The sequence below is a fragment of the Halorubrum sp. GN11_10-6_MGM genome, assembly GCF_005435165.1.
In the GTDB taxonomy this organism is placed as follows: domain Archaea; phylum Halobacteriota; class Halobacteria; order Halobacteriales; family Haloferacaceae; genus Halorubrum.
Genome location: NZ_SGUC01000026.1, coordinates 1 through 42893, shown reverse-complemented (window position 1 = coordinate 42893; position 42893 = coordinate 1). Strand labels below are relative to the sequence as shown.

At 70.6% G+C, this 42893-nt stretch carries 36 protein-coding genes and 1 pseudogene; 21 read left to right on the top strand and 16 right to left on the bottom strand.

From position 1 onward, the window contains the following. Positions 1 to 176: 176 nt before the first annotated feature. Entirely contained in the window at positions 177 to 1163 is a 987-nt protein-coding gene (locus EXE46_RS12250; protein WP_137688671.1) for a M48 family metallopeptidase, read from the bottom strand. Positions 1164 to 1246: 83 nt separating this feature from the next. Between EXE46_RS12250 and EXE46_RS12245 the strand changes: the two genes are divergently transcribed. Next, complete coding sequence (locus EXE46_RS12245) at positions 1247 to 2326, top strand: aminopeptidase (protein WP_137688670.1); 1080 nt, start codon at positions 1247 to 1249, stop codon at positions 2324 to 2326. A 147-nt stretch (positions 2327 to 2473) separates the two neighbouring features. Here EXE46_RS12245 and EXE46_RS12240 read toward each other — a convergent pair whose 3' ends face one another. Continuing rightward, positions 2474 to 2869 (bottom strand): hypothetical protein, encoded by a 396-nt coding sequence (locus EXE46_RS12240; protein ID WP_137688669.1) that lies wholly within the window; start codon positions 2867 to 2869, stop codon positions 2474 to 2476. Positions 2870 to 2970: 101 nt separating this feature from the next. On the opposite strand from EXE46_RS12240, the gene EXE46_RS12235 reads away from it, so the two are divergent. After that, entirely contained in the window at positions 2971 to 3255 is a 285-nt protein-coding gene (locus tag EXE46_RS12235; protein ID WP_137688668.1) for an amphi-Trp domain-containing protein, read from the top strand. A 70-nt stretch (positions 3256 to 3325) separates the two neighbouring features. On the opposite strand, the gene EXE46_RS12230 is transcribed toward EXE46_RS12235, so the two are convergent. Continuing rightward, a complete protein-coding gene (locus EXE46_RS12230; protein WP_137688667.1) occupies positions 3326 to 3883 on the bottom strand; it encodes a response regulator in 558 nt (185 codons plus the stop codon). Between the two features lie 434 nt (positions 3884 to 4317). Here EXE46_RS12230 and EXE46_RS12225 point away from each other — a divergent pair, with 434 nt between their 5' ends. The 3 genes from EXE46_RS12225 (at position 4318) to EXE46_RS12215 (ending at position 7040) form a co-directional block, all read left to right on the top strand. Continuing rightward, on the top strand, positions 4318 to 5541 hold the full coding sequence (locus EXE46_RS12225; protein WP_137688666.1) for a proteasome-activating nucleotidase: 1224 nt from the start codon (positions 4318 to 4320) through the stop codon (positions 5539 to 5541). 440 nt (positions 5542 to 5981) lie between these two features. Further along, complete coding sequence (locus EXE46_RS12220) at positions 5982 to 6527, top strand: pyruvoyl-dependent arginine decarboxylase (RefSeq protein ID WP_137688665.1); 546 nt, start codon at positions 5982 to 5984, stop codon at positions 6525 to 6527. Between the two features lie 135 nt (positions 6528 to 6662). Then, complete coding sequence (locus EXE46_RS12215) at positions 6663 to 7040, top strand: DUF5811 family protein (RefSeq protein WP_137688676.1); 378 nt, start codon at positions 6663 to 6665, stop codon at positions 7038 to 7040. A gap of 20 nt (positions 7041 to 7060) precedes the next feature. Here the strand turns inward: EXE46_RS12215 and EXE46_RS12210 are convergent, their stop codons facing one another. Together EXE46_RS12210 and EXE46_RS12205 are read right to left on the bottom strand one after the other, a co-directional pair. Then, positions 7061 to 7999, bottom strand: coding sequence for a succinylglutamate desuccinylase/aspartoacylase family protein (locus tag EXE46_RS12210; protein ID WP_137688664.1), 939 nt, complete (start codon positions 7997 to 7999; stop codon positions 7061 to 7063). A 55-nt stretch (positions 8000 to 8054) separates the two neighbouring features. Beyond that, on the bottom strand, positions 8055 to 9659 hold the full coding sequence (locus EXE46_RS12205) for a lipopolysaccharide biosynthesis protein (protein ID WP_137688663.1): 1605 nt from the start codon (positions 9657 to 9659) through the stop codon (positions 8055 to 8057). Between the two features lie 120 nt (positions 9660 to 9779). Between EXE46_RS12205 and EXE46_RS12200 the strand changes: the two genes are divergently transcribed. Beyond that, a complete protein-coding gene (locus EXE46_RS12200) occupies positions 9780 to 12944 on the top strand; it encodes an FAD-binding and (Fe-S)-binding domain-containing protein (RefSeq protein WP_137688662.1) in 3165 nt (1054 codons plus the stop codon). Positions 12945 to 13018: 74 nt separating this feature from the next. Here EXE46_RS12200 and EXE46_RS12195 read toward each other — a convergent pair whose 3' ends face one another. Next, the gene (locus EXE46_RS12195) at positions 13019 to 14005 is read right to left on the bottom strand and encodes an aldo/keto reductase (protein WP_137688661.1); all 987 of its coding nucleotides are present in this window, start codon (positions 14003 to 14005) and stop codon (positions 13019 to 13021) included. 285 nt (positions 14006 to 14290) lie between these two features. Continuing rightward, positions 14291 to 15376: an alanine--glyoxylate aminotransferase family protein gene (locus tag EXE46_RS12190; RefSeq protein ID WP_137688660.1), complete on the bottom strand. Its 1086-nt coding sequence runs from the start codon at positions 15374 to 15376 to the stop codon at positions 14291 to 14293. 178 nt (positions 15377 to 15554) lie between these two features. On the opposite strand from EXE46_RS12190, the gene EXE46_RS12185 reads away from it, so the two are divergent. The 6 genes from EXE46_RS12185 (at position 15555) to EXE46_RS12160 (ending at position 21382) form a co-directional block, all read left to right on the top strand. Further along, complete coding sequence (locus tag EXE46_RS12185) at positions 15555 to 16316, top strand: metallophosphoesterase (RefSeq protein WP_137688659.1); 762 nt, start codon at positions 15555 to 15557, stop codon at positions 16314 to 16316. A 70-nt stretch (positions 16317 to 16386) separates the two neighbouring features. Further along, positions 16387 to 18540 (top strand): pentapeptide repeat-containing protein, encoded by a 2154-nt coding sequence (locus tag EXE46_RS12180; protein WP_137688658.1) that lies wholly within the window; start codon positions 16387 to 16389, stop codon positions 18538 to 18540. 31 nt (positions 18541 to 18571) lie between these two features. Further along, positions 18572 to 18958: a hypothetical protein gene (locus EXE46_RS12175; protein ID WP_137688657.1), complete on the top strand. Its 387-nt coding sequence runs from the start codon at positions 18572 to 18574 to the stop codon at positions 18956 to 18958. A gap of 102 nt (positions 18959 to 19060) precedes the next feature. Beyond that, entirely contained in the window at positions 19061 to 19657 is a 597-nt protein-coding gene (locus tag EXE46_RS12170) for a metal-dependent hydrolase (protein ID WP_137688656.1), read from the top strand. A gap of 142 nt (positions 19658 to 19799) precedes the next feature. Then, positions 19800 to 20828 carry a thymidylate synthase gene (thyA, locus tag EXE46_RS12165; protein WP_137688655.1) on the top strand — a complete coding sequence of 343 codons (1029 nt, stop codon included), beginning with the start codon at positions 19800 to 19802 and terminating at the stop codon, positions 20826 to 20828. Continuing rightward, the gene (locus EXE46_RS12160; RefSeq protein ID WP_137688654.1) at positions 20828 to 21382 is read left to right on the top strand and encodes a dihydrofolate reductase; all 555 of its coding nucleotides are present in this window, start codon (positions 20828 to 20830) and stop codon (positions 21380 to 21382) included. The genes thyA and EXE46_RS12160 overlap by 1 nt, the downstream gene beginning before the upstream one ends. 42 nt (positions 21383 to 21424) lie before the next feature. Here the strand turns inward: EXE46_RS12160 and EXE46_RS12155 are convergent, their stop codons facing one another. Then, a complete protein-coding gene (locus tag EXE46_RS12155) occupies positions 21425 to 21841 on the bottom strand; it encodes a thiol-disulfide oxidoreductase DCC family protein (protein WP_137688675.1) in 417 nt (138 codons plus the stop codon). 189 nt (positions 21842 to 22030) lie between these two features. Here EXE46_RS12155 and EXE46_RS12150 point away from each other — a divergent pair. Next, a pseudogene (locus tag EXE46_RS12150) lies at positions 22031 to 23720 on the top strand (HTTM domain-containing protein). A gap of 51 nt (positions 23721 to 23771) precedes the next feature. Here the strand turns inward: EXE46_RS12150 and EXE46_RS12145 are convergent. The 6 genes from EXE46_RS12145 to EXE46_RS12120 all read right to left on the bottom strand — a co-directional run bounded on the left by EXE46_RS12145 (position 23772) and on the right by EXE46_RS12120 (position 29267). Beyond that, the gene (locus tag EXE46_RS12145; RefSeq protein ID WP_137688674.1) at positions 23772 to 24452 is read right to left on the bottom strand and encodes a metal-dependent transcriptional regulator; all 681 of its coding nucleotides are present in this window, start codon (positions 24450 to 24452) and stop codon (positions 23772 to 23774) included. A gap of 131 nt (positions 24453 to 24583) precedes the next feature. Beyond that, positions 24584 to 25750: a metal ABC transporter permease gene (locus EXE46_RS12140; protein WP_137688653.1), complete on the bottom strand. Its 1167-nt coding sequence runs from the start codon at positions 25748 to 25750 to the stop codon at positions 24584 to 24586. Continuing rightward, positions 25747 to 26676: a metal ABC transporter ATP-binding protein gene (locus EXE46_RS12135; RefSeq protein WP_137688652.1), complete on the bottom strand. Its 930-nt coding sequence runs from the start codon at positions 26674 to 26676 to the stop codon at positions 25747 to 25749. The genes EXE46_RS12140 and EXE46_RS12135 overlap by 4 nt, the downstream gene beginning before the upstream one ends. After that, the gene (locus EXE46_RS12130; RefSeq protein WP_137688651.1) at positions 26673 to 27722 is read right to left on the bottom strand and encodes a metal ABC transporter substrate-binding protein; all 1050 of its coding nucleotides are present in this window, start codon (positions 27720 to 27722) and stop codon (positions 26673 to 26675) included. Before EXE46_RS12130 ends, EXE46_RS12135 begins: the two co-directional genes overlap by 4 nt. Before the next feature lie 170 nt (positions 27723 to 27892). Continuing rightward, positions 27893 to 28774: a homoserine kinase gene (locus tag EXE46_RS12125; RefSeq protein ID WP_137688650.1), complete on the bottom strand. Its 882-nt coding sequence runs from the start codon at positions 28772 to 28774 to the stop codon at positions 27893 to 27895. Positions 28775 to 29018: 244 nt separating this feature from the next. Then, the gene (locus tag EXE46_RS12120; protein WP_137688649.1) at positions 29019 to 29267 is read right to left on the bottom strand and encodes a hypothetical protein; all 249 of its coding nucleotides are present in this window, start codon (positions 29265 to 29267) and stop codon (positions 29019 to 29021) included. A 138-nt stretch (positions 29268 to 29405) separates the two neighbouring features. Between EXE46_RS12120 and EXE46_RS12115 the strand changes: the two genes are divergently transcribed. The 3 genes from EXE46_RS12115 (at position 29406) to EXE46_RS12105 (ending at position 33872) form a co-directional block, all read left to right on the top strand. After that, positions 29406 to 30680: a TIGR00341 family protein gene (locus EXE46_RS12115; RefSeq protein WP_137688673.1), complete on the top strand. Its 1275-nt coding sequence runs from the start codon at positions 29406 to 29408 to the stop codon at positions 30678 to 30680. A 75-nt stretch (positions 30681 to 30755) separates the two neighbouring features. Next, positions 30756 to 33068, top strand: coding sequence for a formate/nitrite transporter family protein (locus EXE46_RS12110; RefSeq protein ID WP_137688648.1), 2313 nt, complete (start codon positions 30756 to 30758; stop codon positions 33066 to 33068). A gap of 60 nt (positions 33069 to 33128) precedes the next feature. Continuing rightward, positions 33129 to 33872: an SIMPL domain-containing protein gene (locus EXE46_RS12105; protein WP_137688647.1), complete on the top strand. Its 744-nt coding sequence runs from the start codon at positions 33129 to 33131 to the stop codon at positions 33870 to 33872. Positions 33873 to 33918: 46 nt separating this feature from the next. Here the strand turns inward: EXE46_RS12105 and EXE46_RS12100 are convergent, their stop codons facing one another. Next, positions 33919 to 34902 (bottom strand): GTPase, encoded by a 984-nt coding sequence (locus EXE46_RS12100; protein WP_137688646.1) that lies wholly within the window; start codon positions 34900 to 34902, stop codon positions 33919 to 33921. Positions 34903 to 35133: 231 nt separating this feature from the next. On the opposite strand from EXE46_RS12100, the gene EXE46_RS12095 reads away from it, so the two are divergent. The 4 genes from EXE46_RS12095 (at position 35134) to EXE46_RS12080 (ending at position 38971) form a co-directional block, all read left to right on the top strand. After that, positions 35134 to 36609 (top strand): Na+/H+ antiporter NhaC family protein, encoded by a 1476-nt coding sequence (locus EXE46_RS12095; RefSeq protein WP_137688645.1) that lies wholly within the window; start codon positions 35134 to 35136, stop codon positions 36607 to 36609. A gap of 69 nt (positions 36610 to 36678) precedes the next feature. After that, positions 36679 to 37992, top strand: a complete 1314-nt coding sequence (locus EXE46_RS12090) for an MFS transporter (protein ID WP_137688644.1) — start codon at positions 36679 to 36681, stop codon at positions 37990 to 37992. A 63-nt stretch (positions 37993 to 38055) separates the two neighbouring features. Continuing rightward, entirely contained in the window at positions 38056 to 38565 is a 510-nt protein-coding gene (locus EXE46_RS12085; RefSeq protein ID WP_199234161.1) for a DUF2240 family protein, read from the top strand. 1 nt (position 38566) lies between these two features. Then, complete coding sequence (locus EXE46_RS12080) at positions 38567 to 38971, top strand: hypothetical protein (protein WP_137688643.1); 405 nt, start codon at positions 38567 to 38569, stop codon at positions 38969 to 38971. 55 nt (positions 38972 to 39026) lie between these two features. On the opposite strand, the gene EXE46_RS12075 is transcribed toward EXE46_RS12080, so the two are convergent. After that, positions 39027 to 40934, bottom strand: a complete 1908-nt coding sequence (locus EXE46_RS12075) for a methyl-accepting chemotaxis protein (protein ID WP_137688642.1) — start codon at positions 40932 to 40934, stop codon at positions 39027 to 39029. Between the two features lie 265 nt (positions 40935 to 41199). On the opposite strand from EXE46_RS12075, the gene EXE46_RS12070 reads away from it, so the two are divergent. Next, positions 41200 to 42516 (top strand): DNA double-strand break repair nuclease NurA, encoded by a 1317-nt coding sequence (locus EXE46_RS12070; RefSeq protein ID WP_137688641.1) that lies wholly within the window; start codon positions 41200 to 41202, stop codon positions 42514 to 42516. The last annotated feature ends 377 nt before the right edge of the window (positions 42517 to 42893 follow it).

Below are 42893 nucleotides of genomic sequence, written 5' to 3'. Positions count from 1 at the left end.
TTCGAGTCCCGCCCCCGCATCGCCCCGCACGGCACCTCACGCCTCCCCAGCCTCGTCGCGGCCGCTTAAAAGCGGTCGCGACTCCCTCGCGCGTGCTCCTCGCGGCCGCCACCGGCGGCCGCTCGCAGGCACGCGCCACCGCATGATGTTTAGATCGATGGTCGATTCGATCGCATTCACCGCAACGAGCGCCCCTTTTGGGCGGCGGACCGCGACGGCCCGGCCGGGATCCGTCGCGTCGGACCCCGCGACTCGGACTTCTCCCGCAGGCGCTCGACGCGCTCGTCGGTCGAGGGGTGCGTCGACAGCCAGCGCTCGGCCGCGTCCTCGGTCCGCTTCTGCGTCGAGAGCGGCGCGAACGGCCACGTCGGCTCCGCCGCGCGCTCGATCCGGTGGAGCGCCCGGGCGAGCGCGATCGGATCGCCGGTCACCTCGGCCGCACGGTCGTCGGCCGCGAACTCTCGCTTGCGCGAGCGCGACCGAGAGACGAGCGTCGCGAGGACGAACCCCGCGAACAACCCCCCGGCGAGCGCTCGGTGAAGCCGCGCGAAGGGGCCGGAGCGGTCGCCGGGGCGCCCGCGTATCCACGCCGAGGCGCCGGCGAGCCCCGACAGCGCGAGCAGGGCGGGCAGCGCCGCGACCGTCGCGATCCCGACCAGCGAACGGCCGACCCCGTCCGCCATCGCGATCGCGAAGCCGTCGTTGCCCTCCAGGTGCGCCAACTCGTGCGCGAGGATCGCCTCGACTTCCCGGGGGGAGAGCAGCCGGAACAGCGACCGGTCGATCACCAGCGCGCCGCCGTCCGCTCCGCCGCCGACTGCGAACGCGTTCGGCGCGCGAGCGTCGGTGACGTACAGTTCCGGGCGCGGGAGGTCCATCCGCGCCGCGAGCGCGTCGATCCGCCGGTGGAGGTCCGGCGCGCACTCTCGGGGGACGCGGTCGCCCTCCAAGTTCGCGAGGATCTGGGCGGTGCCGAGCCGGTAGCTGAGGAACGTCGACCCGAGCGCGCCGGCGACCAGCAGCGCGAGGAGGACCGGGAGGTCGGGGCGAGCGGCCCAGACCGCGCGCAGCAGGTCGGCGACGAACAGCGCCGCGGTCAGGTAGACGGCGAGCAGGACGACGCCGACGGCCGCCGCGGCCGCGCGGAACGCGAGCCGGGACATACCCGGAAGTACGCGACGGCGGGGCAAACGCGTTGCGGCCGGAAGGAAAAGCGGTAATTCCCCGGCCGCGAAATCGGGAAGTCATGGACGCACGCGTACGCGAACACGCCGAGATCATCGCCGACCACTCGACCGACATCCAGTCGGGCGACGACGTGGTCATCCAGATGCCCAAGGAGGCCGAGGACCTCGCGGTCGCGCTCCACGAGGTCTGCGGCGACCGCGGAGCGAACCCGGTCTACCTCAACTACTCGAAGCGCGCCCAGCGCGCGTTCAAGCGCTCGTCGGACGACTTTTCCGAGCCGGGCCACCGGCGCGCCCTCTACGAGGAGGCGGACGTCTTCGTCATCGCGCGCGGCGGCGCGAACGCCACCGAGGACGCCGACGTCGACCCCGAGACCAACGCCGCGTACAACCGCGCGATGGAGGAGGTCAAGCGCACGCGGCTCTCGAAGACGTGGTGTCTCACGCAGTACCCGACCGCGAGCCACGCCCAGCTGGCCGGGATGAGCACTGAGGCCTACGAGAACTTCGTCTGGGACGCCGTCTCGCTCGACTGGGACGAACAGCGGGAGTTCCAGTCGAACATGGTCGAGATCCTCGACGACGCCGACGAGGTTCGCATCAAGTCCGGCGAGGAGACCGACCTCGCGCTCGACGTCTCGGGCAACTCGACGCTCAACGATTACGGCGAGGCGAACCTCCCCGGCGGCGAGGTGTTCACGGCGCCCACGCGAGACGGCGTCGACGGCGAGGTCCACTTCGATCTCCCGCTGTACCGCTACGGCCGCGAGATCGACGGCGTCCGGCTGCGGTTCGAGGACGGCGAGGTCGTCTCCCACTCCGCCGAGCGCAACGAGGACCTCCTCTCCGGTATCCTCGACACCGACGAGGGCTCCCGGCGCCTCGGCGAACTGGGTATCGGGATGAACCGCCAGATCGACCGGTTCACCTACAACATGCTGTTCGACGAGAAGATGGGCGACACCGTTCACATGGCCGTCGGCTCGGCGTACCCGGAGACGGTGGGGGGAGACAACGAGGTCAACGAGTCCGCCGAACACGTCGACATGATCGTCGACATGAGCGAGGACTCCGTCATCGAGGTCGACGGCGAGGTCGTCCAGCGGGACGGGACGTTCGTGTTCGAGGACGAGTTCTAGGACGGCTCGGATTTCGGGTCGGTAGCCGTCCTCGGCGATGCGGTTTTTTGGTACAGATTTTTGTCGGCCGAGCGAAGCGAGGCCGGGAAAAAGGTGTGACTGGGACGTTCGCGTTCGAGGACGGGTTCTGAGCGCGTCGCCCCCTCGTTACCGCCCCTCGTCCGCGTCGCGGGCGGCGTTCCGTCGGACGAACGCCGCGTACGCGACCACGAGCACGCCGAACAGTCCGACCGTTCCGACCGCGCCGACGCCGGGGTAGTCCGCCAGCGGCGCGATCTCGCCGCTGGGGGTCGCGAGAACGTCGACGACGCCGGTGCCGACCGACAGCGCTAGCACGGCGAGCCACATCGTTCCGACGGCGTAGCCGAGCGGGACCAGTCGGCCGTTGCGCGCCGCGTGCGCGACGACCGCGCCGCCGCCGAGGACGGGGACCGCGACGAGCGGGCTCGTCGGATCGGGGAGGAGGACGCTGCCGCCGAGCGCGATCGCCGTCCAGTAGACGGCGACGGCGACGACCGTGCGGAGCGAGTCGGGGAGTTCCACGACCCGAACGTTCTCACGGACACTACAAAACGATCGGGGGAAGACGCGCCGAACCCGAACCCCGAGTAGCGTTTATGTCTCGTGCCGTCCTACCGTCGCCCATGCCAGAGGAAGTCCTCTTCGAGTCGGAGAGCCGCCGAAGTCGCGAGGAGATCGCCGCGTACCTGCGAACGGTCGCGGACTCGCTCGACGCCGGTACCGCGATCACGCTCAGACGCGGCGACGAGTCGACGACGCTCGACCCGCCCGCGCGGCCGACCTTCGAGGTGAAGGCTGAGCGCGAAGGCCCCGCCGAGGGACCGGGCGAACTGAGCGTCGAGTTCGAGTTGGAGTGGGACGAAGACGCCGGTGCGGAGGGCGCGGACGCCGAGCTGGAGATCGAGTAGTCGGGTGAATCGAACAGCTGGGAGAGTCGAACGGTCGGTCGAACAGCGCAGTCGGTCAGCGGGTCGCCGCCTACGGCACTTCGCCGGGGACCTCGACGAAGGCGTCCCGCGCGGAGAGGTGATCGAGCGTGTCGTCGACCTCGACGCGGACCGCCTCCATCCGCTCGATGAGCTCCTCGTACTCCTCGGTGTTCGTCGTGCCCGCGGCCTCCAGCGCCGCCTTCTTCGAGGCGAGCGCGAAGAACTCCTGGCTGCGCTCGTCGAAGGCGGCGCGGTGGAGCAACACCTCGACGAGCGTGAGCAGGTCCTCCTTCGTGACCGGCTTCGTCTTGTAGTCGTCGAACGGCATCTCGACGATGTCCACGTCGGGCTCGACCGCGGTCAGCATCGCCACGCGCGCGTCGTACCCCTCGCCGCGGATCGCGTCCAACACCTCGTGGCCCGACATGTCGGGCATTCGACGGTCGAGGAGGACGACGTCGACGGACTCGTCCATGGCGTCGAGCGCCGCTTCGCCGCCGGTCGCGATCCGCACGTCGTAGCTCGGGTCGAGGTACACCCGGTACAGCTCCGCGAGGTCCGGCTCGTCGTCGACCGCGAGAACGGTCGCCTCCGAATCCCCGGTCATGGGCGGGCCCTCCCGGTCCGCGTCTCGCGTTTCGCGAGCGTCGGACCGGCGCGTCCGCCCGCCGTTCGTGCGTCCATACGAAGGAGTTGGTCCATTCCGTGTTAAAATCTTGACCCTCGATTATCCATTCTGATATCGGGTGAAGCGCCGCCGATCTCGACCGATGTTGCTGGGTCAATCCCGCCCGCCTCGGCCGGCCCCGTCTCACATGGTCGCCCCCGTCTCGCGCGGCTGCCCAGCGGTTCCCTCGCGGTCCTCCCGTCCCCCGTGGCCCCCTGCGGTTCGCGCGCGCTCCGCACCGGCCGTCGCCGTCTACTGAGCGGCGCTCGCGCTCGGCGGAGCGCTGTGCCCGCGACGGTCGCGCGTCGTCGATCCCACGGTCTCTCCGTGACCCAAAGGCACATTTACGCCCGTATCCTATCCGGGAACAACGAATGTCTCATAGCCCGTCACTCCCCGACCGCCCGCGGTTGGAGCTCGACCCCGAGATGAGCGACGCGGAGCGGCTGGAGGCGATCCGCCAGCACTACCGGCGGATCGTTCAGGTGAACGAGGAACTGGAGGATCGGCTCGCGGACGCCGAGGGCCGCCGCGGCGACCTGAAAGGCGACGTCGAACAGCTGAAACGCGAGAACGAGGTGCTGAAGACCTCCTCGCTGTACATCGCCTCCGTCGAGGAGATCACCGACGACGGCGTCGTGATCAAACAGCACGGCAACAATCAGGAGGTGCTGACGCAGGCCGCGTCGCGGCTCGACGAGGACCTCCGCCCCGGCGACCGCGTCGCGATCAACGACTCCTTCGCGGTCCAGCAGGTGCTCGACGACGAGACCGATTCCCGGGCGCAGGCGATGGAGGTCTCCGAGTCGCCGGATGTTGAGTACGCCGACATCGGCGGCATCGACGACCAGATCCGCGAGGTCCGCGAGGCCGTCGAGGACCCCCTCGAAAACCCCGAGCAGTTCGAGACGGTCGGCGTCGAGCCCCCGAGCGGCGTCCTGCTCCACGGCCCGCCGGGCACGGGCAAGACGATGCTCGCGAAGGCGGTCGCCAACGAGTCCGACGCCACCTTCATCAAGATGGCCGGCTCGGAGCTCGTCCGGAAGTTCATCGGCGAGGGCGCGCGGCTCGTCCGCGACCTCTTCGAGCTGGCCGCCGAGCGCGAGCCGGCCGTCATCTTCATCGACGAGATCGACGCCGTCGCGGCCAAGCGCACGGACTCGAAGACCTCGGGCGACGCCGAGGTCCAGCGCACGATGATGCAGCTGCTCTCGGAGATGGACGGCTTCGACGACCGCGGCGAGGTCCGGATCATGGCCGCGACCAACCGCTTCGACATGCTCGACGAGGCGATCTTACGCCCGGGGCGGTTCGACCGCCTCATCGAGGTGCCCGAGCCCGGCGCCGAGGGCCGCGAGCGCATCCTCGAGATCCACACGCGGGACATGAGCGTCGCCGACGACGTCGACCTCGGCGCCGTCGCCGCGGACCTCGACGGATACAGCGGCGCGGACATCGCCTCGCTGGCGACCGAGGCCGGGATGTTCGCCATCCGCGACGGCCGCACCGAGGTGACGCAGGCGGACTTCGAAGACGCCCGCGACAAGCTTCAGGACGCGGACACCGAGGACGAGCGCGTCATCAACTACCAGTACTGAGGCGACGGCGACGATCACGTGATTGACGTACGATTTTTTTTCCGAGGCGCTGTAGCGGCCGGAGTTCCGGCGGCCTGTTTATAAATAGCTGCTGGCGGATCGGCGGCGAACGCCACCGAAGCCCCAGCGCGAGGGGGGCGCACGCTCGCCGCGCTCCTCATCACTCGCTTCGCTCGTTCTTGCGGTGCTCGCGTCGCCTGCGCCCCCCTCGCGACTGCCCCTTCGAGTCCCGCCCCGCACAGCAACCGCAGCCTCACGCCTCCCCAGCCTCGCCGCTCGCTCCTGCGGTCGCTCGCGGCGTCCCTCGCGCGTGCTCCTCGCGGCCGCCGAGGGCGGCCGCTCGCAGGCGCGCGCCACCGCCTTTTTTGTTCGATTTATACCATTTCCGCCGGCGCTCCGGTTCGTAACCCCTTACCGGACCCGTCGCCGATTCGCCGTCAATGAACACCATCCACGTCGCCGGCGGCGTCGGCGTCGCCGACACGGCGATGGCCTCCTACGACGCCGCGCTCGCGGACGCCAACCTCCACAACTACAACCTCGTGGCGGTCTCGTCGGTCGTCCCCGCCGAGGCGACCGTTGAGGCGGTCCCCGAGGCACCCGACCTCGGCCCGGCCGGGAACCGCCTCACCGTCGTCGAGGCGCGCCGGACGATCGGCCCGGGCGACGAGGTGGACTTCCGCGAGGGCGGCCGCTCCGGTGCCGAGGACGCCGAGTCGAAGCGCGCCCCCCGCCGGCATCCGGACGCGGTCGCGGGGCTGGGATGGGCGACCGGTCCCGGGCCGGGGCTCTTCTACGAGGTGACAGGGGAGGACCCCGACGACGTGCGCGAGCGGATCCACGCCGGTCTCGACACGGGGGGCGGCCTCCGTGACTGGGAGCTCCCGGACCGCGAGACGCGCGTCGAGACGGTCCCCGCCGAGCCGGACCGGTACGCGACCGCGGTCGTGATCGCCGCCTACGGGGAGTCCGAGCCGGTACTGTAGCCGCGAGCGACCCCGGCTACGCGGTCCGGGAGCGATCGGTCCGGCGCCGCGCGACGTCGGACCGCACCGCCCGAAATCGCGGTCGCCGCCGCCGACGCCTTTTTGACTCGGCTCCGCCTACGTGTCGTGTCTTCGATGAACGGCAACAACCCGTACGCCGGGGCACCGGGTATGACGGACGCGGGTTCGCCCGCGGCCGTCGACCTTTCTCCGGACCAGGAACGGCAGCTCCGGCGCGCGGTCGCCGGAATCGTATCGCGCACGGAATCATATCTCCCCGACAGCTACGCCGTCGGCTCCGAGCTGTCCGTCGGCGCGGACGGCCCGCAGGCCACGGTCGCCGTCAACCCCCCGGCGGGCCACCCAGTCTCGGCCGGCTTCACCCCCGACCCGGAGGACTTGGACGCCGGCATCGCCGAGTCCGACACCGACGAAGTCGCCCGCGGCCTCGCCGCCAGCGCGGCGGTCCAAGTGATGGACGCCGTCGGCGACATCACGCCGACCGCGAAGTGAGCCGCCCGACCGAAGCGTAGTCAGTTCACCCGTTCCGACCGGTCCGCGTCGTTCTCCCCGTCCGCCCCGTCCCCGCCCGAGCGACTGCGTTCGTCGCGCGGATACACCCGCGTATCGCCCTCACCCGGCGGCCGCAGCACGCCCGTGACCCGACCGTACATGCCGAAAATGTCGTCGTACCCGCGCTCGCTCGCGAGAATCGGGACCACGCCCGGCTCCTCGACGCGGTGGGTGTACACGTCGTCCTCGGCGAACACCGCCCCCTCCGGGATCGCCTCGAAGTTGGCGTAGTGGACGTGCGGCTCTCCCCCGCCCTTCGGAACCTCCTCGCTCCCCTTGACGACGGTCGTCTCGGAGAACGTCGGCGACTCGTCGGCGAGCGCGCCGTGGACGCGAAGGAACGCGCGGCAGGCCTCGTAGCCGAACTCGACGGCCTCCTCGCTCCCCTGTCTTCCCACTTCGATCGAGACGGTGTGGGGGATCGTGGAGTCGAGCGTCGTCGAGCGCAGGCCGCTCGCGTCGACGACGTGGTCGACCGGGAGCCCGGTGACAGTCCGGCGGACTGACTCGGTGAGGTCGCTGAAGATGGCGAACGGCGGCGGCGCGCTGTGTGACGTGTGGAGCGCGAGCACGGCGTCGAACCCCTCCAGCTCGGCCGCGAGCCGCGGCGCCAGCGCCCGCTCGTACTCGTCGCTGTCGGTGTCGCCGGGGAACGCCCGGTTCAGGTCCGCGTCCGTGTACCGCGTCTCGGCTTCGATCGCCGGCTCGTTGGCGAGGATCAGTCTGACGAGCCCATCGGACTCCACGCCGTCGGTCCCGCCTTCGTCGGCCGGTTCGAAGGGGCTAAGCTCGTCCGCGAGCCGCTTCACTATCCGGACGCCGGCGGGCTCGTCGCCGTGGATACCGCCGACGATCGCGACGCGGGCGGACCCCGCAGACTCGCGGTCGATCGTTTGCATACCGTCAGTACGTCGCGGTCCGCCCATAAATCGTCGCGATCCGCGCCCGGCGGGATCAGCGCCCGACCCGCTCCGCGAGCGCGGCCCGGTACCGCCGCGCCAGCCGCCGCGCGACGAAGCGGTCGCGGGGGTCGACGCCGATCAGTCGGAGCGAGGCCGCGTACGCCGCGAGCCCGAGGGCGCTCCCCGCGAGGACCGCCGCGGGACCCGCGAGAACCGCCCGGACGGCGTACATCGCGGCGAGCGCGACGCCGCCGGCCGCGAGCGGGGTGAGGAAGGTGCGGTCGAACGGCCACAGCCCCTCGAAGCGGCGCAGGAGGAGGACCTGAATCGCGTTCTGGACCGCGATCGCGAGCGACGTGCCGAGCGCGGCCCCGACCAGTCCGTACCGGACGACGAACGCGTACGTCAGTCCGACGTTGAGGACCGCGAGCAGCCAGTCGAGCGCCATCCGCGCGTACTGGTGGTCGGTCATCATCAGGAGCCAGCCGGTCGCCCCGACCGCGCTCCCGACGAAGACGCCGCCGAGGTAGACGACGAGCGGGAGGTAGCCGGCGACGTACGCGTCGCCGAACAGGCCGAGGACCGCTCGGCCGTACACGACCAGCACGGCGAGGATCGGGACGACCGCCGTGACGATCTGTCGCGTGACGGAGCCGTACACCGCGTTGAGCGTCTCGGTCCTGTCGTCCGCGTACAGCTCCGAGGCGACGGGCGGGAGGAGCTGGTTGAAAGAGAGGAGGGGGATCCACGCGACCGCGATCACGACGAGGACGACGTTGTACACGCCCGCCGCGGTCGCCGTCAGCAACGCACCCACGAGCAGCACGTCGACGCGGTTCTGGAACACCTTCCCGAGGCTGCTCATCGCGACGGGCGCCGCGTGGTCGTAGAACCGCCGCGCCTCCGCGCGGGCGCCCCGGAGCGAGGGACGAACCCCCGTCACGGACGCGGAGAGCGGGACGGCCGCGGCGGCGAGCACCGCGGTCGCGGCGACGATGGCGCCGGCGACGCCGACGACGGAGTAGCCGAGCGCGAGCGCGCCGACGGCGCCGACGAGCCGGACGCCCGGGCGCAACAGCTTGTTGAACAGGATCTCGCCGCGGGCCGACCCGACGGCGCGGAAGATCGCGGACGCGACCATCACGACCCCGAGCAGTCCGACGAGCCCGCCGAACGCGCGCATCGTCCCCGCGAACGCCGGCTCGGTGACGGTGCGGGCGTTTATCCACGGCGCCGCGAGCCAGACGGCGGCCGCGATCGCGATCCCGAACCCGACGGTCGTCGCGTACGCGAGGCCGGCGACGGCGCCCTGACGGCGCGCGTCGTCGCCGTACTCCGGGAGGTAGCGCTGGAGCGCGGGGACGCTGCCGAACGTCACGAGCCGGGAGCACAGCTGGGCGATCCGCCACGCCAGCGCGTACACGCCGTAGGCCGTCGGCCCGAGCCCCCGCGTCAGCGCGAACTCCGTCGCCGCGATCAGCGCGCGCTGGCCGGCGACCCCGCCCGAGGTGAGCACCGCGCCGTGGGCGATCGTCTCCAGCGCCTCGCGCTCGTCGTCCGGAATCGCGCCGGACTCGTCGTCGGGGCCGCGCTGGCGGTCGCCCTCGCGGCCACCGGAACCGGAATCGCTCGCGCCCGCCTCGCGTTCGTGCTCCACGGTCGTCTCCGTCGGTCGGTCGCGGTCCCCCGGAAAAAGCGGCCCGCTTCGCGCCCGCCCTAAATGAATATAATTATCGTTCACAAAGGATTTATCACGCTCATCCCGCCCATCTTTCGCATGGAAGGGGGAGAACCCGCCGGCGACGGCGGCCCGAGCGAATCGGGTGGGGAGACCGACGGCGACCGGGCGCGACGGGCCGCGTCGGACGGCGGGACCGCCGCGGAGCGCGCGCATGGCATGGCGGGCGGGGCGGCCGAGACCGCTCCGGACCGCTCGGCCGCCTCGGCGGCCGCGCTGGGTCACGACCGACCCGACGTCGAGGCGTATCAGTCGCTCGCGGCCGACCTGCGCGACGCGGTCGCCGGCGGCGTCGAGTTCGACGAGTACGCGCAGGTGCTGTACGCGACGGACGGGAGCGTGTATCAGGCCCGGCCGGCGGGCGTGGTGTACCCCCGCGGGGTCGACGACGTGCGGGCGGCGATGCGGGTCGCGGCCGACCACGGCGTCCCCGTGCTGCCGCGGGGCGCGGGGTCGTCGCTCGCGGGACAGACCGTCGGTCCCGGCTGCGTCGTCCTCGACTGCTCGCGGCACATGGACTCGATCCTGTCGGTCGATCCCGACGCGCGCCGCGCCACGGTCCAGCCCGGCGTCGTCCAGGACGACCTCGACGACCGGCTCGCCGAGGACGGCCTGAAGTTCGCGCCCGACCCCGCCTCCTCGGCGCGCGCGACCGTCGGCGGCGGCATCGGCAACAACTCCACCGGCGCCCACTCCGTCCGATACGGGATCACCGACGCCTACACCGAGGAGCTGCGCGTGGTGCTGGCGGACGGCTCGCTCATCCACGCCCGCGAGGTGGTCCTCGACTCGCCCGAGTACGAGGCGATCGTCGCGGGCGAGGCGGGCGGCGAGCGGGAGGCCGCGCTGTACGAGACGGTCCGCGCGCTCGTCGAGGACAACGCCGACGAGATCGAGGAGCGGTACCCGACGCTCAAGCGGTCGGTCTCGGGGTACAACCTCCACAAGGTGATCTCCGAGAACGACGAGGGCGAGCGAGTCATCAACCTCTCGAAGCTGTTCGTCGGCGCTGAGGGGACGCTGGGCGTCGTCGTCGAGGCGACGCTCTCGCTCGTCACCCGCCCCGAGGAGACCGCGCTGGCGCTGTACGCCTTCGACTCGCTCGACGCGGCCATGCGGGCGGTCCCCGAGGCGCTGGAGTTCCCCGTGAGCGCGGTCGAGCTGATGGACGACGCGGTCGTCGAGCTGGCGGCGGGGTCGCCGGAGTACGCCGAGTACGCGGAGCCGATCCCGGACCGGGCCGCGGCCGCGCTCATGCTGGAGTGGGACTCGGAGCTGGTCGACGAGTTCGAGCCGGCGGTCGCCGACGCGAACGACCGCTTCCTCGGCGAGGGCGACCGCGACGCGTTCGACGTCATCGAGGCGTACGACGAGGGGACTCAGGAGGACCTCTGGAACCTCCGGAAGGCGGCGATTCCCCTCCTGATGAGCATGGACGGCGACGCGAAGCCGTACCCGTTCATCGAGGACGCCTCCGTGCCGCCGGCGGAGCTTGCGGACTACGTCGCCGCCTTCGAGGAGGTCCTCGACGACCACGGCACCTCAGCCGCCTACTTCGCGCACGCCGGGGTCGGGACGCTCCACATCCGGCCGATCCTCTCGCTGAAGGAGTCGGAGGGCGTCGAGACGATGCACGACATCGCCGACGACGTCACCGACCTCGTCTTGGAACACCACGGCGCCTTCTCCGGCGAGCACGGCGACGGCCTCGCGCGCACGGAGTTCAACCCGAAGATGTACGGCGAGGAGCTCTGGACGGCGTTCCAAGAGCTAAAATCCGCGTTCGACCCCGAGTGGCGCATGAACCCGGGGAAGGTGGTCTACGTCGACGGCGACACCGCGGCCGAGCGCGGCTACCCGGAGACCGCGGCCGACACGGACATGCGCGAGAACCTCCGGTACGGGCCGACGTACCGGTCGATCGAGCCGCAGACGACGCTCGACTTCGCCGACGAGGGCGGCTTCTCCGAACTCGTCGAGCTGTGTAACGGCTGCGGCACGTGCCGCGAGACGGACTCGGGCGTCATGTGTCCGACCTACCGGGCCTCCGGCGAGGAGATCCAGACGACCCGCGGACGGGCGAACATGCTCCGCGCCGCGATAAGCGGCGAGCTCGACGACGAGGAGATCCACTCCGACCGGTTTCAGGCGGAGGTGTTAGACCTCTGTGTCGGCTGTAAGGGGTGTCAGAGCGACTGCCCGACCGGCGTCGACCTCGCGAAGCTGAAGGCGGAGGTGAAACACGACCACCACGAGCGGGAGGGGGCCGGAGTGCGCGAGCGCCTCTTCCGCGACATCGACCGGCTCTCGGCGCTCGGAAGCGCGCTGGCGCCGCTGTCGAACGCGGCGGCGAAGGTGCCCGGCGCCCGGAAGGCGATGGACGCGCTCGCGGGCATCGCCCCGGAGCGCGCGCTGCCGACGTTCCGGTCGACGAGCTTCGAGGAGTGGTTCGCGGCCCGCGGCGGCCCGGCGGTCGCCCCGAGAGACGCGGTCGACACGGTCGCGCTGTTCCCCGACACCTACACCAACTACAGCTATCCGGCGGCCGGGAAGGCGGCGGTGCGCGTCCTGGAGGCCGCCGACGTCCGCGTCGAGGTCCCCGACGGTCTCGCGCCCTCCGGCCGCGCCGCCTTCTCGACGGGCTTCCTCGACGCGGCCAGAGAGCGCGCGGCCGACAACGTCGCGGCGCTCGCGCCCCGCGCCCGCGAGGGCCAGTCCGTCCTCTTCGTCGAGCCCTCCGACGCCGTGATGTTCCAAGACGAGTACCTCGACCTGCTCGACGGGGAGGCGGTCGAGGCGGTGTCGGCCGCCGCGGCGGGCGTCTGCGAGTACCTCGACGCCCGCCGGGCCGACGAGCGGCTGTCGTTCGACGCGCCGGCGGAGACGCTCACCTACCACGGCCACTGTAACCAGAAGGCGACGAACAAGGACCACCACGCCGTCGGCGTGCTGCGCCGCGCCGGCTACGGGGTCGACCCCCTCGACTCCTCGTGTTGCGGGATGGCGGGCTCGTTCGGCTACGAGAGCGAACACTACGAGCTCTCGCAGGCCATCGGGCGGATCCTCTTCGGGCAGGTCGCCGACAGCGACGGCGACGCGGTGACGGCGCCCGGCGCCTCCTGCCGGTCGCAGCTCGGCGACCGCGAGGGGGCCGAGACCCCGCCGCACCCGATCGAGAAGCTGGCGGCCGCGCTCGACGAGTGAGAGGGCGACGCGACGTGTCCGCCGGCCGCGTCCGCCCCTCACCGCCCCTCACCGGCGCCGCCGGCCCGCTCGCCTCACCAGCGCTGGTGGACGTGCTCGCGCACGTGTTCGTCGTACACCTCGCTCGCGGCGTCGCGCTCGGCGTCCGAGAGCGAGGGCGCCTCGCTCGCGGCGGCGTTCGCCCGGACGTGCTCTGGCGTCGTCGACCCCGGGATCACCGTCGAGACGGCGTCGTGGTCGAGGATCCACCGCAGCGCGAACTCGGGCAGCGGGCGGTCGTCCGGCAGGCGCTCGTCGAGCGCGTCGACCGCGTCGAGGCCCGCCTCGAAGGGGACGCCCGCGAACGTCTCGCCGACGTCGAACGCCTCGCCCTCGCGGTTGTAGTTGCGGTGGTCGTCCTCGGGGAACTCGTGGTCGCGCGAGAGCGCGCCCGTGAGGAGCCCCGACGCGAGCGGGACCCGACAGATCACGCCGACGTCGCGCGCGGCGGCCTCGTCGAGGAACAGCTCGGCCGGCCGCTGCCGGAACGGGTTGAAGATGATCTGCACCGTCTCGACGCCGGGATACTCGATCGCCTTTAACGCCTCCTCGACGCGCTCGACGCTGACGCCGTAGCTCGCGATCCGACCCTCGTCGGCGAGCGTTTCGAGCGCGTCGAACGTCTCCGGCCGGTAGTAGACGTCCGTCGGCGGGCAGTGGAGCTGGACCAGATCGAGCGTCTCCATCCCGAGGTTCTCGCGCGAGCGGTCGACGAATCGCCGGAGGTTCGCCTCCGTGTAGCCGTCGGCCTCGTGCGGGTCGAGCCGGCGCCCGGCCTTCGTCGCGACGGTCACGTCGCCGGCCGCGATGTCGTCCGCCAGGACCTCGCCGACGATCCGTTCCGAGCGCCCGTCGCCGTACACGTCCGCGGTGTCGAAGAAGTCTATCCCGGCGTCGCGGGCGGCCTCGACCGCCGCGACCGCCTCCGCTTCCGTCACCTCGCCCCAGTCGCCGCCGATCTGCCAGGCGCCGTAGCCGACCTCGCTGACTGCGCCGACCTCGCCGAGTTCGCGGTGATTCATGTCGACCCGATATGATCGCGGCGGACGCAAGGGCGTTCCGGCCGCGGTGAGGAGTCCCGGAGCACGCCGTTGCCGTTCGCGCACGCGACCAATCAGTCCCGCTCGCACATCCGGAACGTGGAGTCGATCGCCCTCGGCTATCTCGGCGCGGTCCCCTGTGGTCTGTCGCTGTCGGTCACCGGCGCCGCGCTCCCGAATCGCCTCGCGTGGCGACGCCATGTGTGAACGTCCCGCCACGTGATGATTCAACGTTCCGGCGGCGTGCGGGGCGTTCTCAATCCGCGCTCACAGCACCGCGGCGAGCGCGTCCATCGTCTCCTCGACGCGGTCGACGCGGGCGTTGTGGCCCATGTGGCCGACCCGAAGGATGTCTTCGGCTCCCTCCCCCAACCCCGTCGCGAGGATCACGTCGTGCTCCTCGCGCAGTCGCTCCTGAAGCGCCTCGGCCCGGCCGGGCACCTCGAAGGCGGTCACCGTCGGCGAGCTCCGCTCGGGACCGGGAACGGTCTCCAGTCCCAGCTCCGCGCCGCGCTCGCGACACCGGACCGCTGCCGACGCGTGGCGTTCCCGGACCGCGTCGATCCCCTCGTCGAGCAGGAGGCCGAGCGCCGCGTCGAGCGCGACGACCTCGGTGGTGAGGTGCGTGTACGGGAACCCGTCGCTCACGTCGCGGAACGGGAGGAAGTTCGCGTACAGCGAGTGCGGGTCCCGCGCCTCCATCGCGGCCCACGCGCGCTCGCTCACCGCGGCCGTCGCGAGCCCCGGCGGCGCGCTGAAACACTTCTGTGACGCGCCCAGACACACGTCGATCCGGTCGGTCGGCACCGGGACCGCGCCGAGCGAGGAGACGGCGTCGACGACGGTGAGGAGCTCCGGGTCGGCGGCCTCGACGCGGTCGAGCGCGGCGTCGACGTCGTTGAGCGCCCCCGTCGGCGTCTCGCAGTGGACCATCGTGACGAGGTCGAAGTCGGCGTCGTCGGCCGCTAACGCGTCGTCGAGCGCGTCGAGCGGGAGCGGCTCGTCGCGGTCGGCCGCGACGACCGTCGCCTCGCCGCCGGACGACTCGACGAAGTCGGCGAACCCCTCGCCGTAGAGTCCGTTCGACAGGCACAGCACCTCGGTTCCGGGCTCGACGAGCGAGGCTATCGCCGCCTCCAGCCCGAGGATTCCCTCGCCGCCGAGCGCGACGATGTCGCGGCCGCCGGCGGCGGCGGGAACGTCCGGATCGACGCCGTACACCGCCGCGAGCCGGTCGGTGAGTCGGTCGTAGATCTCCCGGAACCGCGGGTCCACGTCGGGGTTTATCAGCTCGCGGGACATCGCCTCGCGCACCGGCTCGGGGACCGCGGTCGGTCCGGGCGTCATGAGCATACGCCTCGGTTCGGGCGACGGGATATAAACGGTCTGTGGGACGGCGTCGTGCCGGCGGCCCGCCGGACGAGGCCCGTCCGCGTCCCCGGATCGCGTCGGGACCGGTCGGCTCTCCCCCTCCCCGCCGAACCAAAACCTATAGGCGGGGGACCGGCGTTGGTTCGCTTACGCCCCACACATGCCTCAGGTCGCCATTTTTCCCGACATCCACCTCCGTTCGGAGCACGCAGACAGGATCGCCTCGGAGCTCCGGGAGGCTGTCTCGGGCCTCGGCGATCGACCCGACCACGCGTTCGTCCTCGGGGACCTGATCCAAGAAGCCGACGACCCCGACGTCGACGCGGCGCACGTCGAAACGGTCAGGGAGGTGTTCGACGACGCCCCCTTCCCGACAACGTACCTGCTAGGGAACCACGACGTCGAGAACCTGGGCCACGACAGGCTGTCCGACCTGCTTGATCAGGACCAGTTCTACGGAACGTGCGAGGTTGGCGGGCAGGCGGTGGTCTTCCTAGATTCGACACACACACGCGCGGCCGGTGCCCGCGGCGAGCTCGGGTCTGACCAGCGCGAGTGGCTCGACCGCGCGCTCGCGGACCGTCCCGGGTCGCTCGTGCTCTGTCACCACCCATTCGGGAACTTCGATCTGTCAGGCAACGTCTGGTTCAGCGAGTACCCCGAGCGAGCTTACCTGTACGACCGGAAGGAGGCGCTCCGACTCCTAGACGATGCGGACGCGAGGGGGACTATCAGCGGCCACATTCATCAGAGCGGCTTCTCGACGTTCCACGGCATGTCCCACGTGTCGGTGAACGCGTTCAGCAAGGAGACGCCGGAGAAGGCGTTCACCGGGACCTACGGCGTCGTGACGATCGGCGACGGAATCGACGTCGACGTCCGGGTCCGGGACCGGACGGAGACCTCCTTCGTCGTGGACTGACGGACCGGCGCTCCGCGAGAAGCCGCAAGGGATAAGCCGGTAGCGAGTGCTGGCTCGGTAGAGGGTACCCGTGTCGTCACAGCACTGTGCGTACCGGTTCGTTCCGGCGGAGTGGGAGGCCGAGCACGGTCGACCTGCCCACCTCGAATCCGAGTGGAGCTGCCCCCGGGAGGCCGTCGAGGGCACCGACCGCTGCGAGTTCCACCTGCCCGCCGAGCGGCGCTCAGAGGTCGGGATCACCGACGCGGAGGTTGCCAAGGCGTTTCGGGACGACCTCGTCGGACGGGACGCGGGACCGACGCGGTACGTCGGCGCGAACTTCGGCGATGTAGACCTCTCGCACCGCGTCGTCAACCGAGGCTCGAACACGCCGATCGACCTCCGACACGCGACCGTCGACGGTGACGTGCGCGCCGAGCAAACCGTCATCCAGCAGCCGGTGTTACTGAGCGGTGCGGTCGTCGACGGCGCGTTCGACTTCTCGGACGCCGAGTTCGACGAGGACATCAACGCCTCGCACGCGGTCTTCCGGGGGGATGTCGACCTCCGGAAGGTTCGGTTCAGGGACGACTGTCGGTTTGCCGACGCCCGCTTCGAGGGCGACGTCCGGTTCGCGTTGACCGAGTTCGGCGGCGAGGCCGACTTCTACCGGGCGTCGTTCGGGGGACGGGCGGACTTCACGAAGTCGACATGGGTCGGGGAGTGTCTCTTTCAGCGGGCGTCGTTCGGGGAGACCGCCGACTTCTACGGGAGCCGCTTCGAGGAGGTCGCCGAGTTCCGCGCCGTCGAGTTCGACGGGACCGCGAAGTTCTCGCGGAGCGTGTTTCGGGACGCGGTCCTGTTCATCGGGTCCGCGTTCGAGTCCGAGGCGTTGTTCAAGAACGCCGAGTTCGTCGGTCCCGCGCACTACCAGAACGGGGAGTTCCATTCCGAGGCCTCCTTCATCGAGACCGTCTTCGAGGGGAAGGTGAAGTTTCACTTCGCCGAGTTCTCCGGCGAAGCGGTGCTGTCGTACTGCGCGTTCCGGAACACCACGTACTTCGCACACGTAGACTTCGGCGAGTACGCGTCGTTCCACGAGAGTTCGTTCGACCGGTTGGCCGACTTCAGGTACTCGACGTTCGGGGACGTGGCCCGCTTCATGAAGGCGACGTTCCACGACGACGCCTTCTTCGACCGGGTCGTCTACGAGGGTGACGCCGACTTCCGCCACGCCGATTTCGGGGGGACGGCCCACTTCGAGCGCACGACCTTCCAGGCGAGCGCGATTCTGGCCGACAGCCGCATCGAGCGGGGGGAGTTCCGAGACCTCGAGACGGCCGCACCGAGCGTGACTCTGGATTTCACGGAGGCGCACGTCCGGGCGGGGGCGTTCGTCCAGCAGAACGGCGAGACGGCCTACTACGACTTCCGTGACGGACGCATCGGGGACGTCGACATCGAGATGAGTGGTTCGGAACGGGTGTTCGACCACTTCTACGTCTACCGCACGAAGTTCGAGGAGTTCAACTTCTCCGACTACCGGGACGTCCTCTCGCCGGACTGGAACCTCCACACGTTCTCCGGCTCCACGCGGAGCGACTACGAGATGGAGGCGAACCGGTTCTCGCTGGATCCAGACGGCGACGACGGCGAGGAGGCGGCCGGCGACGATCGGTCCGCCGACCGCGCCGGGCTCTTGGAACGCCTGCGACGGCGGCTCTCGTCCGCGTCGGAGGGGTTGCTCGGGACCGCAAACGCGTCCGACCTAGAGGTTACGTATCTGAACGCGAAGAACGGGGCCGAGATGAGCGGGGACAGTCAGGCCGCCTCGCGGTTCTTCATGAAGGAGATGTGGTACCGCCGGCGAGCGTACGTTGACCGGGTTCTCGACCGGTCGGAGGCGACAGGCACGCGGTTGAAGCTCCTGTTCCTCGCGACACTCAACGCGATCCTCTCGCTGACCTGCGGCTACGGCGAGAAGCCGCGGCGGACCCTCGAGTTCTCCCTCGTGGTCGTCGTCGGGTACGCGCTGCTCTTCCGGATAACCGTCGGGACGCCGCCCTTCGAGACCGAGTTCGGATACTTGTTGTTGAGCTTCCAGTCGTTCACGTCCCTCATCTTCGGGTCGACGGCGAGCGTCCCGCAGTTCTTCGGCAGCTTCCTCGTGGCCACCGAGGGGTTCATCGGCGCGTTCATGATCGGACTGTTCATCTTCGCGTTGACGCGGAGCGTTCACCGGTGAAATTAATACCACCGGTCGAACAGGAATCGGTATGTCTACTCCCCCGGACACGCTCTTCTGCCGCTCCCTGCCGCTGTTCGACAACGCGGACCGAGACACCATACAGCGGCTGCTCCACCACGCGGTCGAGGATCTCAGCTACGACCATCCGGACCGGAAGATAGCACGGGACCTCTATCACGAGATCCGGGAGGGGGAGGCGATCCGGCTCAAGATTGGACCGGCAGTCCGCGACGAGACGTTCGTGCTGCTTCCGCGGACGGTCGAGACCGACGCCGAGACCGTCTTACGGCGGTTCGTCAAGGAGACCGAGTCCGGGTCGGAGGAGTGGCGCGACATCGCGGAGGGGCTCCGCGGCGTGAAGGAAGACGTCGAGGAACACGACGACGTCCGGATCGCGTTCGAGTACCTCCACTGAGCGGCGCGTCTGTCCGCGCTCGCTCGGCGCAGCGGCGTGTAAACACGCCGCACGACGGGCGACACGCTCATATACGCTTGTCGCCTCGACTCGTGTACTGTGATGCTTCCGACCCACGTGCTGGCGGGGATGCTGCTCGCGGCTCCGCTGGCATTTCTGGTGCCGGAGCTGGCACCGATCGGATTCGCCGCCGGCTTCCTCGGCGGCCTCACGCCGGACCTAGACATGTACGTCGGCCACCGGCGGACGCTCCACTATCCGGTGTACTACCCGGTGATCGCGGCTCCGGCGCTGCTCGCCGCGGTGTTGGCGCCGTCGCCGGTCACGGTCGGCGTCGCGTTCTTCCTCCTCGGCGCGGCGTTCCACAGCGTCACCGACATGTACGGCGGCGGGCTGGAGCTCCGCCCGTGGGAGGGTAACTCCAACAAGGCGGTGTACGACCACCACCGGAAGCGGTGGATCGCCCCCCGCCGCGGCGTCCGGTACGACGGCGCAGTCGAGGACTTCGCACTCTCCGTCGCCTTGTCGGTCCCGCTGTATCTCTTGCTCGACGGGCCGCTCCGCCGGCTCGTCGTCGCCACGGTGATCGTCGCCGCCGTGTACGCGGTCCTCCGTCGGCGCCTCGCGGACGCCGCCGCGGTGTTCTTCCCGCTATTACCGGCGGTACTGGACCCATACGTGCCTGAACGGTACCGATGACGCCACCAAACGATCCTCCCGTAAACCCGCTCGGGTCCCGGCCGAGGTCGGCCGTTGGATCAACGTTATTAGGTGTCCCGACTCGTTTCACCCGATAACAGTCCGCGCCGGCGGCCGTCCGTCCCGGCGCGGGACACCACCAATGCAACAGTACCTCGACCTCGTCGACGACGCGCTCTCGACGGGCACGTACAAGCCGAACCGGACCGGCGTCGACACCATCGCGACGTTCAGCGGGCAGTACACCGTCGATCTCGCGGAGGGATTCCCTCTCTTAACCACCAAGAAGATGGACGGCTACCGCTGGAACTCGCTCATCCACGAGGTGCTGTGGTACCTCTCCGGCGAGGAGCACGTCCGGAACCTCCGCGAGGAGACGAAGATCTGGGACGCGTGGGCCGACGACGAGGGCAGGCTCGACACGGCGTACGGGCGGTTCTGGCGCCGCTACCCGGTTCCGGACGACGACGCCGCGCTCCCCGGCGAGACGTGGCCCGACGACGCCGAGCGCTGGGTCACCGTCGAGGAGGACGCCGACGGGACGACGCGACGCACCTTCGACCAGATCCAGTACGTCCTCGACACGCTCGAAGAGAACCCCCACTCCCGCCGGATGGTCGTGAACGCGTGGCATCCCGCGAACGCCGCCGTCTCGACGCTGCCGCCCTGTCACTACACCTTCGTGGTGAACGTCCAAGACGGTCGGCTCAACCTCCACCTGACGCAGCGCTCGGGGGACATCGCGCTCGGCGTCCCGTTCAACATCGCGGCGTACGCGCTGCTCGCGAACGCCTTAGCCCAGCGGACCGGCTTCGAGGTCGGCGAGTTCGGCCACACTGTCGTCGACGCGCACGTCTACTGCGGCCGCGGCGACCGCGGAAAGTGGTACGCGAACAACCTCCGGTACGTTCAGGAGCGGCTCGCGAACGTCGAGCGCAAGGAGGGGTACCTCGACGTGAAGAGCTGGGTCGAGCGCACCGCCCCCGACGAGCCGAACGGACAGGAGGAGTACGACCACGTGCCCGGCCTCCTCGAACAGCTCTCGCGGACCCCCCGCGACCGGCCGCGGATCGAGATCGCGGACGTGCCGCTCGACGAGCTCACCTACGAGGACGTCGAGGTCGTCGACTACGACTCCGCGGACGGCATCTCGTTCGCGGTCGCCGAGTGATGGCGGACGCCGACGGCGCCGACGGGAGCGCGCCCGCCGACCCCGATCTCGTCCTCGTCGCCGCGGTCGCCGAGGACGGGACCATCGGCGACGACGACGGGATGCCGTGGCACTACCCCGCGGACCTCGCGCACTTCAAGCGGCTCACGACCGGCCACCCGGTGATCGTCGGCCGGAAGACGTACGCGGGCATCGCCGACCGGCTCGGCGGCCCGCTCCCCGACCGCACCAGCGTCGTGTTGACTACCCGCCCGATCGATGACGACGACCTCCCCGACGGCGCGGTCGTGGCCCACGGCATCGAGGACGCCGTCGAGCGCGCGACCGCCGACGCCGGCGCCCGCGGCGTCGACGCCGTCTACGTCATCGGCGGCGCGACGGTGTACGAGGCGTTCCTCGACCGCGCCGACCGGATGGTCGTCACCGAGATCCCCGAGCGTCCCGACGGCGACACCAGATTCCCGGAGTGGGACGCCGAGGCGTGGGTCGAACGCCACCGGGAGACCGACGGCGACCTCGCGTTCGTCACCTACGAGCGACGCGACGCGGCGTGAGCGGCGAGAACAGCGTCGCCGACCTCCCGTGAGGCGTCCCGCTCACTCTATGAACCGCGACTCCATGTCGCCGGACGGCATCATACACCGGTCCTTCTTGCCGAACCACCGGTATCGGTGGTCGGCGACGAAGTCGTACACGCGGTCGCGGACCGGCGCCGGGACGTGTCGGAACGGCGAGAGCAGCCGATAACGGCCGCCGAGTCCCCTCGCGATCCGAATGACAGCGGCCGATTTCACGTAGGCCTCGCCGTCTTCGATCAGGACGATCGACTCCAGCTCGTCGGTCGGGAGACCGTGTTCCGCCAGCAGCGCCCGTCCGACGTCGGACTGTAGCGAGGCGAACCGGTACTTCCCCTCGGGGTCGCGGGGGACGATGAACTGTACGAACCCGCTACAGAGGTTACAGACGCCGTCGAAGAGCACGACCGCGGCGTCGTCGGGGATCTCCCGCTCCATTACCGGCCGCACTTGGACGGCCGCGCAGTTCAGGATTCCGGTCGCCTCGGCTTCGGTTCGGGCCACCGAGACGCCGCCGACCGGCCACCAAGACGCCGCCGACCGGCCACCGAGACGTGAGCCACCGTTCGGGCGTACGGAAGGCTTATGCCGTTTTCAGAGCTGTTCCAACAAAACGGGTATCGCACGATGGCTCGAACTTCTTTCCTCGGAACGCTCAGATCGAGGCTCTCGGCGGCCGTCCGTCGGCTCTCGGCCGCCCTCGCCGCGCGGACGGCGGTGGACACGCGCGCGCTCGCCGCCTTCCGGATCGGACTCGGAGCCATCCTGATCGCCGACCTGCTCCGCCGCGCTCGGTCCCTTACCGCCTTCTACACCGACGCCGGCGTCCTCCCGCGTCGCGCGCTGTTCGCCGACTACTCGGGCGCGTATTCGCTCCACGCGCTCTCCGGCGAGTCGTGGGCCGTCGCGTCGCTGTTCGCGGTCGCGGGCGTCGTCGCGCTCGCGCTGCTCGTGGGGTACCGAACGCGGCTCGCCACCGCCGTCTCGTGGCTCCTGTTGCTCTCGCTTCAGGCCCGGAACCCGATGGTGTTGAACGCGGGCGACGCCCTTCTGGCGATGCTGCTCTTCTGGGGCTTCTTCCTCCCGCTCGGCTCGCGCTGGTCGGTCGACGCCCTCAGGCGAGCGGACGCCGCGGGCGGTCACGGAGGCGGCTCCGCGAGCGATCACGGGGCCGCCGCGGGCGACTCCGCGTCCGACGCCGACACGGGACGCCGCCGCGGTCCCGCGGTGGCGACCGTCGCTTCGATGGGAGTGCTCCTCCAGATACTGGTGATGTACGTCACGAACGCCGTTCACAAGCTGGAGGGCGACCTCTGGCTGGGCGGCGAGGCGGTCGCGTACGTCATGCAGGCGGACCATTTCACCTACCACCTCGGGAACCACCTCGGCCAGTTCCCCGCCCTGCTGCGGGCGGCCACGTTCGTGTGGGTCGCCCTGCTTTTCGCCTCGCCGCTTCTGGTCGTTCTCACGGGGATTCCGCGCGCCGCGCTCGCCTCGCTGTTCGTCGGCACTCATCTCGGGATGGCGGCCACGATGCGGATCGACCTCTTTCCGATCATCTCCGTCGTCGGCTTCCTTCCGTTCTTCCAGACGCCGGTCTGGGACGCCGCCGAGCGCGGACTCGACCGGTTCGGACCGTCCGAGACCCTCGATCGCTGGCGGGCGCGGCTCGAATCCGCCGGGGGGGAGGCTCGCGTCGCTCGATCCGTCGCCGTCGCGCTCGTCCCTCGGCGACCGCGTCCGCCGCAGCGATCGCGCCCGCCTCGGCGACTCCCTCTCTTCGGGGATCGAACGCGGCCGCGCCGTCTTCGCGACGGTGGTGCCCGCCGCCTTCGTCGCGTTGATCCTCCTTTCGAGCGCGGCGTCGGTCGGGTACGCCGAGGTGCCGGAGCCCGGCGAAGACGTCCTCGAAACCGTCGAGATGGACCAACACTGGCAGATGTTCGCGCCGGAACCCGTCCGCACGACCCACTGGTTCGCGGCGCCCGGGGTCCTCGAAAACGGGAGCGAGCGCGACGTGTTACACGACGCACCGGTCTCGCTGGATCGACCGCCGAGCGTCGACGCGACGTACCCGACCGCCCGCTGGCGGAAGTACCTCTCTAACGTCGAGTCGGGGGCAAACGAGGATCACCGTTCGTACCTCGCGAACTACCTCTGTGCGGAGTGGAACCGAACTCACGCGACCGGCGTCGAGAACGTCACCGTCTACCAGCTGTACGAGCGGACCGACCCCTACAACGGGACGGTGCTGGCCGACGGGCGATTCGAGCTGATCGAGTACGACTGTTCGGGCCCGTTCGTTCAGAACGAGTGAGTCGGCCGAGCGCGTTCGTTCAAAACCGGTGACTCCGGCGGACGGGAGGGCTCAGGAGCCGTCTCCCTCGGCGCCGTCGGCGGGCTCGGCCTCGATGAGGCGCGCGATCTCGGCCGGGAGGCTCTGCTCGTCCGACGGCGTCTCGACGGTGACCATGCCGAACGGCGCGACGTCGACGACGGTGAGCTCGGCGCCCGGCCGGACCCCGGCGTCGGCGAGGTAGCGCAGCTCCGCGTCGCCCTGGTGTCGGATCCGCTGGACGATCACGCGGTCGCCCTCGTCCGCGTCGACCAGCCGGACGGTCTCGCCCGCCTCCGGGAGCGAGAGGTCGGCGTCGGGGATCGGGTCGCCGTGCGGGTCGACCGGCGGATTCCCGAGCGCCTCGGCGATTCGATCGCTCAGCTTCTCCGAGACGTGGTGTTCGAGCCGGTCGGCCTCGTCGTGGACGTCGACCCAGCTGTAGTCGAGCTGCTCGGTCAGGAACGCCTCCAGGAGCCGGTGGTGTCGCAGGATCTCGAGCGCCACGACCTCGCCCTCCTCGGTGAGCGTCACGCCCTTGTACTCCTCCCGGTCGACCAGCCCGCGCTCCTCCAGCTTCTTGATCATCGAGGAGACCGTCGGCGCGGTGACGTCGAGGTAGTCGGCGAGCGCGGAGGTCGACACCCGCTCCCCGGTGTCGCGCTCGATGGCGTAGATCGACTTGATGTAATCCTCCATCACCGCGCTGATCACGTCCGACGACGCCCTCGGGCCGGACCCGTCGTCGCCGGCGTCGGCCCCGGATCTCTCGCCGCCCTCGGTTCCGGATCCCCCGTCGCGGTCGGCCTCGTCTCCGCCGCCGCCGGCTCCGCTCTCCTCGGCCGTCACGGTCGATCACCTCCGGTTCCGGCGCCGCCGTCGGCGCCGTCGGTTTCGATGCTCCCCATGTCGGTGATCTCACGCTCGCCGCGGGCCGACTGAAGCTTTCCGATCCCCACCGCGCAGACGTAGATCCCCACGGCGACGAGCACGATCACCCCGCCGGCGGTGACGCCGCCGTAGTAGGCGACGCCGATGCCGAGGAGGACCGCGAGCTCCGCGAGGACGACCGAGACGACGAGCGACTCGGTGAAGCTGCGCGACACCTGCGTCGCGCCCGCCACGGGCACGACCAGCATCGCCGCGACGAGGATGACACCCATGATCTGCATCGCGCCGACGACTACCAGCGCCGTCAACATCACCATCACGCGGTTGTACCAGTTGACGGAGATCCCCGAGACTTCGGCGGCGGTCTCGTCGAACGTCACGTACAGGAGCTGGTTGCGCGTCACCGCGACCGTCCCGACGATGACGGCGAAAAGCACCAGCAGGATCGCCGCGCTCTGGGGCGACACCGTCGAGAGGTTCCCGAAGAGGAACTGGTTCACGCCGACCGCGAGCCCGCCCGCGTTGAGACTGATGAGCGTCGTCCCCAACGCGAAGCCGGTCGAGAGGACGATCGCCATCGAGACGTCGTTGTACGCGTCCGTCGTCTCGGAGATGAGCTCGATGAACAGCGCGGCGATCATCGCCACGACGACCGCGGTGAGGTACGGCGACACCCCGAGGTCGATGACGGCGTTCAGGAACAGTCCCACCGCGACCCCGGCGAACGCCGTGTGCGCCAGCGCGTCCCCGATCAGCGCGAGCTGTCGGTGGACGAGGAAGGTCCCGATCAGCGGCGCCATCACGCCGACGCAGAGCCCGACCAAGAGCGCCCGGTGCATGTACCGGTAGCGCGGGTCCAGCATCTCCAGTCCCGTGAAGTAGTACGCCCAGTCCATCAGCCAGTACCACTGGTCTAACACCCACAGGAGGACGCCGAAGACGGCCCGGCCGACGTCGGCGAGGCCGCCCTGTAAGGCGATCGCTGCCGAGTGCCTCACCGCGGCGAGCGCCGCCGAGCTGTCGACCGCGGCGAGCGTCAATGGCAGGTCGGCCGCGCCGAGCGACTGGTCGACGGCGGCGACGAGCCACGCGGCGACCGCGGCCGTCAGCGGATCGCTCATTCCGCACCCCCCGTGAGGAAGCGCGCCTCGGTACCGAACGCCCGCGCTAAGGCGTCGCTCTCGACGAACTCGTCCGTCGAGCCGTCGAAGTACACCTCGCGGTTGAGGCAGACGACGCGGTCGGCGTGCTCGACGACCGCCCCGAGGTCGTGCTCGATGAGGAGCACGGTGATGCCCGCGTCGTTGAGCGCGCCGAGCAGGTCGTAGAACGCGTCGACCGACTCGGCGTCGACGCCGACGGTCGGCTCGTCCAACACGAGCAGGTCGGCCTCGCCCGCCAGCGCCCGGGCGATGAACACCCGCTGGCGCTGCCCGCCGGAGAGCTGTCCGATGCGCCGGTCGGCGAACGCGCTCATCCCGACGGTCGCGAGCGCGTCGTCGACGATCTCCCAGTCTGCGGCCGCGAGCCGCCCCGAGACCGCGTTGGCCGTTCGCCGCGCCGTTCGCACCGGCTCGTCGAACAGGTCCTCGACGACCGTCTCGTCCCCGTCGGAGAGCCGGTCGACTCCGACGTACGGGAACCGACCCATCTTCACGACCTCGCGGACGGTGATCGGCATCTCCTTCGCGGCGCTGGCCTGCTGGGCGACGTAGCCCACGCGCTCCCCGTCGTCGAACCGCTCCGCGTCCTCGCCGAACAGCCGGGCCGTCCCCGCATCGGGGGCGAGCAGCCCGAGCAGCAGCCGCATCAGCGTCGACTTCCCGGAGCCGTTCGGGCCGATGACGGCGACGTACTCGCCGGGGTCGACGGTCAGCGACACGTCCTCGACGACCGGCGTCGCCGTGTAACCGAACGTGACGTCGGCGAGGTCGACGACCGGCCCGTTCGCCTCGGCGGCGGCGTCGGTCGCGTGGTCGGTCCCGCGGTCGGTCGCGCGGTCGATGCTTCCGGTGTCGCTCGCGGCGTCGGTGTCGTTCGCGCTCATATCGGTTCGAAGTTCCGCCACTGTTCGACCCAGCCCTCGGTCGGGGCCGCGTCCTCGGGCGTCTCGTTGCCTAAGACGATCTCGAAGGTCGGCATATTGATGTTGTACGCGATCTCCTCGTACCCCCAGTCCTCCGCGACCCACTCCTCGCGCACCCCCGCGTACGGCGTGACGGGGAAGTAGGCCTCGACGTCGGTCTCCCGGACGAGCTGCTGGGCCGGCCGCTGCGACTCGAAGACGCCGTTGGCGATGTACCGGATGTCGTTCTCGCGGATGACTCGCGTCGCCTCGCGGATGTCCGCCGGCTTGACGTCGCCGCTCGCCGCGAGGCTCGTGACGAGCGGCCGCATCCGAACCCCGTAGCGAACCCCGATGTACTGGAAGGCGTTGTGCGCGGCCAGCTGGACCACGTCGCGGTCGGAGCGCTCGAAGATCGCCGCGTAGTCCGCGTCGATCCGGTCGAGGACCTCGCTTTTGTAGGTCGCGGCGTTCTCGCGGATCGTCTCGGCGTGGTCCGGGACGAGGTCCACGAACCCCGCGGCGATGTTGTCGACCGACCGCTTCGCGCGCAGCGGGTCCAACCAGAAGTGCGGGTCCTTGCCGCGCTCGGCGCCGACGCCCTCCTCGTCGCGGTCGAGGGACGCTGCGAGGTCCACGAGGTCGATCCCCTCCCGGACGTTGATCAGCGCGGTGTCCGTCCCGTCGGCCTCGACGGTCTCGATCGCGCGGTCGGCCCACGGCTGGAACTCCTCGCCGACGTGGACGAACGCGTCCGCCTCGATGATCCGCTGGGTGATGCTGGCGTTCGGCTCCCAGCCGTGGCCGTGGAGCCCCGTCGGAACGAGGTTCTCGACGGTCAGCGGGGTCCCCTCGGCGATCCGTCGCCCGAAGTCGTAGAAGCTGAAGAAGGAGGCCACGGCGACCGGCCCCTCGTCGTCGCTTCCGGCGCGCCCGGTCCCGACCGGCGCGCTCGGGAGGGCCGTACAGCCGGACAGACCGGCCAGCGCCGTCGCTCCGCCGGCGCGCACCGCGTCACGTCGCGTCACTACTCGGTCGTCGTCTCGATCAGATTCCATGTCAAGAACCACATCCAATTATTTGACTCGTCTAATCCTAGAGTTTCACGCGCATATATGAGTTCCGTCGTCGGCGCCGTCGCTGTTCGGCGGTTCAGTCGCCGACTCGTCTCGGTCGGTCGAGCGCGACCGCGAGCCGGTCAGGCGTCGAGAACGGTCGACCCGCGGCCGATCCGGGTCTGATACGCGCGCGCCTCGATGCCGGCGCCGGCGAAGGCGTCGAGCATCGCGGCGGCGACGTCTCGGCGGTCACGCTCGCGGCAAGCGGCGATCACCGCGGGCCCGGCGCCGCTGACGGTGACGCCGGTCGCGCCCGCGCCGAAGGCGCGCTCGCGCACGTCGTCGTAGCCGGTGATCAGTCGGGCGCGCTCGGGCGTTACCACGGGGTCGCTCATGCCGAGCCCGACGAGATCCGGGTCCGAGCGGCACATTCCGATCGCGAGCGTCGCCGCGTTGCCGACGGTCTCCACGAGGTCCTCCATCGAGGCGGTCTCGGGGACGACCCGGCGCGCGTCGCGCGTCGAGACCGCCACGTCGGGGAGGCAGACGACGAGGGGGATCGCGGCGTCGACCGACCGAGTCCCCTCGGCGGTCGTCACGGTGAAGCCGCCGAGGATGGAGGGGGCGACGTTGTCCGCGTGCGCGACGCCCGAGACGACCGCCTCGCCCTCCGCGGCGATCGGGACCAGCTCCTCCCGAGAGAGCCCGCGGTCGTACAGTCGGTTGAGCGCGACGGCGGCGCCGGCGGCGCTTGCGGCCGAGGAACCGAGTCCCGACGCCGGGCGCACGCCCTTGTCGATGTGGATGCGTGCGGGCGCGTCGAGCGCCTCGACGACGGCGCCGACCGTGTTCTTCTCGGGATCCTCGGGGATGTACTGCGCGCCGACGCCCGTGACCTCGATCGTCGTCTCGGCCGCCTTCTCGACGGTGACGACGTCCGCCGGCCGCGAGAGGGCCGCCCCGAACACGTCGAAGCCGCTACCGAGGTTCGCGCTCGTCGCGGGGGCCCGTACCGTTACCATGGCGGGGAGTATCTCCGGTGGGCAAAAAAGGAGCGGGATCGAACAGAAATCGGAACGACGGCGGAGAGGTCGCGGGGGAAGGGTCGCAGCAGAGAAGTCGCGGGGGAAAGACCGCGGCGACAGAAGAGTCGCGGCGGCGGAGGGAGGAGGTGACGGGGAGAACCGTACGACACGACCCGACCGGGTCGGGAGGAGTTCGGCCGGGCGTCCCGGTCAGTTGGCGATCTCTCGTGTGACGGGGCCGTCAGCGGGCCATCGTCCACAGCAGCGTCCCGACAAGCACGAGCGGGATGCCGATGAGGATGAAGGTCGGCGGCATCGTCGTGTACGGCGCCGCCAGGAAGACGACTCCGAACACGGCCAAGATCGACGCGATTATCTTCTGGGACTTCAGCGGCGCGGCTCCCAGAAGCGAGACGACGAGCCCGAACAGTATGACGTGCCCGAGGTGGTAGTCGAGCAGGAACGTGTCGATGACCAGCGGCGAGAGCATTCTTGTCCGAAGGTCCGAGCGATTCGCGCATTAAAGTTCCGTTTCTCGCGGCCGGGGGAGACGCCGGCGCGGCCGCGTCGCGTGCCGACCTTATAAGAGCCGTCGGCGCGACCGGCGACCGTGCGACTCGTTCAGGTCATGATACCGGCGGGCAAGCGGGCCGCGGTCGTCCGCGCGCTCGACGACGAGGGGGTCGACTACGTCGTCACCGACGAGACGAGCGGCCGCGAGTACACCGCGGTCGCGACGTTCCCGCTGCCGACCGCCGCCGTCGAGCCCGTCCTCGACCGGCTTCGGGAGGCGGGGATCGACGAGAGCACCTACACCGTCATCGTCGCGGCCGAGACGGTCATCTCGCGCCGGTTCGAGGCGTTGGAGGAGGAGTACGCGGAGGACGCCGAGCACGGCGGCGACCGCATCTCGCGCGAGGAGCTCCAGGCGAAGGCGGACGACCTCGCCTCGGGGCTCGGAACGTACGTGCTGATGACCGTCATCTCGGCGGTGATCGCCACGGCGGGGCTCCTGCTCGACTCGCCCGCGACGGTGGTCGGCTCGATGGTGATCGCGCCGCTCATCGGGCCAGCGATGTCGGCCGCGATCGGCACCGTCGTCGACGACGAGGCGCTGTTCCGACGTGGGGTGCGGATGCAGGTCATCGGCGTCGCGGTCGCGGTCCTCGCGGCCACGGCGTTCGCGTTCGCGCTGCGCTCGCTCGCCTTAGTCCCGCCCGGACTCGACCCGCTCGAACTCGCCGAGGTCTCCGAGCGGCTCGCGCCGAACGTGCTGGTGTTGGTCGTCGCGATCGGCGCGGGGGTCGCCGGCGTCGTCTCCCTGATGACCGGCGTCTCCGCGACGCTCGTCGGCGTGATGATCGCGGTGGCGCTCATCCCGCCGGCGGCCGCGGTCGGGATCGGCGTCGCCTTCGCCATCCCGCGGCTCGTGATCGGCGCCGGGGTCATCGTCGCCGTCAACCTCCTCTCCATCAACCTCTCGGCGCTCGTCGTGCTGTGGTACGAGGGGTACCGCCCGCAGCGCTGGTTCCGCGAGGACAACGCGCGCGCCGCGTTCCTCAAGCGCGTCGCCGTGCTGGCGGTCGCCATCGCGCTCCTCTCCGTGTTCCTCGGCGGCGTCACCTACGACTCGTACGTCGCCTCGACCACCGAGGCCGACATCCGCGCCGCCGCGAGCGACGAGCTGACGGCGCTGGACTCGGAGTACGAACTCCTCGATCTGACGGTCGAGCGCAGCGGGACGGTGCCGCCCCTCGTGACCGAGCGGGTGGTGGTCCGGGTCGGCGTCCCGCCCGGAACGGCGGTCGAGGGTATCGCGCCCGCGCTCGACGAGCGGATCGAGGCGGTTGTCGGCCGCGAGGTCGCCGTCGAGGCCCGCACGGTGACCGTCGAGCGCGCCTGATCCACAGGTTCTCTCGCCGCGCGGACGTGAGCGGAAGAGGAACTCCTTTTTACGGGGGCGCCGTGGGTCTCGCCAGTGACTGACGCAACCGACCCCGACGACGATTCGATGCGGGAGGTCGTCGAGCGGTCCCGGAGCGGCGCGCCCGCGGTCGGCGAGGCCGTCCGGGACCGGTTCTCCTCCGACGAGGTGTTCCAGCGGATCATCGCGGCCGCGGACGAGGAGGTGACCTCGGGGAGCCGCGAACTGTTCTTCAGCGGGCTCGCCGCCGGGCTGGCGATCACGATCACGTTCATGCTGTACGCGTCGCTGACGGCGGCGACGGGCTCTCATCCGATACTGAGCGTGCTGCTGTACCCGCTCGGGTTCATCTACATCATCATCGGCGGCTACCAGCTGTACACCGAGAACACGCTGCCCCCGGTGGCGCTCACGCTCGAACGGCTCGCGAGCCTCCCCACGCTCCTCCGCCACTGGACGATCGTCCTCGCGGGCAACTTCGTCGGCGGCGGGATCGGCGCGCTCGTGCTCTCCTACGGCGGGGTGTTCACCGGTGAGACCGTCGATGCGGCGCGGTACATCTCGCAGGGCGGGTTCACGGTCGAGTTCGTTCCGCTCTTTTTCAAGGCCGCGATGGCGGGGCTCATCGTCGCCGGCGTCGTCTGGGTCGGCTTCGCCTCCACCGACTCCGTGAGCCGGATGCTCGTCGTCTACCTCGCGTTCCTCGCGATCCCGCTCGGCGACCTGTTCCACGTCGTCGTCTCCTTCACTGAGGTCCTCTTCCTGTTCTTCGAGGACGGCATCCCGCTGTACGGCGCCGAGATCAGCCTCTACTCCGGGATCGTCGGCTTCGTGATCCCCGTGCTGCTCGGGAACACGATCGGCGGGGTCGTGCTGGTCACCCTCGTCAACTACTTCCAGACCAGCGAGGAGCGCCTCGAAGAGGCGCGCTTCGAGGGCGTGAGCCGCCGTCTCACCGTCCCCGAATGGGTGTTCGGTCGCGCGGCCGGGCGGTCGTACGTCCCGATCTTGGACGCCACCGAGGCGACGCTGTTCGCGGGTGAGGGCTACCGGATCATGGTGCCGATCACGAACCCCCGGACCGACGGGCCGATCGTCGAGTTGGCGGCGCGGCTCGCGAGCAACCACGAGGACGGCGTCGTCCACATCGTCCACGTCGTTCAGGCGCCCGAGCGCATGTCGCTGTCCTCGGGCGACGCGGGGCGGCGGATCGCGAACGTCTCCGCCGCGGGGATGGACGACCTCCGGTCGACCGCGACCGACTACGACGTCGACGTGTCGACCTCCACGGTCGTCTCGCACCGCTCGTTCGAGGAGGTGTTCAACATGGCGCGCCGGACGCGCCCGGACGCCGTGCTGATGGGGTGGGGCGACGACCAGCTGTGGAGCGCCGCCCGCGCCGAGCGGCCGATCGACGAGCTCACCAACCAGCTCCCCTGCGACTTCCTCATCCTCAACGAGCGCGACCTCGACACCTCGCGGGTCCTCATCCCGACCTCGGGCGGCCCGGACTCCGACCTGAGCGCGGAGGTGGCGAAGGTGCTCGCCGAGACTGCCGGCGCCGAGGTGACGCTGCTCCACGTGGTCGACCACCCGGGCGACAGGGGGCGCGGCGAGGCGTTCCTCGCGAACTGGGCCGCGGAACACGGCCTCGAAGACGCCGACCTCGTGGTCGACGACGGCGGCGACGTGGAGGGCGGGATCTGCCGGGCCGCCGCCGACAAGACGCTCGTCATCATCGGCGCCACCGAGAAGGGACTGCTCTCGCGGCTCGTCTCGAACTCGCTCCACCTCGACGTCATCCACGAGGTCGACGCCTCGGTGCTGCTCACCGAGCGACCGAGCAGCCGGTCGCTGCGCGAGCGCCTGTTCGGCTCCGGTCGCCGCGCCACCGACCTGTCGCGCGGCGTCGAGCGCGACCCGGAGCAGTCCGAGGGGACCGACGTGCGAGCGCTCGACGACGAGGCGGACGACGACGCCGGGGACGCTGGCGACGGGGGCGGCGACGGCGAGGCCGCCACCGACGACGGAGACGGCGAAGGCGGTGCCGCCGACCGCGACGCGGCGGACGCCGTCGCCGCCGACGCGCTCGACGAGGGCGAGGAGTCGGCCGACGCCGAAGAGGCGGTCGGCTCCGGTGAATCGGTCGGCGGCGAGGACGCGCTGGCGGACGAACAGCCGCACCTCGACGACACGTACGTCGTGGACCACGACGAGGCGGACGAGGAGGCGGCGGAGGAAGCCGACGCCGAAGACGCGGACGCGGGGGACGACGACGCCGAAGCCGCGGATGCCGAAGCCGAAGACGCCGAAGACGCGGACGCCGAAGACGCCGACCGCGACGACGCGAGCGGTGACGGCCGATAGCGAAAACGGCTCTTTGTGTTATCTGCGCGTTATACGTGGCCCGGGAGCGAAGGGTCGCGTATGAACAGGCGACTGACGGCACTCATCGGTATCGCGGCGCTCGTCGCGCTGGCCGGCTGTGCGGGGCTCGCGGGGACCGCCACTCCGACCGGCGGCGACGACGCGCAACTGGAGCGGAGCATCGAAGTGACGGCCGGCGGCGAGGCGACGTCGGCACCGGACCGCGCCACCCTTCGCGTCGCGGTCACCGCGACCGGCGACGACGCCGGGGCCGTGCGCGACGAGCTGGCGACGGGCGAATCGGACCTCCACGCGGCGCTGACCGACTGGGGGCTCGACGAGGACGCGATCCGGACGGAACGGTACGACGTCCGCGAGAGCTACGAGACCCGCGACGACCCCAACCGGACCCGGTACGAGGGGATCCACCAGTACGCGATCGAGCTCGACGACGTCGACGCCGTCGGCGAGGTGATCGACGTCGCGGTCGACGCCGGCGCCGACCAAGTTCAGCGGATCCAGTTCGGACTGAGCGAGGAGCGCGAGCGCGAGCTCCGCGAGGAGGCGATTACCGCCGCGATGGCGAACGCGGACGACGACGCGGCCGTCCTCGCGAACGCAAGCGACCTCGAAGTGGTCGGCGTGTACGAGGCCTCCACGGCGCAGTCGGGGACGTCCCCCTTCGTCACGGAGCGGTACATGGCCGCGGACGGCGGCGACGCGGCCGCGTCCACGAGCGTCCAGACCGGCGACGTGACCGTGCGCGTCACGGTGAACGTCGTGTACGAGGCCGTTTCGGCCTGATCGACCGACCGATTTTTCAGACCCGTTCGCCGAGACGCGACCCCGGCTACTCCCCGTCGCGGGTGGGGAGGTCGGGCTCGTAGCCGACCGCCTCGACGGCCATGTTGAGGACGGCCTCGACGTTCTCGTCCTCCGTGACGCTCATCGTCGCGTCGACGGACTCGGCTTTCACCGCCTCGAAGCGGTCGTGTTTGTTCGCCACGGTGAGCAGCGGCACGTCCGCGCCGAACAGCTCGCGGACCTCCGCGCGCAGCTCCAGCTGGACGTCGAGGGGGTAGCCGCAGTCGCCGGAGGGGTCGATGACGAAGACGACGGCGTCCGCGAGGTGTTCGAGGGCGCTCACCGCCTGCCGCTCGATATCGTTGCGCTCGTCTTCGGGACGGTCGAGGAGGCCGGGCGTGTCGACGATCTGGTACCGGACGTGGTTCCGGTCGAAGTGGCCGATCTGGACGCCCTTCGTCGTGAACGGGTACTCCGCGATCTGGTTCGACGCCCGGGTGACCCGGTTGACGAACGAGGACTTGCCGACGTTCGGGTAGCCGGCGACGACGATCGCGGGCTCGTCGGGCCTGACGTCCGGGAGGACCTTCAGCTGGTCGCGGGAGTCGCCGATGTAGCGGAGGTCGGACTCGATCTGGTCCATCACGTCCGCCATGCGAGCGAACGCCTGCTTGCGGTGTTTCCGCGCGGTGTCCACGTCCGAGTTGCGGATCTTCGTTGTGTACTCGTCGCGGAGGTCTTCGATCTGGCGGCTGGCCCACATCACCTGCGAGAGCGCCTGTCGGAGCCGGTCGACGTCGACGATGGCGTCCGCGAGCTCGTAGTAGAACGGGTCGACGTCGAAGCCGAAGTCCGGCCACGAGGTGACGACGTTCTCTAAGTTGTCCGAGAGCACGTTACCGGCGGTCCGGAGCATCGACTCCTGCGCCTCGTGGCCGCGCTTCGCGCGCCCGGCCCGCGCCGCCCGCGAGAACGCCTTGTCGACGAGTTCCTCCGCGCGCGGAGTCGTCGGGAGGCCCTCAAATATCATGTTACCCCGAGTTCGCCGCCGACGCGTATAAGAGCGTCCGTTCGCGGACCGCCGCGACACGCCGGCGCACGGTCGGACGCGGCTGGTTCCCGAGCGGGATGCGCGGCGATCGTCGGAGGGGCGTCCCCCGGGAGATCGCCGACTCCGACGGGCGCGATCGAGATGATCGATCGTTATCCTCTTCGCGCATATTTCGAGACATACTTATGCCTCAGAGAAATACGCTCGCTCATGGCACGCTCGTTCACGCCCACGGCGTACGACGACCTCGACCCGGACCGCCGCCCGAGCCTCGCGGCGGCGCTGGTTCCGGTCCTCGCCGTCGTGGCGTTCCTCGGTATCGGTTCGGCCGTTCTCGGCTTAGACCCGCACCCGCCGCTCCTCTGGAGTATCGCCTTCGTCGGCGCGTTCGGGCTGTGGCTCGGCTACGACTGGGACGACCTGTTCGACGGCATCGCGAACGGACTCGTGATGGGGCTGCAGGCACTTCTCATCATCTTCACCATCTACGGGCTGATCGCGACGTGGGTCAGCGCCGGCACGATCCCGAGCCTGATGTACTACGGGCTGGAGATCCTCTCGCCGACGACGTTCCTCCCGGCGGCCGCGGTCCTCGCCGCCGTCGTCGCGTTCGCCATCGGCTCCTCGTGGACCACGGTCGGGACGCTCGGCGTCGCGTTCGTCGGGATCGGCGCCGGGCTCGGCGTCCCCGCGCCGATGACGGTCGGCGCGGTCCTCTCGGGCGCGTACGCCGGCGACAAGCAGTCGCCGCTCTCCGACACGACGAACCTCGCGGCCGGGGTCACCAACACCGACCTCTACGGCCACATCCGCCGGATGCGCACCGGCACGGCCGTCGCGTTCGGCCTCGCCGTGATCGCGTTCGCCGCGGTCGGACTCCAGATCAGCGGCTCCATCCCGGCGGGCCAGATCACCGATATCCAGAACGGCCTCACCGAGACGTACGCGATCACCGTCGTCGCTTTCATTCCGCTCGTCGTCACCTTCGGCTTGGCGCTGCGCGGGTACGCCGCGCTCCCGACCCTCGTCGCCGGCGTCTTCGCCGGCGCGTTCACGACGATCCTGCTTCAGGGGGTCGGATTCGTCGCCGCGTGGGAGACGTTCATGTACGGCACCGCGCCGGAATCGGCCTCGGAGACGGTGAACGAACTCCTCGCGACCGGCGGGCTCACCGGCTCGGCGTGGACGATCACGGTCGTCGTCGCCGCGCTGTCGCTCGGCGGGATCTTGGAGCGCACGGGCGTCCTCGCGGTGATCGCCCACGCGTTCACGTCGGCCGTGCGGAGTCCGGGCGCGCTCGTCGCCGGGACCGGCGTCTCGGCGATCTTCATCAACGCGCTCACCGCTCAGCAGTACATGAGCATCGTCCTCCCCGGCGTCACGCTCCGGAACACCTACGACGAGTTCGGACTCGACACCGACCAGCTCTCGCGCGCTGTCGAGGCCGCCGGGACGCCGACCGGCGCGCTGTTCCCGTGGCACGCGGGGGCCGTCTTCATGGCGAGCGCCACCGGCGTGCCGACGCTGGAGTACGCGCCGTACTACCTGTTCGCGTACTTCTCGCCGCTCGTGCTGTTCGGCATGGCTCTGACCGGGTACACGATCGACGCGAGCCCGACCTCGGCCGACGCCGGCGCCGACGGGGCGGAGGCCTCCGCCGCTGTGGCCTCCGGGGGCGACGACTGAGGCGTCGCGGGGACGTCCGGCCCCACCGGGACCGGATCCGTTATGCCCCGCGGGCGAACGATCTCGCCCATGTCCGACCGATGGCTGTACGCGTGGGGGCTCGCCTCGGTCGCGTTCGGCGGCGCCTCGCTCGTCGTCCCCCTGTACGTCGTCGATCTCGGCGGCGGTCCGTTCGTCCTCGGCGTGCTCGCGGCCGTCGCCGCCGTCGTCGGAGTCCCGGGCGCGCTGTGGTTCGGTCGAGTCGCGGACCGGACGGGCCGGCGCCGCGGCCTCGTCATCGGCGCGCTCGCCGCCGCCACCGCCGCGGTCGCGGTCGTCCCGCTCACTGACCGGATCCCCGCGGTGATCGCGGCGAACGCCGTCGTCTGGTTCGCCTTCGCGGCCGCGACGCCGGTGTTGACGCTGCTCGCGGTGGCCGGCGCACCCGAGGCCGCGTGGAGCGAACGGATCGCGGCGCTCAACCGCTATCAGGGGATCGGCTGGGCGCTCGGCCTCCTGCTCGGGACGGCGTGGACCGTCGGCGGCGCGGCGGTCCTGTCGCCCGCGGCCGCCACGCGCTCGCTGTTCGCGCCGCTGGCGGTCGCGGGGGGGCTGTCCTGTGTCGCCGCCGCCCGAACGCTCCCGGCGGACCCGTCCGAGGACCGCGCCGGCGGCCCGATCGAGGTCCCCTCGGGGAGCCGCGTCCGTCGCGCCATCCGCCGGGCCGACCGGTTCGCGGTACGGGGCGCGACGCTCCCGGGGTCGCTCGCGCGGACCGACTTCCGCGGGCTCCACCCGCGCCGGCTCGCGGCGCGCTTTACTCCGGTACTCGCCGCGTACTTCCTCGCGGTGTTCCTGTTCCTCTCGGGATCCGCGGCCTTCTTCGCCCCCCTCCCGGCGTTCCTCACCGAGGTCGGTTTCGGCTCCGGCGGGACGTTCGCGCTGTACCTGGTCAACAGCGTCGCCGCCGCGGTCGCGTTCGGAACCGCGGGCCGGCTCGCGAACGAGCGAAGCGTCGCGGGGCTTCAGGTCGCCGGATTGGTCGGGCGCGCCGCCGTCCTCCCGCTGGTGGCGGTCGCCGCCCCGGTGCTCGGCGCCGGAGCGCTCGGGTTCGTCGGTCTGGGAGCCGCGTTCGCCGCCGTCGGCCTCTCGTGGGCCGTGATCGCGGTCACCGCCGGCGTCGTCGTCACCCGGCTCGCCCCGCCGGCGATCCGCGGCGAGGCCCTCGGTGCGCACGCCGCCCTCGGCGCGCTCGCGGGGGGCGTCGGGAGCGTCCTCGGCGGCTGGCTCGCGGCCGTCGGCTACGTGGTCGCGTTCGGCGCGGCCGGGGCGCTCGTCCTCGTCGGGGCGGCGGTCGTCTTCGCGGTGGACCGGCGAACGGTCGCTCCGCGCGCGTCCGACTGAGTCGCGGCGGGACGTGACCCCGGGTCCGACACGTTTACGCGCCAGCCGAGCCGTCCGTCTCACATGAGCCTGGAGGTCGCCGTCGCCGCCCCGTTCAAGACCCGAGCGCAGGACCGGCTCGGGCAGGGCGAGTTCGTCGTCGCGCTGTCGTTAGAGCGGGAGTGGTTCTCGCCCGATCAGGCGAAGCGACTCGTCGACGTCGCGGTCGGGCGCGGGCTGCTCGCGTCCGAGGACGGCGACCTCGTTCCGCAGTTCGACCCGACCGAGGTGACCGTGCCCGAGGGGTTCACCCCGGACGAGTCGGTCCTGCGCGAGCAGTCCACCTTCGAGAGCGCGCTCGACGCCATCGTCGCCGCGGGCGTCGAGAAACAGCGCGCGGTCGCCGAGATCAACGAACGCCAGCGCGCGCTGGCGGTCACCATCGAGGCCGCCGCGGTCCTCTACGCGCGCGAGCAGGGCGCCGCGGTCGACCGCCTCGCCGCCGACGTGCGCGAGGAACTCGCCGCCGAGGCGGGAGACGACGGGAGCGACGCCGCCGGCCCGACCGACGTCGACGACGGGGAGGCGGCCTGAGATGGTCGCAGACCGCCTCACCGACGGCGTCCGGATCGCACAGCTGCTCGCCTCGGAAGTGACCGGCAACGAGAGCGACCTCCGCGGGCTGACGGTCGTCGACGCCGACCCCGACGTCGAACCGACGGCCGACGGTGCGCGGGCCTACCGGATCGTCCGCGGGCGTGACGACTCCGCCGAACCCGTCGCGGAGGTGTACGTCCAGCCGGAGCGCGCGCGGATCGAGGCGATCGCGGCCCCGGACGCGGCCGCGACGGCGGCGACGGACGCCGACCTCCGCGTCCGACCGAAGGCGACCCACTCCCCGCGCACGCTGGTGTTCGTCGAGGACGGCGCGGGCGTGAAGCGAGCGCTGTCCGTCCTCGAAGCGATCCGGAACGATCCGAACGGCGAGGAATCGACATGAGCTGCCGCGTTACCGACTCAACTAGGTAAAAAGGCCACCGCCGTACCGGCGTCGACTACTCGGGCTGGCCGCCGTCGCCGACTGCGACGTTGGGGCCGGGCGCACCGTCGGGGTCGACCCCCCTGCCGGAGACGTCGAAGTCCCGGACGAGCGCGCCGAGCTGCTCCGCCTGCTCCGCGAGCGAGCCGGCCTCCGCGGTCACCTCGTCCATCGCGGCCAGCTGTTCGTCGGCGGCTTCGGCGACTGCGTCGGCCTCGTCGGCGGTCGACACACTGATGTCCGCGACCTCCTCCGCCATCGAGACGGTCTCCTCCGTGCTGGCCGCCTGATCGTCCGTCGCGCGGCTGATCTCGCGGATCCCCTCGCCGGTCTCCGCGGCGTTGTCAGACACTCGCGCGAACGCGTCCGCGGCGTCGTCGACCGCCTCGGCGCCCGCGGCGATGTTCTCCTCGGCGCTCCGGACCGCCGTTACCGTTCCCTCGGTCTGCGACTGCGTGGCGCCGATGAGCTCCTCGATCTCCGTGGCGGCGTCTTGGGTCTCCTCGGCGAGCTGTTTCACCTCGTCGGCGACGACCGCGAACCCGTCGCTTCCGCCGCCGCTCCCGCTCGCGCGGGCCGCCTCGATGTTCGCGTTCAGGGCGAGCAGGTTCGTCTGCTCGGCGATGTCGCCGATGAGGTCGACGATCTCGCCGATGTCCTCCATCCGCTCGTCGAGCTGCTGTACGGTCCCCGCGGCGGCGTCGAGCGCCTCGCGTGACTCCTTGACGCGCTCGATCGCGGCCTCCGCGGTCTCCTCGCCGTCGTCGGCGATGTCGGCGGTCTGTTCGGCGACGTCCACGACGGTCTCGGTCGAGGAGGCGACCTCCTCGATCGTCGCCGAGAGGTCGTTCATCTCGTCGGACACCTGCCGGAGCATCTCGCGCTGTTCGTCCGCGCCCTCGGCGATCTCCCCCACAGACCGGCTGACGACCTCGCTCCGGTCGGCCGCCGTCTCGACGCCGTCGACGGTGTTGTCGCTCGCGGTCGACACCTCCTGCGCGAACGACCGGACCTCGCCCATCGCCTCGTCGATGTCGTCCATCATCCCGTTGAACGCCTCGCCGATCTGCGCCATCGCCTCGCTCTCGCTCTCAGCGTCGAGGCGAACGGTCAGGTCGCCGGCGGCAGCGCGGTCCATCGCGGCGCTGTAGTCGTCCGCCTTCGTTTCGAGGTGGCTGTTCAGGCGCTCGACCTCCTCGCGGCGCTGCTCGACTTCGGCCTTCGCCGCCTCGACGTCCTGTATCTCGGACTGCTTCTGTTCCGCCAGTTCGAGCTGCTCGCGCGCCGCCTCGCGCGACTTCTCGATCGAGTACCAGTTGACCATGAGCGCGCCGACGAGCCCGAGGACGAAGAACGCGTGAATGGCCCCCCAGATCACCGGGTTCTCGATCGCCGCGGTGTGGTTGTATACGAGGCTCGAGTCGATGAGGCTGAACGCGCCGTGGCCGATCGCCACGTACCCGACGCCGACGGCGAACGGGAGCCAGTCCTCGTACAGCGCGAGGACCGCGACGAACACGAAGAAGCTGAAGTGCGCCTCGATGTACCCGCCCGACAGCTTCACCAGCGCCATCGAGACGGTCATGAGGCTGAATGCCGTCAGCACCGTCCGCTGGCGGCGACTGAGCCGCGACCAACTCGCCAGCGCGGCCGTCCCGAGGATAGCGGCGGTGAACGCGCCGAGCATCCACAGCGGCGTCGCGGGGATCTGCGCGCCGGTGAACGGCTCGGTCCCGCTGTACAGCCCCATCGCGATCAACACCGGCACCTGAATCGCAGTCAGAATCAGAATGTTCCGATGCCGCGGCTTCCACATCTCCTCGGGCATCGAGGTGCCGTCCGGGATGTACCGGATCACGTCCCGGACGCTCGCCGCCAGCCCGTCCGACCCCCCCGCGTCGACGCCGGTCGCAGTCTCTGCCATACGCGTCGATTGTCGTACTGTATAAAAACACGTTGCCTCCAACTATTATCGCTGATACCGTCGTTTAGCGACGGATTCGGGCCGAATTAAGCCGCACCCCGGAAATCCCGAAGGAGTCAAATTCCCTGACAGTTTTGCTGCTTCTTCGGCGATAGTCGAACATATTCGCTGAGAGGGGGTGATCACCCCGGCCGACCGGGAGTTACGGGGCGGCGTTGACCGCGCGGCCGACGGCTTTTATATCGGTCCGGTCCGCCGTACGCCCGTGACGCTCGATCCGATCCACGTCGAGAACATCGCCCAGCTCGCGTACGGCATCGGCGGCGACGTGGACGCGACGGACCACGACGACCTCGCCGAGCGGGTGTGGCGCGAGTGGCTCCCCGAACTCCGCCGAGACGGACGGGTCGTGATCGAAGCGCTCGGCGACCACGAGCGCCGCCGGGCCGCCATCGACGACGTCGCGCTCGCCGAGCGCCCGTTCGAGACGGTTCACGGTCTCGACTCGGGGACGATCAACCCCACGACGTTCAAGAACGGCCTCGTGGTCGACGTCGCGCACGCGGCGATGGCGAGCTCGCCGACGGACCTCGACCTCCACCGCGACCGCACTATCGTCGCCACCGTCCACGCCGGGGACTCGACGGCGGGCTTCGACAGCGAGTGGACGAAGCGCGACGAGGGCCACACCCGCCAGCGCGTCCTCCACGTCCCGCGCGTGAACCGCTACGCGGAGCGCGTCGTCCACGCGCTCGCCTTATACCTCGCGGAGGGAACCCACGCCCTCGACCACGCCGACGCGGTCGACGACCTGCTCGTCCTCGACGGGCCGATCTACCCGAAGGAGCTGTTCACCTGGGCCGACCGCGACCCCGAACTGGGCGCGCTCGCCCGCGAGGCGAAGCCCCGCGCGGTGATCGAGAAGTACGTCCGCCTCGTCGAGCGCTTCGTCAACCGCGACGTGCCGCTCGCCGGGTTCGTCAAAAACCCCGCGAGCGGTACGGCGGTCCGGGCGCTCGCGCGCGCCGGCGTCGAGTCGCCGTGGCCCGACGACACGGCGCTTTTCACCCGCCTGCTGGAGCGACGCGAGCAGGGGGACGCCACCGGTGTGGCCGGCACCGGGGGCGGCGACTTGGCCGTCGACCGCGACGACCCGACCGCCGACCGCGGCGCCCGCCTCGACGACGATCTCACGTTCACCACGTGGTTCCGCAGCCGCGGCGGCGCGGACGCGCCGATGGCCGCGGACGGCGACGCGCTCGGCGTCGAGCGCGAGCTCGACCCGGAGCTGTACGAGCCGACGTTCATGGTCGTCTACGACCCGCGGACCGACGTGACGTACAAGCTGGAGGCGCCGTACGCGTTCACGCGCGACGCGGCGACCCGCGAGCGGCTCACCCGGCAAGTGGTCGCGGAGGTGGCCGCGACGCGCGGCCCGCCGGAGCCGGTCGCGAAGGCGGACGAGCTGGCGCGGATCTCGGCCACGGAGAAGGCGGCGCTCCGCCGGAAGTTCGAAGAGCGGCTCGGCAGCGACCAGCAGGCGACGTACGACGACCTCAGGTGGGGGAAAGAGACGTACTGACCCCGCCGTCGATATTTTAAACCCCTGATCAGGACCGGCTGAGAACGTTGCCAAATTCCCAGTCGTCCGCTTATAAACCGTTACTGACGGATCGACACGAACACCGCCGAAGCCCCAGTCGCTCGGCCATACGAGGTCAGTTTTACTTATAAAGCGCTGGCCGACACGAACACCGCCGAAGCCCCAGTCGCGAGGCGGGCGCACGCTCGGGGCGCTCCTCACTCCGTCGCTTCGCTCCCTCGTTGCGGTGCTGCCGTCGCCTGCGCCCGCCTCGCGACTGCCCCTTCGAGTCCCGCCCCGCACAGCACCGCCCCGCACCTCACGCCTCCCCAGCCTCGTCGCGAACGCCCGCAGGGCGTGAGCGACGAGGCTGGGGA

Coding starts and splice junctions, on each gene's coding strand:
- EXE46_RS12250 (WP_137688671.1), bottom strand. CDS start 1,163: ATGTCCCGGCTCGCGTTCCGCGCGGCCGCGGCGGCCGTCGGCGTCGTC.
- EXE46_RS12245 (WP_137688670.1), top strand. CDS start 1,247: ATGGACGCACGCGTACGCGAACACGCCGAGATCATCGCCGACCACTCG.
- EXE46_RS12235 (WP_137688668.1), top strand. CDS start 2,971: ATGCCAGAGGAAGTCCTCTTCGAGTCGGAGAGCCGCCGAAGTCGCGAG.
- EXE46_RS12230 (WP_137688667.1), bottom strand. CDS start 3,883: ATGACCGGGGATTCGGAGGCGACCGTTCTCGCGGTCGACGACGAGCCG.
- EXE46_RS12225 (WP_137688666.1), top strand. CDS start 4,318: ATGTCTCATAGCCCGTCACTCCCCGACCGCCCGCGGTTGGAGCTCGAC.
- EXE46_RS12220 (WP_137688665.1), top strand. CDS start 5,982: ATGAACACCATCCACGTCGCCGGCGGCGTCGGCGTCGCCGACACGGCG.
- EXE46_RS12215 (WP_137688676.1), top strand. CDS start 6,663: ATGAACGGCAACAACCCGTACGCCGGGGCACCGGGTATGACGGACGCG.
- EXE46_RS12210 (WP_137688664.1), bottom strand. CDS start 7,999: ATGCAAACGATCGACCGCGAGTCTGCGGGGTCCGCCCGCGTCGCGATC.
- EXE46_RS12200 (WP_137688662.1), top strand. CDS start 9,780: ATGGAAGGGGGAGAACCCGCCGGCGACGGCGGCCCGAGCGAATCGGGT.
- EXE46_RS12195 (WP_137688661.1), bottom strand. CDS start 14,005: ATGAATCACCGCGAACTCGGCGAGGTCGGCGCAGTCAGCGAGGTCGGC.
- EXE46_RS12190 (WP_137688660.1), bottom strand. CDS start 15,376: ATGCTCATGACGCCCGGACCGACCGCGGTCCCCGAGCCGGTGCGCGAG.
- EXE46_RS12185 (WP_137688659.1), top strand. CDS start 15,555: ATGCCTCAGGTCGCCATTTTTCCCGACATCCACCTCCGTTCGGAGCAC.
- EXE46_RS12175 (WP_137688657.1), top strand. CDS start 18,572: ATGTCTACTCCCCCGGACACGCTCTTCTGCCGCTCCCTGCCGCTGTTC.
- EXE46_RS12170 (WP_137688656.1), top strand. CDS start 19,061: ATGCTTCCGACCCACGTGCTGGCGGGGATGCTGCTCGCGGCTCCGCTG.
- thyA (WP_137688655.1), top strand. CDS start 19,800: ATGCAACAGTACCTCGACCTCGTCGACGACGCGCTCTCGACGGGCACG.
- EXE46_RS12160 (WP_137688654.1), top strand. CDS start 20,828: ATGGCGGACGCCGACGGCGCCGACGGGAGCGCGCCCGCCGACCCCGAT.
- EXE46_RS12155 (WP_137688675.1), bottom strand. CDS start 21,841: ATGGAGCGGGAGATCCCCGACGACGCCGCGGTCGTGCTCTTCGACGGC.
- EXE46_RS12140 (WP_137688653.1), bottom strand. CDS start 25,750: ATGAGCGATCCGCTGACGGCCGCGGTCGCCGCGTGGCTCGTCGCCGCC.
- EXE46_RS12135 (WP_137688652.1), bottom strand. CDS start 26,676: ATGAGCGCGAACGACACCGACGCCGCGAGCGACACCGGAAGCATCGAC.
- EXE46_RS12125 (WP_137688650.1), bottom strand. CDS start 28,774: ATGGTAACGGTACGGGCCCCCGCGACGAGCGCGAACCTCGGTAGCGGC.
- EXE46_RS12120 (WP_137688649.1), bottom strand. CDS start 29,267: ATGCTCTCGCCGCTGGTCATCGACACGTTCCTGCTCGACTACCACCTC.
- EXE46_RS12115 (WP_137688673.1), top strand. CDS start 29,406: ATGATACCGGCGGGCAAGCGGGCCGCGGTCGTCCGCGCGCTCGACGAC.
- EXE46_RS12105 (WP_137688647.1), top strand. CDS start 33,129: ATGAACAGGCGACTGACGGCACTCATCGGTATCGCGGCGCTCGTCGCG.
- EXE46_RS12100 (WP_137688646.1), bottom strand. CDS start 34,902: ATGATATTTGAGGGCCTCCCGACGACTCCGCGCGCGGAGGAACTCGTC.
- EXE46_RS12095 (WP_137688645.1), top strand. CDS start 35,134: ATGGCACGCTCGTTCACGCCCACGGCGTACGACGACCTCGACCCGGAC.
- EXE46_RS12090 (WP_137688644.1), top strand. CDS start 36,679: ATGTCCGACCGATGGCTGTACGCGTGGGGGCTCGCCTCGGTCGCGTTC.
- EXE46_RS12085 (WP_199234161.1), top strand. CDS start 38,056: ATGAGCCTGGAGGTCGCCGTCGCCGCCCCGTTCAAGACCCGAGCGCAG.
- EXE46_RS12080 (WP_137688643.1), top strand. CDS start 38,567: ATGGTCGCAGACCGCCTCACCGACGGCGTCCGGATCGCACAGCTGCTC.
- EXE46_RS12075 (WP_137688642.1), bottom strand. CDS start 40,934: ATGGCAGAGACTGCGACCGGCGTCGACGCGGGGGGGTCGGACGGGCTG.